Raw genomic sequence first — 55,926 nt, 5'->3', positions numbered from 1 at the left:
GTTGTCTGCACCGACCGGAACTCCCGCTAAGCCCGATGGATCGGGCTCGTTCCGATCCATGGTCGTAGCGAGTAGATGCGTCACGTCTGGCTATAAAAAAGTACCAAGATTGACGATTCTGGCTGTACCAGCCGATGCCGTGATTCGACGCGACGCTTCATCCCCCTACGCGAGGAGCATTCCAAAGCGGACGTTTGCGACCGCTTTGAGAGGGCGGCTATTGACCCAAGCAAGTCAGCGTTTCATGCCATCCAGATCGGGATGATCTTTATAGATATTGTCCAGAAGCATAGTGTCTACCCGAGCGATGATATCGCCCACCGAGGCCTTCAATTTCAGAAACTCGTCTGTTGAAGAGGCTTTTTTGGCGAGTGTGAGCGCCAAGGACAACTCCTCAATGATCCGCTCTGCGTGCTGTTTAAATCTTGCGGCTGATTTCGCGTCCATAAGGCCATCTCATTTTCTCTTGGGAGCAATGAAGTCCAATCTTCATTCGCGAGTTTGGCGCTTACTTATCGGCACACGCCTAGCCGCGCACCAGCGAGACTAGCCAGCTGCGGCCGAACAGGATGAGGATCGCGACCGCATAGACGATCGTGCCCCCGACGGCGAGCAGGACCAGCGTTGCCTCGTCCTTGAAGTGCATCGAGCCAAGCGCAGAACCGCTGAAGCGCGCGATCAGCCAGAACGTGGCGGCGAGGATCAGTCCGGTCAGCAGGAATTTGGCGAGCGACATCAGCCAGGCGCGGTCCAGCACGAGAAAGCCGCGCCGCACCGCGAAGAACAGCACCAGCAGCAGATTGGTCCAGACACCGACGGCTGTTGCCAGCGCGAGGCCAATCTGTGCAAGCGATCCCATCAAGGCAACCTTCAGGGTGACGTTGACCGCGATGCCCGTCAGCGAGGCGCGGACCGGCGTCGCCGTATCCTTGCGCGCATAGAAGGTTGCGACCGCGCTGCGGATCAGCACGAAGGGGATCAGGCCGATGGCATAGGCCGCGAGCGTCGCGCCGGCGGCGGCGGCATCGGCCTTCGAGAACGCCCCGCGGGCGAACAGCGCACGCATGATCGCGTCGGGCACGGTGATGAAGGCCGCCACGAACGGCACCGAGAACAGCAGCGTGAAATCGAAGGCGCGGCGCTGGGCCTTCATCGCGCCGTCATGGTCATTCGCCGTAATCCGCCGCGACATCTCCGGCAGCAGCACCGTGCCGATGGCGATACCGATGACGCCGATCGGCAGCTGGTTGAGGCGATCGGCGTAGTAGAGCGCCGAGAGCGCGCCAGCCGGCAGGAACGTCGCGATGATGGTGTCGGCGAACAGCGCGACCTGCGTGCCCATCGAGCCCAGCGTCGCCGGGCCGAGCGCTTTGAAGAATCCACGCACGTCCTCGTCGAGCTTGAGCGGCGCAAAGCGCGGCAAGCCGCCATGGCGCGCGAGATCGCCCGCGAGCAGGAAATATTGCAGGAAGCCGGAAATCAGGACGCCCCAGGCAGCGGCATGCCCTGCACTGGGAAACCAGGCGGCGAGCGCCAGCGTCATCATCATGGAGATGTTGAGGAAGATCGATGCGGCGGCGGCGCTCGCAAAGCGCTGCATCACGTTGAGCATGCCGCCATAGAGCGTCACCAGCGTGATCAGCAGCAGATAGGGAAAGGTGATCCGGGTCAGCTCGATCGCGAGCTTGCGCTGCTCGGCGTCCTCACTAAAGCCGGGCGCCAGAATGCTCATGGCCTGCGGCATGAACAGCCAGGCAACGATCAGCAGTACCACCTGAGAGGCCAGCAGCAGCGTGAAGATGCGGTCGGCGAACAGTTTTGCCGCCCCCTCCCCGCGCTCGCCATGGACGTGGGCATAGGCCGGCACCCAGGCGGCGTTGAAGGCGCCTTCGGCAAAGATCGCGCGGAAATGATTGGGCAGCCGCAGCGCCACGAAAAAGGCGTCGGCCACGGGGCCGGCGCCGAGGATCGCCGCGAGCATGATGTCGCGGGCAAATCCCGTCAGCCGCGAGAGCAGCGTGTAACCACCGACGGTGAAAATGCGTCCGAGCATGCGCCTGTTTTAGAGATGAATCGAACAGAGGTCGATTGCATCTTGCGATGCGCATTGCTGCGCCCTCTCCCCTTGCGGGAGAGGGCAGCACCGCCGGTAGACGCAAACTCGTTGGGGTGAGGGGTATCTTTCTGCATTCCGCGTGGAGAGATACCCCTCACCCGTCTCGCCGCTATCGCCATAGCCGATGCAAAGCATCGGCGTTCTTAAGGGACGGCGGCCGAAGGCCGCCTATGCCACCCTCTCCCACAGGGGGAGAGGGGAAGAAAGGCGAAAATCAGCCCGCGATCGCGCCGCGGACGGCGGCGATGATTCGCTCCTGGTCGGCTTCGGTCAGGTAGGCGTGCATCGGCAGGCTGATGACGTCCTGCGACAGGCTCTCGCAGCCCGGCAGGCCGCCGTCGGCGACCGGATACTGCTTGTAGGCGGTCTGCTGGTGCATCGACTTGCCGTAATAGATCGCGGTCGGCACGCCCTGGGCCTTCAGCGCGGCGGCAAAGCCGTCGCGGTCGGTGCCCTCAGGGAGACGGATGGTGTACTGCGCCCAGACCGAGGTGTTGCCCGGCGCCAGACGCGGCACGGTGACGACGTTCGACAGGCCGCGCGCATAGCGCTCCGCGACCTTGTTGCGGGCGGCGATCTCGTCGTCAAAAATCTTCAGCTTCTCGATCAGGATCGCGGCCTGCATGGTGTCGAGCCGGCCGGTCAGGCCGAGGCGGACGTTGTCGTATTTGTCGACGCCCTGCCCGTGCACGCGGATGCTGCGCAGCGTCGCCGCGAGCTCGTCGTCATCGGTGAAGATCGCGCCGCCGTCGCCAAAGCAGCCGAGCGGTTTGGCCGGGAAGAAGCTGGTCGCGGTGGCGAGCCCGAAGGTGCCGAGCTTGCGGCCCTTGTAGCTCGCGCCAAAACCCTGGGCGGCGTCATCGAGCACGAACAGGCCTACGGCCCTGGCGATCTCGGCAATTGCGTCGTGGTCGGCAGGCTGCCCGAACAAATCGACTGGAATCACCGCGACCGGCTTCAGGCCGGCCTTGCGGGCGGTCGCGATGCCGCGCTTCAGCGACTCCGGACTCATGTTGAAGGTGGCTTCATCGACGTCGACGTAAACAGGCGTCGCGCCGGTCCGCGCCACCGGCGATGCGGTTGCGATGAAGGTGAAGGACGGGCACAGCACGGCATCGCCGGGGCCGACATTCTTCGCCATCATGACCATCAGGATGGCATCGGTGCCGCTGGCGCAGCCGATCACGTGCTTGGCGCCGCTATAGGCCGCAAGCTGCTTCTCGAGCTCGGCGACTTCAGGGCCGTTGACGAACTGGCAATGGTCGAGGACGCGCTTGACGGCGGCATCGAGCGAGGCGCCAAGCCGGCGGCGCTGCGAGGCGACGTCGATGAAGGGAATGGGTTCGGAACGCAGATGCTGGTTCATGGCGCCTTGCGAAGTTTGAGAAGTCGACATGGAAAGGGATCAGCCGGCGACGCGGCGCGGGCCTGAGCGGGCGGGTGCCTTGGCCGCAGGCCGCGACGGCGTTTCCAGGCACTGCGTGGCGATCTCGAGGCTGGCGACGCCCTCGTCGCCGGTGACCGCGGGCGTCTCGCCATCGCGGACGGCCTTGAGGAATGCAATCAGCTCGGCACGGAGCGGCTCGTCATGGCCGACCGGCAGATGCCGCATCGAATAGCTGCCGTCCGGCTTGAAGCCGAAGCACTCGGTGACCTGGCGCGTCAACAGATCGCCCATCACGTATTTGCCGCGGGTCGCGACCGTGACGCTGCGCGCCTTGAACGGCGTCAGCCAGTTGGTGTTGATGTGCGCGAGCACGCCGTTGGCGGTGCGGAACTGCAACAGCGCGATGTCCTCGCGCTCGGCGACCGCGCTCGACAATTGCGGCTGCACCTCGACGATGTCGGATTCGGTGAACCAGCGGATCAGATCGATGTCGTGCACGGCGAGGTCGATGACCACGCCGACATTGGACATGCGCGGCGGGAAAGGACCGACGCGGGTGATCGCGATGGAGAGAATGTCCTCGCCCGCGATCGCCTGCTTGACGGCGGCGACCGCCGGATTGAAGCGCTCGACATGGCCGATCATCAGCGTGACGCCGGCCTTTTGCGCGGCGGCGACGATCTCGCGACCTTCGGCGACCGTGGAGGCGATCGGCTTCTCGACCAGCACGTGGATGTTCTTGGCGATGCACGCGAGCGCGACCTCGTGATGCAGATGGGTCGGCGCCGCGATGGTGACGGCGTCGACACCTTCGGCGAGGAGCTGCTCGAGCGCCTCGAAACCCTGGCAGCTGGCAAGCTCGGTGGTGCGCGTCAGATGCGCTGGCGACGGATCGACCACACCGACGAGGCTGACGCCTGGAAGACCGCTAAGCACGCGCGCATGGTTGCTGCCCATCACGCCCGCGCCAATGACGCCCACGCGCAAGCCGGCCTTTGCCGGTGCAAACCCTTTGGAACTCATCTGAGCAAACCCCGATTCAACGCAAATCCCCGGGCCGCTTCTAGCACGGGCGCCACATTTGTGGCGAATGCCGACCTGACGGTCCGGACACGATTTGATTCAAAAAGTTACACGTTCCCCGGGCCTTAAGCCGAAAAACAGGCCGCCTTGTCGGCCCGGGTCACGTGATTCGGAGTTGGCTGGTTACGACCTTTGATAGTCGTCTTCAATCCGGATGATGTCGTCTTCCCCGAGATAGCTCCCGGTCTGGACCTCGATGAGTTCCAGCACGATCTTGCCGGGGTTCTCCATCCGGTGCACCGCGCCCATCGGGATGTAGATGGATTCGTTCTCGTGCACGGTCTTGACGGTTTCGTTGACGGTCACCCGGGCGGCGCCGCGGACGACGATCCAGTGCTCGGCACGATGATGGTGCTTCTGGAGCGACAGCCGGCCGCCCGGCTTGACCACGATGCGCTTGACCTGATGGCGCTCGCCATTGTCGACGGACTGGTAGCTGCCCCAGGGCCGGTGCACCTTGAGATGCTCCTCGGTGACCTTCGGTGCGACCACCTTCAGCTTCGTCACGAGGCGCTTCAGGCCGTTGGCATCCTTCTGGCGCGAGACCAGCACCGCATCCGCGGTGGCGACCACGACGAGATCGTCGACGCCTTCAAGCGCGACCAGCGCATGATCGCTCGTGACGTTGCAGTTGCGCGAATCCTCGAACACGGCGGTGCCGTGCGCCGAGTTGCCTTGCGTGTCCTTGTCGGACAATTCCCACACGGCACGCCAGGAGCCGACGTCGGACCAGCCGCAGGACACCGGCACGACCGCTGCGCGCGAGGTCTTCTCCATCACCGCGTAGTCGATCGAGATCGCCTTCGCCGCGCCGAACGCCTCGGGCTCCAGCGTCACGAAGCCGAGATCGCGGCCGGCATTGCTCACTGCATTGGACACCGCCTCGACGCTCGCCGCATCCACCTTGCGGTATTCGTCGAGCAGGACAGTGGCCGGAAACATGAAGTTGCCGCTGTTCCAGAGATAGCCCGAGCTGACGTAGTCGGCCGCCTTCACGGCATCAGGCTTTTCGACGAAGCGCGCGACGGCGTGCACCTCACCGGTGATCACCTCGCCCGGGCTGATATAGCCGTATTCGGTCGCCGGCCGCTCCGGCTTGACGCCGAAGGTGACGATGCGCCCGGCACTCGCGGCGATGAGGCCCTCGCGGCACGCAGCGACGAAGGCCGCATTGTCCTGCACCACGTGATCGGCGGCGAGCGCGAGCACGATCGCGTCACTGGCGCGGTTCTGCGCGAACACCGCACCCGCGGCGATCGCGGGGCCGGAATCGCGCCGCATCGGCTCGAGGATCACGTCGGCCTCGATGCCGATCTCGGCGAGCTGCTCCAGCACCATGAAGCGATAGGAGGCATTGGTGATGACGATCGGACGATCGAACAGCGAAGCGTCGGAGACGCGCAGCAGCGTGTCCTGGAAGGTCGAGCGCGTGCCGAACAGCGGCAGGAACTGCTTTGGGCGCACCTCGCGCGAAGCCGGCCAAAGCCGCGTGCCGGCACCGCCGCACATGATCAGGGGGATAATGCGTTTGTCCATCGTCATTTCAAACCTTGAAGTAGTCCCGATACCAGGTGACAAAATTACGAACCCCGAGCGCGATCGGCGTTGACGGTGCAAAGCCGGTGTCACGCGTCAGATCCTCGACATCCGCGAACGTTTCCAAGACGTCTCCCGGCTGCATTGGCAGCAATTCTTTGATTGCCATCCGACCCAGCTCCTGCTCCAGAAGTCCGACGACATGCATCAGCTCTTCCGGACGGCGGTTGCCGACATTGTAGACCTTAGACGGCGCATTTGCGGCAGCCGGGTCATCCGCGGGCACCCGATCGATGAGCTTGGATACTACACGGGTGACGTCGTCAATATAGGTGAAGTCGCGACGCATTTTGCCATGGTTAAAGAGCCGGATCGGACGATCCGCCATGATGGCGTTCACGAACAGAAACAGGGCCATATCGGGCCGGCCCCACGGGCCATAGATGGTGAAGAAGCGCAGGCCCGTGACTGGCAGCCGGTAGAGATGGCTGTAGGACTGCGCCATCAATTCGTTCGCCTTCTTGGTCGCGGCATAGAAGCTCACGGGATGGTCGGTCCGGTCCTGCACGGCAAATGGCAGTTTAGTGTTGGCGCCATAAACGGAGGATGACGAGGCGTAGACGAGATGACGACAAGAGTTGTTGCGGCAGCCCTCCAGCACGTTGAGAAAGCCCTGGAGGTTGGAATCGGCGTAAGTGTGCGGATGGTCGATCGAGTAGCGCACGCCTGCCTGGGCCGCGAGATGCACGACTTTGTCAAATCGATGTCGCGCAAACAGCGCCGCGATGGTCTCGCGGTCGGCAAGATCGGCCTCGACGAAGGCGAAGCGGGAATCGTTCCGAAGCAGCGCCAGGCGCGCCTGTTTCAGCGCCGGATCGTAATAGCTGTTGAGATTGTCGAGCCCGATCACGGGCCGGCCCTCAGCCAGAAGCTGCCGGGCGACGTGAAAGCCGATGAACCCGGCGGCTCCCGTGACCAAAATCGCCTGATCCGTCATCCTGTTCCCAAGCGATCTGTTGCCACGCGATCCCCAAGCCGGCCCCGCGGCGCCTGTTTAGCCGCGGTATCGAGGCCGTCGCAATAGCCTCGCCGCTATTCGTCACCGCTCCAGATAAGCGCTATTGCAAGATCGGCGCCAAGACCATACCAAAGCGGCCGAATTCGACGCCTCGCGTCGGGTTGCCTCAAATCTTCGCAAACCCTGTTCATGCGGGCGAGATGCGCCGAATCCTGCTGTCGACGGCCAAAATCCTGATTTCCGGAGCGCTGCTCTACCTGGCGCTGCGCAAGGTCGATCTGTCCGAACTGTTCTCGCGCCTGACCGCGACCAGCCTGCTCTGGATCGCCATGGCGATCGCGGTCACGTTCCTGCAAATCTTCGTCGGCGTGGTCCGCTGGCGCGAGATCAGCGCCGAATGCGGCGCGCCGCTCGAGCTCGGCCGCGCCATGCGCTACAACGTCATCGGCGCGTTCTTCAACCAGACGCTGCCCTCCGCGATCGGCGGCGATGCGGTCCGGCTATGGCTGGTCGCGCGCGCCGGCGCCGGATGGCGTGCGGCCACCTACTCGATCTTCGTCGACCGCGCGATTGGCCTCGTCGCGCTGGCGATCGTCGTCGTCGCGAGCCTGCCCTGGAGCTACGAGCTCATCACCGATCCGCACGGACGCTCGGCGCTGCTGCTCGTCGACTTCGCCGCGCTCGCAGGCGGCGTCGGTTTCCTGATCTTCGGCGCGCTGAAATGGTCGTGGCTGAAGACCTGGTGGGCCACCCATCACATCCACGCCTGCGCCGTGATTGCCAACCGCGTGATCTTCAACGCCAAGCGCGGACCGATCGTCGCAATTCTGTCGCTTCTCGTTCACGTGCTCGCCGTCGTCATTGCGTGGTGCGTGGTGCAGTCGATCGCCGCACCCGTCAGCTTCGGCCAGACATTCCTCCTCATTCCGCCGATCATGCTGATCACCCTGATGCCGATCTCGATCGCCGGCTGGGGCGTGCGCGAGGCGACGATGGGCCTGGCCTTCGGTTTCGCCGGGCTTTCCGCCAACGAAGGCGTCAACGTCTCGCTGCTGTTCGGCGCCGTGCTCTTCATCGTCGGCGCGATCGGCGGCCTGGTCTGGATCCTCAGCGCGGAGAAGGCCGCGAAAGGGTCGGCGCCGCTCGGAGTGCCGGAGTGACGATGTACGCCTCGAGTCCGGGCGTTGCAGCCGGGCTGGTGCTGTTCGCGCTTGCGCCGGCCGTGCTGGCTGCACCGATTTCGGCGTGCATCACCCGGTGGAGCATGCCGCTGCTGCAACGTTATGCGCTGGCGCGTCCAAACGCTCGGTCCTCGCATCGCATTCCGACGCCACAGGGCGCGGGTATCGCGGTTATCGCGGCGACCCTGCTGGTCGCTGCGCCCTGGGCGGCCTGGATCCATGGCGCGATTCCGCTGCCTCTGATCGGCTCCGCCCTGCTGATCGCGCTGGTTGGGCTCGTCGACGACGTCAGGCCTCTGCCGGTCGTGCTCCGGCTCCTGTTGCAGGCGGGCGCTGTGGCCGCCGTCGTCTTCGCGACACCGGAGGCGCTGCGGATCGTTCCGGCTCTGCCGCTTGCGGTTGAACGCACCCTCATTCTCATCGGCGGCGTCTGGTTCGTGAACCTCGTCAATTTCATGGACGGGCTCGACCTCATGACGGTGGCGGAGGTGGTCCCTGTAACGGCCACGCTCGGGTTGCTCGGATGGTGGGGTGACCTCTCTCCATCCGCCGCGCTGATCGCCACGGCGCTGTGCGGCGCCGTGCTCGGCTTTGCGCCGTTCAACCGTCCGGTCGCAAAAGTGTTTTTGGGCGACGTCGGCAGCCTGCCGATCGGACTCTTGCTCGGCTGGTGCCTGCTGGAGCTCGCCTGGCAAGGGCAGCCCGCCGCGGCACTGCTGCTGCCGGCCTATTACCTCGTGGATTCCACCGTCACGTTGTTTCGGCGCATCGCGCGGCGCGAACAATTTTGGTCGGCACACCGCTCGCACTTCTACCAGCGTGCGACCGACAACGGCTTCACGGTCCGCCGCGTGATCGGCGATGTGTTCGCGCTCAATCTATTGCTGGCTGTGCTTGCCATCATCACCGTCAGCGCAAGCTCGACCTGGGTCACATGGCTCGCGTTTGTCGCGGGCGCGATCGCGATCGGATTCGTGCTGCGCCGCTTCTCCCGCCCTCAGGCGTTCTGAGCCGACAGCGTCAGCCGCGCGCGGCGAGATGGACCACGGCGTCGACGCCTTCGAGCGCCGCCTCCCAATCGGTATCGGGGCCGATCGATTCGATCACGACCTCGTCGTCGATCCCTCCGGGCTGCGCACCGCGGGGCGGACCGACCATCCCTCGCGCGCTAGCTCAGGCGCGACATGACGGCCGACGAAGCCGCTCGCCCCTGTCACCAGCACGACCGGTTTTCGCTCGCTCATCGTTGCTCCGCCAGATCGGGGTTGCGCAACAATTCGTCGATCAGCCCGGCATAGGCGTTCATCGCCGTTGTCCGGTCGAATTTCGCTGCCGCCTTCACTGCGCGTTCGGCCATAGCGGCGGCGTCGCAACGAGATGCCGCGCGGATTGCGTCGGCGAGCTGATCAGTGCGGCCCGGCGTCACGACCCAGCCGAGCCCGTTCTCCACCACCGTCAACGCAGCCTCGGCCTCCGGCTCGGAGACCAGCGCCACGGGACGGCCGACTGCCAGCAGATTGTAGAAGCGGCTCGGCACCGACACCCCCGCCACGTCCTTCCGGTACGGAATGATCCAGAGATTGGCAGCCGCCAGGAACGCCTCGAGCTCGGCATCCGCGACCCGCGCCACGAAGGACACATTCGGCAAGTTCGCTTCAGCCTGCAACTGCTTCAGCCGCTCGAAGCCGATGCCCCAGCCGGATAGCAGGAAGTGGATGTCCGGTTCGTTTTTCAAAAGGCGTGCCGCCTCGAACACGATCTCCGGATCATGGGTGAAGCCGAGATTGCCCGACAGGCCGACAATGAATCGCGCGGACAGCGCTTTACGGAACGGATTGTCCGGCGCCAGGGGACGTGCCGCGGGTACGAGCGTCGCCCAGTTCGGGATAAAGCGGATCTTGTTCCGCCTCATGCCGGAATAGCTCAAGAGCGGCGGCTCCGCATCGCGGCCGATGGTGATGACGGCATTGAGCGCGCGGAACATCAGGCTGTTGGCCGCGCGCATCGTCAGCGTCACGAACGAGCCGGGCTTCAGGATTTCTGCCATCACGAGAACATCGGGGAAGAGGTCGTGCATGATCAGCGCCGAGCGCGCCCCCCTCAGCCTTGCTGCCGCCGCGACCGCATATGGCAGCATGAACGGCGCGGTGACAGTGAGCACGACGTCACCTGCCCTAAGCTCCCGGATCAGCGCGAAGAACGTGCGCGCCGCAAACAGCAGCTCGGACCATCCACGCCGCACCAGCGCGGTCTTTCCCGCCATCCGGTTCTTGATGGCAATCACGCGCGGCTTGCCCGGGCCGGTTTGCGAGGCCGGCAATTCGCCGGGCGAGCCCGACAGCACGATGACCTCGTGGTCGACGGCGACGCGGCAGGCGATCTCGGCCATGATCGCCGCGGTCGTGCTCGGATCAGGCGGGTAATGCTGGCTCGCGACGACGATCTTGCCTTGAGAATGCATGGTCAAGCCGCGGTCGACCCGAATTCCGGAACCGCATCCTTCAGGATGGTCTTGATCGTGGCCCGATCGTCCCGCGCGATCGCCTGCTCCAGCGCCGCGATCCATTTGCGCAGCGTCTGCATCGGCGGCTCGTTCGGCTGCGCGGCCATAATGCCGGCGACACCGATCTCGCGGGTCGGCTCCTCGGAGGCGAACAGGATCTCGTGCAGGCGCTCGCCCGGCCGCATGCCCGTGAACACGATCTCGATGTCGTAGCCGGGCTGGAGGCCCGAGAGGCGGATCATGCGCTCGGCGAGATCGACGATCTTCACCGGTTGGCCCATGTTGAGCACGTAGACCGAGACGTCGGGACGCTGCGTTCCGAGCGCATGCGTTGCCGCCGTGATGACGAGATCGCAGGCTTCGCGGATGGTCATGAAGTAGCGGACCATGTCGGGATGCGTCACCGTCACGGGGCCGCCGGCCTCGATCTGGGCCTTGAACTTCGGCACCACCGAGCCGTTCGATGCCAGCACGTTGCCGAACCGGACCGAGATCAATCGCATCGGCGACCTGACACTACCGGTACCTGCGGCGAGATCGTGGTCGAGCGCCTGGCAGTACATCTCGGCGAAGCGCTTGGTGAGGCCGAGCATCGACACCGGCTCGATCGCCTTGTCGGTCGAGATCATCACCATGGCTTCGGCGCCGGCGCCGCGCGCCGCATCGGCAACGTTGATCGAGCCGAAGATGTTGGTCTTGACGCCCTCGCTCCAGTCGCGCTCCAGGATCGGCACGTGCTTGAGCGCGGCGGCATGGAACACGATGTCCGGCTTGAACTCCGCCATCAGGCGGATGATGCGCTCGCGGTCGCGAATGTCGGCGATCCGCCCCTCGATCGCGGCCGCCGTGCCGTGCGCAGCGAGCGCTTCCGTGACCGCGTAGAGCGCCGGCTCGGAATTTTCCACGATCAGGAGGCGCGAGGCGCCGAAGGCGACGACGCGCTCGCAGATCTCGGAGCCGATTGAGCCGCCGCCGCCGGTGACGATCACCGCCTTGCCCCTGATCAAGGATTCGAGGCGCGCATAGTCAATTGTCTCGCTCGGCCGCAGCAGGAGGTCCTCGACCGCGACGGCCGTGAGGCGCGGCTCGTCGCCGCTCTCCAGCGAGGGCATGCGATTGACGATCACCCCTAACTTGCGCGCGCGCATCAGGATCGATTCCGGATGAGCGTCCGGCTCGAACGCGGACGGCGTCATCACCAGGCGTGCGATCGGCTTGTCGCGTTTGGCGAAATCACTAATGACGTCCTCAATGTCGTCAATACCGCCCAGCACCGGCACATTGCGGATCAACTGGCCGCTATCTGCACTCGACGGCGACAAGACACCGACCGGCCAGATGCGCTTGATCGCGCCGCTCTCAATGCCGCGCAGCAGCACCTCGGCATCCGCGGCGCGGCCGATCAGCAGTGTCGGCGCGGCATTCTGGCCCTTGGCACGACGCCGCACGCGCGTATAGCGGAAGTGCCGGTAGGCTATGCGCAACGCGGTGAGGAACGTTATCTCAAGGAACCAGTAGAGGACGATCGTCACCTTGCCGATGAAGAAGGCGCCGCGGACGTTGGGGGCGACGAAGATGTAGTCGAGCGCCAGGAGGGCAACCGTCAGCACGGTCGCGACGCGGATGATGTTCAGAGCGTCAGGCAGCGAGATGAAGCGCCATTTCGTCGTGGTCAGGTTGAAGACGAAGAACACGACCATGCTGAAGGCGAGGAAGTAGGGCAGGATCTGGAATAGCAGCGGCAGGCGGTCGAAGAAGCCGTGGCCCCCCTCGAAACGCAGGTAGAACGCTGCGAACAGCGCCGCCGTGGTCGCCAGCAGGTCGTGGAGCGCGATCAGGAAATTGCGCAAGGTGAGATGCGAAAGACGCGTCATCCGCCGACCGATGAAATCCCAGTTAGGTGCAACCTGACTGCGCTGATAGCCCATCTCGACAAGACTTGCCAGTACAAGGCTTGCCAGCCGCGCGGCCGTTCAGGAACCAGCTTCCCCCACCTTCGCCTCGGCGTGTCGGGCCCGGATCACCATGCCGCCGGCAACGCCGACGCCGATGACATACATCCAGCCCTCGTGGAAGTCGAACAGATGGGAGTTGAACAGCGAGGTGAAGACGTTCTGCACCACCACCAGCAGGCCAATCCAATGGACCAGCCCGTCGCCGCGGAACAACAGGAGATGCAGGACCCAGATCGCGTAGAGAACGGCGATGCCGATGACGCCCCATTGCACGGCGACATTTAGCGTCTGGTTATGCGGATTGCCGATCACCTCGGCGGAGGCCTGGTAGCCGCTGCCGGTCTTGACCTGCTCGAACAATCCACGCGTCGAACCGGTGCCGTGCCCCTTGATCGGCGCCTCCGCGAAGAAGCCGAGCGATTTCCGCCAGAATTCGAGCCGCAAGCCCAGCGAGGTCGGCTCGCCCTTTTCGACATAGCGCGTGTAGTCGCTGGCGAAGGTGTCGGCGGTCTTGCGCAATTGCGGCGAGGCCTGCCAGGCGAGAGCGGCGCCGGCGAGCAGAGCGGCCGAGATGATCGCGATGCTGCGCCAGCGCAGGTGCAGCAGTGCGAACACGCCGAACATGATCGGAACGGTGACCAGCGCGGTGCGCGACACCACCACGAAGGCCATGTTGACGAAGAAGCTCAGAGCCAGCGCGATCAATAGTCCCGCGAACCAATAGCGCTTCTGGCGCAGCAGCATCACGATGGGATAGGCGAGCGCGACCGCGCACAGCGCGAATTCCTGGCTCTGGTCGATGTAGTTCTTGACGAAGATGCCGCGCTCGAGGTGATCGGGCTTGAGCGTCAGGTTGGGATAGAAGGCCACCAGCCACGACATCACCGAGAGCAGCGCGCAGGACACCAGGAACGCGATGAAGATCCAGTGCCCGCGCGACGAGCGCTCGAAATGATAGAGCAGCACGGGCAGCACGAGCAGCTTGACGGTCGGGTTGACCGCATAGAAGCGCGCGCCCCAGGCCGCATCCGACCACACCGTGCCCACCAGCGCGAGCAGGACCAGCGCGATCGGCGCGGCCGCGATCGGGCGCTTCAGCGATTGCAGGAATGCGCGGACGTCGAGAAACGGCACCATGCAGACCAGGAACAGAGCGTTGAAGATCGCCGCGAGCGAGGTCGACCAGGGCAGCGAGGCCACGGTCAGGATCGCGAACAGGTCGGCCGTCTCGCACCACGCCGCCGGGCTGCGAAAGCGCCGCCACATCTGGGCGGTCGTCTCCCGGGCGAGCGTCGTCGCTTGGTCCGTCACTTGCCCCCTCCCCGCGCGCGATGGACCAGCGCGGTCGTGCTGAAGCCCTGGAGGATGTCGACCAGCAGGACGATTCCGCCGGCGGCTTCGACGACCTCATGGCCAACCACCTGCTCGCGGGTGTAGTCGCCGCCCTTCACGAGCGCGCTCGGCTTGATCCGGGTGATCAAATCGATCGGCGTATCCTCCTCGAAGATGACGACGAGATCGACGGCTTCGAGCGCCGCGAGCACTTCCGCACGCGCCCGCTCGTCCTGAACCGGGCGATCGGCGCCCTTCAGCCGCCGCACCGAGGCATCGCTGTTGAGGCCGACGATCAGGCGATCGCAGGCTCTGCGCGCCGCGGTCAACACCTTGACGTGGCCGGGATGCAGGATGTCGAAGCAGCCATTCGTGAAGCCGACGCGCAGGTCCTGCCGGCGCCATTCCGCGAGCTGCGCGTCGAGCGTATCAGGCTCGAGCACGATCTTCTCCTCAGCCGCGAGATAAGCATGCGGCAGGATCTTCCGCCGCAGCTCGGCCGCGCTCACGCTGGCCGTGCCTTGCTTGCCGACAGCGACGGCAGCGGCCGCATTCGCCATCCGCAACGCCGTGTCCCAGTCCGCGCCCGCCGCGAGCGACACCGCAAGCGCAGCGGCGACGGTGTCACCGGCGCCGGAGACGTCGCGCACCTTCACAGGGACAGCCGGAACGTGAACGGCCTCGCCATTGCGCGGCACCAGCGTCATGCCCTGCTCGCCTTGCGTGACCAGGATCGCCTCGCAATCGGCGAGCCGCATCACGTCCTCGCTGGCATCGACGATGCTCTGCGGCGTGTCGGCGCGGCTGCGGGTCGCCTCCGAAAATTCCTTGCGATTGGGCGTGAGCAGCGTGGCGCCGCGATAGATCGCCCAGTTCAGGCTCTTGGGATCGACGATCACGGGCTTGCCGAGCGTTCGCGCGGCGTCGATGGTGTGGCGGATCACGCGCGCGGTCAGCACGCCCTTGGCGTAGTCGGAGAGCAGCACGATGTCGGCGTGCGCGATCTGTGGCAGGATTGCGTCGATCAGCCTGGTCTCGATGTCGTCGGAGGCAGGCACCGCCTGCTCCCAATCCGCGCGCAGCATATGCGTGGAAAAATGCTCGGAGACGAAGCGGACTTTTCGCGTGGTCGGCCGCGACGGATCGCACACCAGCGCGCTTTCGATGCCGACATGCTCCGCAAGTGCCGCTTCGAGCCGCTTGCCCGCATCGTCCTCGCCGACGAGGCCGACGAAGATGCAGCGCGCCCCGAGGGACGCGATATTGCGCGCGACGTTTCCGGCGCCGCCGATATGGATATCGCTGCGCTGGGCGGCGATCACGGGCGCCGGCGCTTCCGGCGAGATCCGCGACACCTCGCCATAGACGAACTCGTCCAGCATGATGTCGCCGATGCACAGCACCGTACGGCCTGAGATGGCTTGCGCGAGAGCGTCGAAATCGAGAATGGGGGTCGGCATGGTCCTTGAAGCCTCAGCGGAAGCGGTCTGGCCGGTCGAGATAATCGCCGACATAGGCTTTCACCGCATCCTCGAGCGTCGTGAAGCCGCCGTTATAGCCGGCGCGGTGCAGGCGATCGACCTCGCTCTGGGTGAAGTATTGATAGCTGCCGCGGATCTGCTCGGGCATGTCGACATATTCGATGTTGGGCCTGGTGCCGAGCGCCGCATAGGCAGCGAGCATCAGGTCCCTGAAGCTGCGCGCCTTGCCGGTGCCGACGTTGAAGAGACCGGACACCGACGGCGTCGCCAGCAGCCACATGACGACGCGGACAACGTCGTCGACATAGATGAAATCGCGGCGCTGATCGCCGTCGGCGATGCCCTCGCGGTGCGACTTGAACAGCTGCACGACACGGCCCGCCCTCACATCATCGAAGCGGCGCGCCAGCACGCTCATCATCGAGCCCTTGTGGTATTCGTTGGGGCCGAACACGTTGAAGAATTTCAGTCCGGCCCATTGCGGCGGCAGCTTCTCGCCGCGCGCGACGCGCTCGGCGACGGCGAGATCGAACAGGTGCTTGCTCCAGCCGTAGAGATTCATCGGCCGCAGTTTCTTCAATGCGGGCGGTGAGGCGTCGTCGTCAAAGCCGTCGGCACCATCGCCATAGGTCGCGGCCGACGAGGCGTAGATCAACGGCACCGCATCCGCCGTGCACCAGTCCAGCAGGCGCATCGACAGGCGAAAATTGGTCTCGATCACGAGGTCGCCGTCGGTCGCGGTGGTCTCGGAAATCGCCCCGAGATGGATCACGGCGTCGAGCTTGCGGCCCTTCAGCCAGTCGAGCAGCTCGGCCGGCGGGACGATATCCACAAGCTGGCGCTTGGCGAGGTTTCGCCACTTGCCCTCGGTCCCGAGGAGATCGCAGACGACGACATCGCTGCGACCGACCTCGTTCAGCGCAGCGACGACATTCGATCCGATAAAACCGGCCCCACCGGTCACCAGCAACATTCCACCTACCCTGCCAGGTTTTGCCCTGCCCGATTTTCACGGCCCGGTCCTGCCCTAGCGCATGATCCGCCAAAGTGTAAGCGGTTTTGGGATCGGCGCTGTCCCGGCTTTACCTGCAGGTCCGGAGCGGGTAACCGAACCGCAACATCAGCACGTTCCCGGTCCTATTAACGAATGAATCAAGATTCGCAATTTGGTCGAGATGCAGATCGGAGCGACACACGCCCGATCCTGATCGTCCCCTATATGTGGATCGGCGATTTCGTCCGGAATCACACCGTTGTCCGGGTCCTGAACGAGCGCTGGCCCAACCGGCCAGTCGATCTCCTGACCACCTCCCTCTGCGCCCCCCTGGTCGATTACATGCCTGGTGTGCGCGATGGCATCGTGTGGGACCTGCCGCGCAGCCGGCTCGCCGTAGGCCGCCAGCTTGGCCTGGCGAAGCTCCTGCGCGAGCGGAATTACGGGACAGCTCTGGTGCTGCCCCGGACCTGGAAGGCGGCCATCGCGCCCGCGCTGGCCGGGATTCCGGAAAGGGTCGGCTTCGTCGGCGAGTTCCGGTTCGGCCTGCTCAACCGCTGGCGCTGGGGCGAGAAGAAGCTGCCCCGCTTCATCGACAAGAACGCCGCCCTGGCCCAACCCGATGGCGCCCCCCTGCCCGCGGAATGGCCGGTGCCGCAATTGCGGGTCCCGGCCGAGGACATCGTCCGCTGGCGGCAGGCCAATGGCCTCAGCGCCGGGGCGGCGGTCGCGCTGGCTCCCGGCTCAGTCGGCGCCTCAAAGCGCTGGACCTATTATCCGGAGGCTGCCCGCTTGCTGGCCGAGCGCGGGCTGGAGGTCTGGGTGGTTGGCGGCCCCGCCGAAAAGGGCCTCGCCCAGGAGATCGTCGCCGCCGGCGGTCCGGGCGTGCGGGACCTCACCGGCACCGATCTGCGCAACGGCGTGCTGGCGATGGCCGCGGCCGGCGTCGCCATCTCCAATGATTCCGGCCTGATGCATATCGCAGCCGCGCTCGGCACACCCACCATGGGCATCTTCGGCCCGACCAGCCCCTATCTCTGGGCCCCCCTCAACGGCCTCGCCGCGACCGTGGTCCAGGACAAGAGCGTGCTCTCATGCCAGCCCTGCCAGAGCACGATCTGCAAGATGAACGACCACCGCTGCATGCGGGATATCGCGGCTTCCGAGGTCGTGGCGATCGCGCAGCGGGTGCTCGGAGTGTGAACTCATTGACGCCATGCGTTGGTCGGGCAACTGGCAGCGAATCCAACAGCAGGTCTTTCCGTCCGCCAGCTTTAGTCAGTGACGTTGTCAGTTCATTCGCGGGATAAGGCTGCGTCGCTGCCGCTTGTGAAGGCTGAACCAAGATCACGTCGACAAAGACGAATCTTCATCGAGATTCGAACAAGAGGTTCGCTCCTCAAACGTCGCTCGATACATGCCTCTTGGACATTTTACACAGTTATGGAGGTAGCCCCATGCCGATCGTTCAATTCACTCGCTTCAAGACCGACAAGCCCGAGGAAATGATCAAGATCGTCAGGCAGGCGAAGAAAATCTTTGAGAAACACGGCGCCGAATTTCTTCGGCTCTCCCGCTTCCACACTGGCCAGTGGGCAGGAGAGTTGCTGGTTGCGACGCGCTATTCCAATTGGGAAGTTTACGGCAAAGTGCAGGAAGCCGTGGCAAACGACCCGGAGTTCGCGCAAGTGCAGGCTGACGGAATGAAGATTTCCCAACTACAGGGCCGCAACATCGCCGTTAGCATCGATCTCTAGCTGGGGCGCCGCCCCGCAAGCCACTCAAGCGCGGAGGCCGCCGGACAAATGCGGCGGCCTTTCCAGCTCTGACAGATCGCACTCGTCATCGCGCTACGCTGCGCTTTGCCTCAAGCAGACGAGCGCTCTGCAGAGCCTATTGACTTAGATCAACAACAGCTTCGCCAGTTCGCCGCACCCAAATACTGCTCAAGACCGATACGAAGGGGCGCGTCTTGCTGCGCCTCCATCGGCGTCGAAGAGGATGATTTGGCAGTATTGACCATTTAGTCGGAGAGTTTCATGAGGACTTTCAATCCTTTGGTGACGCTGGCACTTCTCGTGACGCAATCGGCATCGATACAGGCTGCGGATTTGAACGGAGCTTGGACAATCGACGCCTCGGCCTGTGGCCAAATATTCACCAAAGAGAACAACAGGCTTGCCTTCAAGAAAGATGCTGATCTCCACGCGGGCGGTTTAATCGTCCAGGGAAGGCAAGTCACCGGCACATTTGAAAAATGCACGGTCAAATCGTTGCGCGATGACGGGCCGAATATGCGAATAATCGCGTCGTGCTCGGACGGCGTCTCGATTTCAGACGTCGCATTCGACCTGACATTCTCCGGAGAGAATAATATCACACTCAGCTCCAAGGAGCCGGTGCCAGTGCAAATGCCGTATGTGCGCTGCCCAATGTGAAGTCGACCGCGACGGTTTGAAGGAACCTGGATGGATGATCCGGGTATCGCAACTGCGGCCGATGATGACATCGTGCCGCTGTTTTGCCCGACGTGTCAAACGGCCTCGTAAAATCCGCAACGCATCGCACCGGCCGTCAACCCGTTGATTCCGCTGGCACCGGCTACTTTGCATAGGGTTGTTTTCGAGATTTTTGTTTGCGGTCGCGAAAACGGCAGTTCAGAGCAGCGGACGATAAACGTCACCGATCCGCGCCGCTTCGGCATCGAGGCTGAACTTCGCCAGCACCCGTGCCCGCCCCCGCGCGCCCATGGCGAGCGCGGTGTCCGGGTCGCGCATCAGCGGTTCGAGCGCGGCGGCCAACGCATCAGCGTCACCAGTCGGGATCAGCACACCCGTCGAGCCGTCCTCGACCACGAGCGCGGCCGCACCGGCGCGCGCGGCGACGAGCGCGCTGCCGGCCGCCATCGCCTCGATCAGCGTCAAACCAAAACCTTCGTTGCGCGAGGTGAAGACGTAGATCGTCAGCCGCTGATACCAGCGCTGCACCGCTCCGATCGGCAGTTCACCGGTGATGACGATGCGCGACTGCAGGCCGGCGGCCTCGATCCGCCTCTTCAGATCGTTCGCAAAGGGAGTCTGCTCCGGCGTGACCTGTCCGACGATGATTGCAGTGAAGTCAGGATAGCGCGGCAGCAGCCGGCACATCGCGTCGACGAACACATCGGTGCCCTTCTGCGCGCGCACGCGGCCGAAGCAGCCGATCGCATAGCGGCCCGGCAGCGCGGCTTCCGCAAAGGCCGCGGCGCGATCGTTCGGCGGCGCATAAACGTCAGTGTCGACGCCGTGCGGGATCACCGTCGCCTTCACCTTCAGGAACGAGGCCGAGATGTCTGAAGTCGCGATGATCGCGTCCATGCGCCGGATCAGCCAGCGCGTGATCCAGCTGTGATGCCGCTGTGCGGCCGACGTGAACACGAGTTTCAATGGCCAGCCGAGCGCGCGCAGGAGCACGCCCGCGATCATCTCGTTGTTGCGCCGCGCGTGCCAGATCAATGGCGTCTTGCGGCCCCATAGTTTGAGGAAATCGGCAGCGCTCAGTCGCGAAATCCCCTCCGGCGCATCTGAGCCGAACCACGCCGCGCGATAGAGCTTTGCCAGCCGTGGCGCCACCATCCGGTTGGTCGCGGTGACCCCGGAATAGCGCCTGTGCAGATTTGGCACGATCACTTCGAGATCGCCGGGGGAATTCGCCACGTCATGCTCCGTTACGGAAGCCCCCTATACGCAACATTAAGCATAGTGACCAGTTCAGGGCTGCCGAAACCCCCTCTTCACCGCGCAAACGTTAACGTGGCGCGTTGATCGAAGACGGGTGAGATCATGACTGTGCTAGTCACCGGCGGCGCCGGCTATATCGGAAGTCACACGGTCCTGGCGCTGGCGGAAGCCGGCGAGGACGTCGTCGTGATCGACGATCTCTCGACCGGTTTCTCGGCCTATCTGCCCGAGGGCGTGCCGCTGTTCATTGGCGACGCCGGCGACGAGAACCTGGTCGAAGGCGTGATCGCCCAGCACAACATCGAGAGCATCATCCATTTCGCGGGCTCCGTCGTCGTGCCGGAGTCGATGCGCGATCCGCTCGGCTACTACCGCAACAATTTCATGACCGCGCGCAACCTGCTCAATGTCGCCGTCAAGCGCGGCATCAGCCGTTTCATCTTCTCCTCGACCGCCGCGGTCTACGGCAATCCGGACCTGGTGCCGGTGCCGGAGCATGCGCCGACGCGGCCGCTGTCGCCCTACGGCTCGTCGAAGCTGATGACCGAGATCATGCTGCACGACGTCGCCGCCGCCTACAGCATGCAATACGTGACCCTGCGCTACTTCAACGTCGCCGGTGCCGATCCGCAGGCGCGTATCGGGCTGGCCACCGTCGGCGCCACGCATCTGCTCAAGATCGCGGTCGAGGCCGCGACCGGCCAGCGCGCCAAGATCGACGTGTTCGGCACCGACTACCCGACCCAGGACGGCAGCTGCATCCGCGACTTCATCCACGTCTCCGACCTCTCGCAGGCGCATCGCTCGGCACTCGCTTACCTGCGCAATGGCGGGGCCTCGACGACGCTGAATTGCGGCTATGGCCGCGGCTATTCGGTGCTGGAGACCATCGACGCGGTGCGTCGGGTTTCGGGGCGCAGCTTCGCCGTGCAATACGCCCCGCGCCGGCCCGGCGACATCATGACCATGGTTGCCGACACCAGCCGCATCCGCGGCCTGCTCGACTGGAAGCCGCAATACGACGACCTCGAGACCATCGCGGCCCACGCGCTGGCCTGGGAGGACAAGCTGTTCCGCGAGCGCCATGGCGAGCTCCGCCACGCCGTCTCGGCCTAGATTCCATCCCAGCGCAAGCCCTTAATTGGGCTTGAAAAGCGCGGCTTTAGCGGGCACAGAGGCCCTTCGATCCCTGACGCGCGGGCAGGCTTTTCCTTGCCCCGTCAATGGACACCGGATGGCCCAGTTTCCAAAGAAAATCACCGACGATCCCTATACGGCGGCAATCCTGATTCGCCGCCTGGTCACGGAACAGGGGGTCATCTACTGGCGGCGTTACCTCGTCGCCTTCGCGCTGATGGCGCTTGCCGCCGGATCGACCGCGGGCGCGACCTACGTGCTCGGCCAGGTCATCAACCAGGCCTATGTCGACAAGAACGTCCCGGGCATCGCGATGTTCTCAGGGCTCACGGTGATCCTGCTGTTCATCAAGGGCGTGGCGACCTACGGCCACATGGTGATCCTGACCAAGATCAGCAACGCGATCCTCGCCACCAACCAGCGCCAGCTGTTCGCAAAGCTGATGCGCGAGAGCGTCGGCTTCTTCTCCGAACGGCATTCGTCTGAATTCCTGGCGCGCCTGACCGCCGGCGCCAAGGCCATCACCGATGTCCTCAACATGCTGGTCAACGCCGTCGGCCGGGATCTGATGATGCTGCTCGCCATGATCGGCGTGATGGTGTGGCAAGACCCGGTGATGTCGTTCATCGGCCTCGTCGTGGTGCCGCCGGCAATGCTGGTGCTGCGCAAGCTGGTCAAGCGCATCAAGGGCCTCGCCTTCAACCAGTTCACCGGCACCGCCGACATTTTGGAGACGATGCAGGAATCGCTCCAGGGCATCCGCACGGTGAAGGCATTCACGCTCGAAGACACGATGCAGAAGCGCATCGACGAGAACATCGCGATCGTCGAGCGCAACGCCAACAAGATGGCCCGCGTCGCCAACCGTTCCAACCCGCTGATGGAGATGCTCGGTGGCTTCGCGGTCGCCGGCTGCCTGCTCTACGGCGGCTACAGCGTGGTCGCGCTCAACGCCACGCCCGGCGCGTTCTTCTCCTTCATGACCGCGTTCCTGATGGCAACCGAGCCGGCCAAGCGGCTGGCGCGGCTCAACATCGACCTCAACAGCCAGCTCGTCGGCGCCCGCATGCTGCTCGAAGTGGTCGACAGCCCGGCGAGCGAACATTCCGACGACGACAAGCCGGCGCTGAAGCTGTCCGAAGCGAAGATCGAGCTGCGCGACGTCAGCTTCTCCTACCGGACCGGCGAGACCGTCCTCAACCGCATGTCCTTCGTTGCCGAGCCCGGAAAAGTCACCGCGCTGGTCGGCCCCTCCGGCGGCGGCAAATCGACCGTGCTGGGGCTGCTGCTGCGCTTCTACGAGGTGACGCAAGGCGACATCGTGATCGACGGCCAGTCGATCGGCGCGGTCTCGCGCAAATCGCTGCGCGCGCAGACCGCCTATGTCGGCCAGGACGTCTATCTGTTCCGCGACACCATCCGCAGCAACATCGCCTTCGGCAAACCCGGCGCGACCGAAGAGCAAATCGTTGATGCCGCGAAAGCCGCCTGCGCGCATGATTTCATCATGAGCTTCCCGCTCGGCTACGACACGCCGGTCGGCGAGCACGGCACGCAGCTCTCGGGCGGCCAGCGCCAGCGCATCGCGGTCGCACGCGCGCTGATCAAGAACGCGCCGATCATCCTGCTGGACGAGGCCACCGCCGCGCTCGATTCCGAGTCCGAGCGGCAGGTGCAGGAGGCGATCGAGCATCTCTGCCAGAACCGCACCACCATCGTGATCGCGCACCGCCTGCACACCATCATGCACGCCGATGCGATCCTGGTGGTCGAGGGCGGCGAGATCGTCGAGCAGGGCCGGCACGACGAATTGCTCCGCCGCTCGGGCCGCTACGCCTCGTTCTTCCGCCTGCAACACCACGACGCCGGCGCTCTGGCGCCGATCAGCGCAACCGCATAGAGTTTCCTTCACCCCACCAAGAGCAGCGAGATCGCTCCATGAACGCCGCCTCCTACGTCATTCCGCTTCCGCCCCAGGCTTCGCTTCCTGTCGTCGGGGAGAGCGGTCGTTATCCGGTGCGCCGCATCTGGTGCGTCGGCCGCAACTATCTCGAGCACATCCGCGAGATGGGCAACGACGAGCGCGCCCCGCCGTTCTTCTTCGCCAAGCACGCCGACATGCTGGTGCCCGACGGCGCCACCATTCCCTATCCGCCGCTAACCAAGGATCTGCATCACGAGGTCGAGCTGATCGTCGCGATGAAGAGCGGCGGCCTCAACATCCCCGCCGACAAGGCGCTCGAGCATGTCTACGGCTACGCCGTCGGCATCGACCTCACCCGCCGCGACCTCCAGATCGCCTCGCGCAAGAAGGAGCGCCCCTGGGAGATCGGCAAGTCGTTCGACGGCTCGGCTCCCTGCTCCGCAGTGCAGCCGGCCTCGAAGATCGGCCATCCCGCCAAAGGCAGGATCTGGCTGACGGTCAACGGCAAGGAAGCCCAGAAGGGCGATCTCACCGAGCTGATCTGGAACGTGCCCGAGATCATCTGGCAGCTCTCCCAGCAGGTGAAGCTCGCCGCCGGCGACATCATCATGACGGGCACGCCGGCCGGCGTGTCGCAGCTCCAGCCGGGCGACAAGCTCGAATGCGGCGTCGACGGCGTCGGCACGCTGAAGGTGAGCGTCGGCCAGCCGGAATAGGCTGAACGACATCTGGAAATCGAAAGGCCCCGGACATGTCCGGGGCCTTTTGCATTTCTACCAGGCCTTCACCGGCCGATTGGCATGGCTTGCCTGCGGCACCCCGCGATTGAGCGACATGTGCGAATGCACGCACAGCCAGCCATCGCCATCTTTTGAAAACACCATCGTCGCTCGGCCGGGGCGCGGAAACGCGCTGCCATCGGGATGGTAGCCCTTGCTCGTCCACGGCGCGACCACCGTCGCCATCGTGCCGTCGGGGGACGCCAGGATCGAGACCTGGTCGAGGACGAAGCGGAAGTCGGTCGTCTTCGGCCAGACGTTATTCCATTGCGTCGTAACCCACTGGTCGAGCCCCGGGATGACGTCGTTATGCGTGCCGAAAGCGAGCACGTCCGGGTGAAACAGCGGCCGCGCCGAGGCGTAGTCGACCTCGCGGACATAGCCTGAGAAGGTATCCAACCACTCGCGGAAGAATTGCACGATCTCGGTGTTCGCAAGTGGCAACGGGGCCATTGCCTGCTCCATGTTTGGCCGCTAAATCGCGGCCACCTTGTTGCCATGGACTGAAGTGTGCGGCAAGATTCGCGGTCGAGGCTGAAGGGTCCGCCGCAGAGACTGCATCAGAAAACGAGAGGATGTCTCGGATGTCGAACACGATCACGGAGCTCGAGGGGCTGCTGATGCAGCGCTCGCTCACCGACCCACAGCTTGTGGCCGCAGCGGAGAAGGCAGCGGACTTCCGCATCCTCCCCGATGCAACCGTCATCAAGATCGGCGGCCAGAGCATGATCGATCGCGGCCGTGCCGCGGTCTATCCAATCGTCGAGGAGATCGTCGCCGCCCGCAAGGCGCACAAGCTCCTGATCGGAACCGGCGCCGGCACCCGTGCGCGGCATCTGTATTCGATCGCCGCCGGGCTCCGGCTGCCGGCCGGCGTGCTGTCGCAACTCGGGGCTTCCGTCGCCGATCAGAACGCCGCGATGCTCGGGCAGCTGCTGGCCAAGCACGGTATCTCCGCCGTCTCCAGCGCCGGGCTGTCGTCCGTGCCGCTGTTCCTTGCCGAGGTGAGTGCGGTGATCTTCAGCGGCATGCCGCCCTATAGCCTGTGGATGCGGCCCGCGGCCGAGGGCGTGATCCCGCCCTACCGGACCGACGCCGGATGCTTCCTCGTCGCCGAGCAGTTCGGCTGCAAAGCGATGATCTATGTGAAGGACGAGAACGGCCTCTACACCGCGAACCCGAAGACGTCGAAGAACGCCACCTTCATCCCGAAGATCTCGGTGGCGGAGATGAAGGCCAAGGGCCTGCAGGATTCGATCCTCGAATTCCCGGTGCTCGATCTCCTCACCTCGGCGCGCCATGTCCGGCAGGTGCAGATCATCAACGGCCTCGTCCCCGGCAATCTCACCCGCGCGCTTGCGGGCGAGCATGTCGGCACCATCATCACCGCGAGCTGAAGAGAGCACCGTCATGGCTGATACCAACCAGATCAAGCACGTCGCCTCGCCGCTCGCGCGCCAGACTCTGCTCGACAGCGATCTCACCCGCCCCGTTGCCGGCAACCGCCCGATCAAGCTGCTGCCCTGGCTGCAGGTCATCAAGATCGGCGGCCGCATCATGGACCGCGGTCACGAAGCGATCCTCCCGCTCGTCGACGAGCTGCGGTCGCTCTTGCCGGAGCATCGCCTGCTCATCCTGACCGGCGCCGGCATCCGCGCGCGCCATCTCTACAGCGTCGGCCTCGATCTCGGCCTTCCCGTGGGTTCGCTCGCACCGCTCGCCGCCAGCGAGGCCGGCCAGAACGGCCACATCCTGGCAAGCCTGCTCGCACCGGAGGGTGTCTCCTATGTCGAGCACCCGACCATCGCGAGCCAGCTCGCCATTCACCTCCAGGCGGCGCGCGCTGTCGTCGGCAGCGCGTTCCCGCCCTACCACCATCATGAATTCCCGACCGCGCGCATCCCGCTGCATCGGGCCGATACCGGCGCCTTCCTGCTCGCCGACGCGCTTGGCGCTGCCGGGCTCACGATCGTGGAGGACGTTGACGGCGTCTACACGACCGATCCGAATGGCGCGGATGGCAAGAAGGCCGAGCTGCTGAAAGAGACGAGCTTTGCCGATCTTGCGAAGCTGAAGGGCACACTGCCGTTCGATCCCGCGCTGCTCGAAGTGATGGCCAACGCACGACACATCGCGCGCGTGCAGGTGGTCAACGGCCTCGTTCCCGGCCGGATCGCGGCGGCGCTGCGCGGGCAGCATGTGGGGTCGATCATCAACACCGGCGCCAAGCCGGTGTGAGGCCGCAGCAACGTCCGCAAAAAAACCCGGAGCCTGCTCCGGGGTTTTTCGTAGGGCGGATTAGCGCAGCGCCGACATCACGATGAGACCGAGGATCAGCGCCGTCAGCGAGTATTTCAGCGTGTAGTAGACGTTGCGGTTCCACTCCTTGACCTTGCGGCTGCCGAGATGGATCTCGTAGAGCTTGCCGAACACCTTGTTGAGGACGCCGACGCTCTCGCCGTCCACGTTCTGGGTCGCCGAGGCCTTGACGATGTGATGGCTGACCCAGCGGTTGATCGCGGTCATGAAGCCGTACTTCATCGGGCGCTCGACGTCGCAGAACAGGATGATGCGGTTGACGTCGGTCGCATTCTCCGCGCTGTGGATGAAGGTCTCGTCGAACATGAAGGCCTCGCCGTCGCGCCAGACGCATTCGACGCCGTCGACGAGGATGCGGCACTTGTTCGAGTTCGGCGTGACGAGGCCGAGGTGATAACGCAGCGAGCCGGCGAAGGGATCGCGGTGCGCGCCCAGCTTGCCGCCCGGCGGCAGCATCGCGAACATCGCGCCGTGCACGCTCGGGATCGCGTTGAGCAGCTCCACCGTCTTCGGGCACAGCGTGCGCGCCGAGGGCAGGAAGTCGTCGTACCATTTCAGGTAAAAGCGCTTCCAGCCGCTCTTGAAGAACGAGTAGAAGCCCCAGTCGTTGTTCTTCGCGGCGGCCCGAATGAAGCCTTCGTCGAACAGGCGCACGGCCTCGTCGCGAATGGTCTCCCAATTCTCGCTGAGCGGCTTCAGCTCCGGAAACTGCTCGACCGGGATCACCGGCTTGTTGGGCACGGCCGAGCCCGCATACATCAGCACGTTGTAGGGCGCGAGATAGGTCGAGTGATCGCCGAGCTGGCGCGCGAAGCGCAGTCGCTGCTTGCCGCGGAAGTGAACGTAAATGGTCGAAGCCGCGAGCACATAGAGGATGACAAGTTGCGGCGCAAAAAGCTGTTTCAGCATTTCCCCAAATCCCGAGTGACCCAGCCGGGGACGTGATCTACTCCGACCCGGCCCGAGCTGCAAGATATTGGCGTGCATCCTGAGGCTGTTCCGCAGGTTGTGATTGGGACGTCCCGAGCCGTGCCGCGCACAATTTGAAATCGTAGCTGACCCGCCGCCAATCCCGGCGTTGCGGCCGGTTTGCGGCATGCTATCCTGGTTCCAGGGTGGGAAAATCGGGGTGTGTCTTGGGGATGTGGCGGTCGTTGGCGGGCTCCGCGCTCGCGCTGGCTCTGCTTGGAATATTCGCACCCGTAAACGGCCAAGGCACTTCGCCGTCACCCCAAGGCGGCAAGCCTCCGGATCCGGAGCTGCGCGGCCAGTGGCTACGGGTCGGGCAGACATTCGCCTGCAAGGTCGAAGCCGGTAAGCGCATCACCCCGCCCGATCCCGACGTGCTCAGCCTTGCCTGCCAGCGCATGGGCGCGCTTGGCGTCGGCATCTCGGAGGCCTCGCTCAAGGCCGCGCTCGGCGAACCGCACCGCAGGCTGCCGCAACCGAACAACGCGACGGCCTATGTCTACTTCCTCGGCAAGACCGACCAGGTCGTGAAGGCGAACCGCGTCGTCGCACTTCAGGTCAGCGGGCCGGCGCCGATCGCCGCCTACAGCTTCAACCAGATCAATCTCGGCGACAGCATCGAGAAGCTCAAGGCGCAGTTCGGCGGCCCCTTCCACGTCGGGCCGAGCGGACTGGAGAAGACCGATCTCTGGACTTATGAGCCATGGCCGTTCTCATTCGAGGTGCGGGAGGACCGCGTCACCTCGATCCGGATCAGCGATCCGCCCGTCGGGGCTAAGTAGGTTCGATTGCGCGCGTGCCGCTCAGACCCGCGACAGCGCCTGCAGGCCTTTGAAGGTGAGGCGCTTTGGGTCGGTAACCCCGGCGAGATAGAGATGGCGGATAAAGGCGACGACAGCGCTGCGGTCGCAATCGGTCAGCGCGACGACAGCGTCGACCGCGATCTTCTGGGCTTCCATTGGGCTCACCTCGGCCTTGCGAGTTACCCCGGCCGAGACAGGCTAGGACTCATCCGTTAAATCGGCGTTAACCGTTCGGGAACCATCGCCGATTCAGCCCGGCGGCCGTATACGCAAAACAACGCATTGGCGGTCGCCGCGCGGCCGCAATGTCTAGCGTGCACCGAGGCTCTTCTTGAGCTGCGCAAAGTGCTTCTTCAGCCGGGGCACGGCGAAGTCGGTGAAGGCCCGTACTTTGGGCACCGCGAGCCGGCCCTGCGGGCAGATCAAATGCGCGGGCATCTCCGGATCCTCATCGCCGGCCAGCACGATCTCGAGCTCGCCGCGCCCGACCTGCTCGGCCACCTGATACGAATACATCCGCGCCACGCCGCGCCCGGCGACCGCTGACGCCACCGCCGCATAGGTGCTGTTGACGACGAGCCGCGGCGTGAACTGGACTGTCCTGGCTGCCGATGAGCCGGCCTGTGGCGCAAAGGTCCAGGAATTGGGAAGATGCGCCATCGCCACGATCTGGTGCTTGGCGAGATCGCCGGGTTCAGCGATGCGCGGGTGCTGCTTCAGGTAGCGCGGCGCTGCGACGACGACGCGACTGATCTCGCCGACCCGCATCGCCACCATCGCCGAATCCGCGAGAGGTCCGATGCGAAGCGCGATGTCGACGCCCTCCTCGATCAGATTGACCGAACGGTCGAACAGCAGGAGCTTTGCCGACACCGTCGGATAGGCATCGAGAAATGCATCGAGGATCGGCCGCAGCACCATCTCGCCCGAGACCACCGGCGCCGTGATCGTGAGCTGGCCGCGGGGTGCCGTGCGCGGTCCGGCCGCGATGTCGTCGGCCTCTTCCAGCTCGGTGAGCACGCGGCGGCAGATCGCAACGTAGCGCTCGCCCTCCTCGCTCAGCTTGATCGATCGTGTCGTCCGGTGCAGCAGCTCGACGCCGACCCGCTCCTCCAGGAAAGCGATGGCGCGGCTGACCGCCGCCGGCGAGCGGCCGAGCTTGCGCCCCGCGGCGGCCAAGCTGCCCTCGTCCACCGCAAGGACGAACACCTTCATCGCATCCAGACGATCCATGCCTGCCCGTCGCCCCATCAAATTCCGGTGACAAGCTAGGCGTTCGCCCCCGCCGCGACAACCGTCGCCAAAGGCCGGACCGGCATTCGTTCGCGCCACGTAACAGTGTCTGCCGGACAACGTGTATTCGCAGCCGGGCCGCCGCGGCGTACCTCAGTAGGCAAGCCAGCCGCTGCTGGCGCAGGTTCTGAAAGCCAACAACAGGAGTCCATCATGGGTATCGAGCAGAAGGTCGCCATCATCACCGGTGCATCGCAGGGCATCGGCGCCGCCCTGGTCCAGGGTTTTCGTGATCGCAACTATCGCGTCGTCGCAACGGCGCGGTCCATCAAGCCGTCGGGCGACGATGACATCCTCGCCGTTCCCGGCGATATCGCCGACCGGGCCACCGCGGAACGCGTGGTCTCGCATGCCGTCGCGCGCTTCGGCCGCGTCGACACGCTGGTCAACAATGCCGGCATCTTCGTCGCAAAGCCGTTCACGCAGTACACGGCCGAGGACTATGCGACGGTGATGGGCACCAACGTTGCGGGCTTTTTCCACATCACGCAGCTCGCCATTGCGGAGATGGAGAAGCAGGTTTCGGGTCACGTCGTCCAGATCACGACGACGCTGGCCGATCAGGCCAATTCGAACGTGCCGTCGGTGCTGGCCTCGCTGAGCAAGGGCGGGCTGAACGCCGCGACCAAGTCGCTCGCGATCGAATACGCCAGGCGCGGCATCCGCGTGAACGCGGTGGCGCCCGGCATCATCAAGTCGCCGATGCATCCCGTTGCGACGCATGCCCAGCTCGGCGCGCTGCATCCGGTCGGCCACATGGGCGAGATGTCCGACATCGTCGGCGCCGTGCTCTATCTCGAGCAGGCAAGCTTCGTCACCGGTGAGATCCTGCACGTTGACGGCGGCCAGAGCGCCGGCCACTGAGCGCGGAGAAACACCTTGCCGATCGTCACCATTCAAGTGACCCGCGAAGGAACGACGCCGGGAGCAGCGTCGCTCACGGCGGAGGAGAAGGCCGCGCTGATCAAGGGATCGAGCCAGTTGCTGCTCGACGTGCTTGGCAAGCCGCTCGAGTCCACCTTCGTCGTGATCGAGGAAGTCGACACCGACAATTGGGGCTGGGGCGGCCTGCCCGTGCAGGACTTCCGGCGCCGCCGCGCCGCAAAGACAGGATGATCCGCGCACCATTGTGTGCGCAGGAGGATGACATGACTGAACTCAATGCAAACACTGGGCACCACGCCCGGCCGCATCAGCGGCCGGGATCGGAATCGGAATCGACTTCGCGTCAGGCTTGGCGGTACGCCGTGGCGGGATTGTCCGCATCACTGGTCGGGCTTGGCCTCGCCCGCTTTTCCTACACGCCGCTGATCCCGGCGCTGATCGCCGCAAAGTGGTTCAGCGCATCCGACGTCGTTTATCTCGGCGCTGCCAACCTCGCCGGTTACCTCGCCGGCGCGCTCGCGGCACGCGCCTTGGCCACTCGCATCGGCGCCGTCCGCGCGCTGCGGGCGATGATGCTGCTTGCCACCCTCTCCTTCTTCGCGAGCTCTACCCCGGTGTCATTCACCTGGTTTTTCGCCTGGCGTCTCCTGTCGGGCCTGACCGGCGGAATCATCATGGTGCTGGCGGCCTCCGTCATTCTGCCGCACGTATCGGCCGCGAGGCGCGGCATCGTCGGCGGCGTGATCTTTGCCGGCGTCGGCCTCGGCGTCGCCGCGTCGGGCACGCTGGTGCCGTTGCTCCTGCAACAGGGCTTGCAGCAGAGCTGGTATGGCCTCGGCGTGCTCTCCGCCGTGCTCACGCTCGCGAGCTGGTGGAACTGGCCCGCGGAGGCCAGGAGCGATACCGCGCCTTCGCATCACGCGACGTCCCATCACGCCTCGCCCGCCGTCCGCGCGCTTCTGCTCCAGTATGGCCTCAACGCGGTGGCCCTGGTGCCGCACATGGTCTTCATCGTCGACTTCGTGGCGCGTGGCCTCGGCCAGGGCATTGCCGCGGGCTCGCGCTACTGGGTGCTGTACGGTCTCGGCGCCATCGTCGGCCCGCTCGTCACCGGCCATCTCGGTGACCGCGCGGGATTTGGACCGGCCTTGCGCGCCGCGTTCCTGATCGAGGCGGCCGCCGTGCTGCTGCCGACCGTCAGCATCGCACCTCTCTCGCTGATCGTGTCGAGCGTCGTGGTCGGCGGCTTCACCCCGGGTATCGTGCCACTCGTGCTCGGGCGCATTCACGAGCTCGTCCCGCATTCGACCGAGCAGCAGCGCGCGACATGGAGCCACGCCACCACGAGCTTCGCGCTATTCCAGGCGGCGGCAGCCTACGGCTTCTCCTGGATTTACGCGCAGACCGGCGGCGACTATCTGGTCCTGTTCGGACTTGGCGGCGCCGCCGTGGTGCTCGCGCTTGCGATCGATCTTGGGCTCGCGCTCGCCGCGCGCAAGGCATAAAGCAGGTGGCGGCGTGATCAGGAATACTGCATCACGCCGTCGTCGATCCGGCCGAATCGTAACGTGACGATGTCGAGCGCGTACTTCTGGTACAGCCGCCATGGCTGCTTCGAGCCCTGCTTTGGCATCTTCGCGACCGAGCGCTGCACATAGCCCGAGGTGAAATCGAGCGACGGCTGCGCGGTGATTTCAGGGTCGTCATTGTGCGGCATGCATTGCCGGAAATTATGCCGGTCCATGTAGTTGATGAGCCGGCAGACATATTCGCAGGTGAGATCGCATTTCAGCGTCCAGGACGCGTTGGTGTAGCCGAAGGCCGACGCCATGTTCGGCACGTCGGCATACATCATGCCCTTGTAGGTCAGCGTGTTGGCGAAATCGACGGCGCGGCCGTCGACGCTGACCTCGAGACCACCGACGACCTGGAGCACGAGCCCCGTCGCCGTGACGATGATGTCGGCCGCAAGCTCGCGGCCGTCCTTCAGGCGAATGCCGTCGCGCGTAAAGGTGTCGATCTCGTTGGTGACGACGGTGGCGCGCTGCTCGCGAATCGCCTCGAACAGATCGCCGTCGGGCACGAGGCAGAGCCGCTGGTCCCAGGGATTGTAGCGCGGCGTGAAATGGGTCGCGACGTCGTAGTCGGGGCCGAGCGCCATCTGCACGCCCTTGAGCACCAGCTCCTTGACCTTGGCGGGCCGGCGCCGGCTGAGCTGGAAGAAGAACATCCCCCACATTACGTTGCGCCAGCGGATGACATGATAGGCAAGCCGTGTCGGTAGATTGCGGCGCAATTTGTTCGCGACGGGGTCCTGCGCAGGACGCGACACCACATAGGTCGGCGAGCGCTGGAGCATGGTGACTTGCGCCGCCTTCTTGGCGAGCTCCGGCACCAGCGTCACTGCGGTTGCGCCCGAACCGATCACGACGACGCGTTTTCCCGCGTAGTCGATGTCCTCGGTCCATTTCTGCGGATGCACGATGCGGCCGGCGAAATCCGGCGCGCCCGTGAACTCCGGCGTATAGCCCGCCTCGTATTTGTAATAGCCCGAGCACATGAACAGGAAATTGCAGGTGAAGCGCACGAGCTCGGTTGCGCCCTCGCCCGTAATGCGCTCGGCCTCGACGGTCCAGCGCGCGTCCGGCGTCGACCACGCCGCGCGCTTGACGCGATGACGGAAGCGGATGTGCTTCTCGATGCCGTTCTCGGCTGCTGTCTCGCGCACGTAGTTCAGGATCTGCGGCCCGTCCGCGATCGCCTTCGGATCGGTCCACGGCTTGAAGGAGTAGCCGAGCGTGAACATGTCGCTGTCGGAGCGGACGCCGGGATAGCGGAACAGGTCCCAGGTGCCGCCGATACAGTCGCGGCCTTCGAGGATGACGTAGCTCTTGTCCGTGCACTTGCTCTGAAGATGATAGCCCGCGCCGATGCCGGACAGGCCGGCACCAACGATCAGGACGTCGAAATGTTCTGCGGCTTTAGCCATGGCGTTCTCCCCGGCACAGGATGGGCGACGCCGTGCCGAATTGCAACCGTCAGGCGGTGGCAGCGCCGTAGACAAGGGCTGTGTCGAAATACTCGTAGAATTCCACTGCCTTGCCATCCTTGAAACGCCAGAAATCGACCTTCGGGGTCTCAGCGATCTTCCCGGTCCTTTTGTTGGTCCAGGCACATGAGCCGCGCGCGAAAACAGCGTCGCCCTGCGCGACGTATTCATTCATGGTGTAGTGCTGCATGCTCCAGTCAGCCAGCAGACCGTCGCATAACACTTGGCAAAGGGCACCGCCCGAGCCCCCTGCGGAAGCGAGTCGAATTTGATCTGCGGGCCGATGACGCTGTCGAACCAATAGTCGACGCTCCCGCCTTTGCTGTCGTTCCACCGACGATAGGCTTCTTTGAGCAACTGAACGTTGGCTTCGCTGGACATCGCATTCCCTCCATATGCATTTGACAATGAACGTGGGAAACGCGGCCACCCGCTTCAGAAGTGGCGGGCTTGTTTTGGCTCTACCTCCGAGCGTAGCACAATAAGTCTACAAAAAAAGGCCCCGGATCGCTCCGGGGCCTTCGTGTCGCAGCTGGCTGCGATCTCAGTAGCGGTAGTGGTCCGACTTGTACGGACCTTCTTGCTTCACGCCGATGTAGTCGGCCTGGTCCTTGCGCAGCTCGGTGAGCTTGACGCCGATCTTGGCGAGGTGCAGACGCGCGACCTTTTCGTCCAGCGACTTCGGCAGCACGTAGACTTCCTTCTTGTACTTGCCGTCCTTGTTGTTGGCGAACAGCTCGATCTGCGCCAGCGTCTGGTTGGTGAAGGAGGCCGACATCACGAAGGACGGATGGCCCATCGCGTTGCCGAGGTTCACGAGGCGGCCTTCCGACAGCATGATGATGCGGTGCTTGTCGGGGAATTCGATCTCGTCGACCTGCGGCTTGATGTTGGTCCACTTCAGGTTACGCAGACCCGCGATCTGGATCTCGTTGTCGAAGTGGCCGATGTTGCAGACGATGGCGCGATCCTTCATCGCGCGCATGTGCTCGATCGTGATGATGTCCTTGTTGCCGGTCGCGGTGACGAAGATGTCGGCGCGGGGCGCGGCGTCTTCCATGGTCACGACCTCGTAGCCTTCCATCGCGGCCTGGAGCGCGCAGATCGGATCGACTTCCGACACCATCACGCGGCAGCCGGCCTGGCGCAGCGACGCGGCCGAGCCCTTGCCGACGTCGCCGAAGCCCGCGACCATCGCGACCTTGCCCGACATCATCACGTCGGTGCCGCGACGGATGCCGTCGACCAGCGATTCACGGCAACCATAGAGGTTGTCGAACTTCGACTTGGTGACGCTGTCGTTGACGTTGATCGCCGGCCACAGAAGCGTGCCGGCCTTCTGCATGTCATAGAGACGATGCACGCCCGTGGTGGTCTCTTCGGAAACGCCCTTGATGCTCTTGGCGATCTCGGCGAAGTAGCCCTTCGGCTTCTCCTTGAGCTGCTTCTTCAGGAGCGCGAAGAAGACTTCCTCTTCCTCGGAGCCGGGCTTGTCGAGGAAGGCGGTGTCGCCGTTCTCGGCGCGCAGACCGAGATGGACGTACATGGTGGCGTCGCCGCCGTCATCGAGGATCATGTTCGGGTGACCGCCGCCGTGCCAGTCGAACAGTTTTGCGGTGTAGTCCCAGTATTCGGCCAGCGTCTCGCCCTTGACCGCGAACACCGGAATGCCGGCGGCCGCGATCGCAGCCGCGGCGTGGTCCTGCGTCGAATAGATGTTGCAGGAGACCCAGCGAATGTCGGCGCCGAGTGCCGCCAGCGTCTCGATCAGCACGCCGGTCTGGATCGTCATGTGCAGCGAGCCGGCGATGCGCGCGCCCTTCAGCGGCTGCTTCGGGCCGAACTCCTCGCGGGTGGCCATCAGGCCGGGCATCTCGGTCTCGGCCAGCGAGAGTTCCTTGCGGCCGAAGTCGGCGAGCGAAATGTCCTTGACGATGTAGTCGGTGAAGCCGGGCTTCGCATTCATAGCGGAGGTCCTGTTGTTGAATTGGTCGTTCCGGGTCGCCCTGGAGGGGCGGCCCGGAATCTCGACATGATGGTAAGGATCCCGGGTTCGCCGCTGTCGCGGCGCCCCGGAATGACGTTGGTACTTAGACTGCGCGCTTGAGCGCTTCGACCAGGTCGGTCTTCTCCCAGGAGAAGCCGCCCTCGTTGTCGGGCGTGCGGCCGAAATGGCCGTAGGCCGAGGTGCGCGCGTAGATCGGGCGATTGAGGTCGAGATGGCTGCGGATGCCGCGCGGGGTGAGATCCATCGCCTTGGCGGCGGCCTTCTCGAGTTCGTCCTCCGACACCTTACCGGTGCCGTGGGTGTCGATGTAGATCGACAGCGGACGCGCGACGCCGATGGCATAGGCGAGCTGGAGGGTGCAGCGATCGGCGAGACCGGCCGCAACGATGTTCTTGGCGACGTAGCGCGCCGCGTAAGCCGCCGAACGGTCGACCTTGGTCGGATCCTTGCCGGAGAACGCACCGCCGCCATGCGGGGCCGCGCCACCATAGGTGTCGACGATGATCTTGCGGCCGGTCAGGCCGGAATCGCCGTCCGGACCGCCGATGTAGAACTTGCCGGTCGGGTTGATGTGCCAGATGGTCTTCGGCGTGATCCAGTCCTTCGGCAGCGCCTCGCGGACATACGGCTCGACGATGTCGCGGATCTGCTTCGACGAGATGTCCTCGACCAGATGCTGGTGCGACACGACGATCTCGCGCACGCCGACCGGCTTGCCGTTCTCGTACTGCACGGTGACCTGGCTCTTGGAGTCCGGACCCAGCACCTTCTCGCGGCCGGAGTGACGCGCTTCCGAGATGAGGCGCAGGATCTTGTGGGCATAGAAGATCGGCGCCGGCATCAGATCAGGCGTCTCGTTGGTGGCATAACCGAACATGATGCCCTGGTCGCCCGCGCCCTCTTCCTTGACCTCGCCCGGCTGCAGCGCATCGACGCCCTGCGCGATGTCGGCCGACTGCGGATGCAGCAGGATCTCGATGTCGGCCTTCTCCCAGTGGAAGCCGTCCTGCTCGTAACCGATGTCCTTGATCGCGGCGCGCACGACGCCTTCGATCTGCTCGTTGGTGACGGATGCGGGACCGCGGGTCTCGCCGGCGATCACCACCTTGTTGGTGGTCGCGAGCGTCTCGCAGGCCGCGCGGATCTGCCACGGATCGATGCCGGCTTTCGGCCCTTCGCGGTAGAACAGATCGACGATTTCATCGGAGATCCGGTCACAGACCTTGTCGGGATGACCCTCGGACACGGATTCGCTGGTGAAGAGATAGGACGCGCGCATCAGTAACCCCTTGTTCCGCCATTAACCTGGCGGGCGTTTGCGATGTTTAACCTTGGATTATGTCAATCACGCCGTCGCGAGATGACGTAGGACTCGTCGAGAAACCAGAGCCCGTTGTACTTCCGCAGCACGTCCCGGGCGGCATCCAGAGTGCGGCCGTTTTGAGTCATTTCTGTCAATCGGTCGTCCTCGATCTGCGCCACATACACCGCCGCATTCCACGCTGCAAAGGCCGTCGAGGTTCCGATGGTACCCGTCACCTCGTTGGGCAGCGCTTCCATATCATACCTGAAGATCGAACGGTTGTCCGCATAAGCATTAAAATTTAGGTCCCGGCCCAACGACCCAAGCTCGTACTTCACGGCGCGCAATAGCTCATGACGGCTGACCGCGAAAGGATTTTCTCCAGGCCAGATCGCCTGGATCATTTCCATGCCGGGATCGTGACCGTGGGAGTGGATTCCGATCAGCCGCCCGCCCGGCCGAAGCGCCCGCGCCAGCGGTGCAATGATCCGCTTTGCCCGGAAATTGACCGAGGACAGGGCACGGTAGGGCTGGGACGCAATGACCAGGTCGAAATTGGCCTCGGTCTGGCCCGGCCGCGGAATGGTCGAATCCAGCAGGAACCTTTGGTCCTCGCGGTACAGCACCAGGACGACGGGCCGTTCGTAGAGCGGCATGGCCGTGCGTGGGCTGATGGCGGCGCGCCAGTTCTGCTCCAGGAACGGCCTCAACTCGGAGATCTGCTGCTCGAACTCGCCTGACGAGGCGCCCCGTAGCGGAACCTCGTGCCAGACGGTGGCCGCCGCCGCCGCAGGCGATGCCGGCGTGAGCCAGGGCGCCTCCGAGTAGAACATGTTGGTGAAGACGAACACCGACGCCGGATGCTCGAAAATGCGGTCCGGGACCCTCTCCAGCGTCAGCCGGAGGTCCTCGAGGCTGAGCTCCTTGCCGGCGACGTAGAACGGCATGTGCGGGTAGCGCTGGTGCGTTGCGCGTAGCACCCGGGCCAGCACCGTGCCGTCGCCGACGCCTGCGTCGAAGATGCGCAGCGCCGGCGGGCGCGGATGGATGCTGGCGAGCTCCAGCGCGACGCGCTCGGCGACCACCCGCTTCTCGCTGCAGGTATGGACGAACAGCAGGTATTTTTGCCGGTTCTCGAAGAAACGGAAATTGCCGCGCGGATCGCGTTTTTCCGGCGGCACCTGGAGCCCCCGCGGCGGCGGCAGGCCGCCCGTCGTCGATGCGGCGATATAGGCCTGGATCCGCTCCAGCGTGTCGATCGTGATGCGCTTTCCCTCGCGCAGGCGATGGACCAGCTTCCCATCGTTCACCGCGCGCCGGCCAAACGTCGATTCCGCCATGTCCGCCTTGCGGCAGAACTCCGTGATTTGGCTGAGGATTTCGTCGTTCTTCATGAGTGGGAACGCGGTGGGCAGGAATGTTGGGACCAGCGTCGTAGCAAAATCTGCCCACTGAGGGAATACCCTCCCCCGCTTTACCCCACGTCCAATGACGAGCGCGTGAACCCCGGCGCACCGCCGGGCAACAAACAAGCGCTTCTCCTTCAAAGGGATCACCGCCATGCGCCGCCTGCTCGTTGCGCTCTGCCTGCTCACAGCACCCCTGTGGGCCGCGCCCGCCTTCGCGCAGGGGCGCAGCCAGCTCGGGCCGCTCTGTACGACCGACACCACGCCGCCGGACCAGATGATCGATGCCTGCAACAAGATCGTCGCGCTGAAGGTGTTTCGCGGCGAGCAGCTCGCGACGATCTATTTCTGGCGCGCGGTGGGCTGGAACAAGAAGGGCGACTATTCGAAGGTGATCGCCGACACTACCGAGGCGATCCGGCTCCAGCCGAGCCAGGCGGTCTACAATCTCAGGGGATCGGCCTATTACGACAAGGGCGACTACGACATCGCGATCGCCGATTTCGACGATGCGCTGAAGCTCGGCCCGCCCGATGGCACCATCTTCCACAATCGCGGCAACGCCTGGCGCGGCAAGGGCGACTACGCCAAAGCGATTGCCGACTACGATGCCACGATCAAGCTGCAGCCGAAATCGACGTTCTCGTTCCAGAACCGCGGCATCGCGAAGGAGGCGCTCGGCGAGCTCGATGGGGCACTGGCCGACATCAACCAGGCGATCCGGCTCGACCCGACGCTGCCGCAGCCGCTGATCAACCGCACCGCGATCTGGCGCGTGCGGGGCGATCTCGATCGCGCCATTGCCGATGGCAGCGACGCGATCCGGCTTGCGAAGGAGAAACCGCCCGTCAACATCATGACGCCGCCGAACAGCGTGCTGATCTCCGGCTATATCCACCGCGCGCTGGCCTATGAGGCGAAGGGCGACTACGCCCATGCGCGCGACGACTACAAGGCGACGCTGGCGGTCGTGGCGTCCGATGCCGGCAGCAAGGCCAACCAGACCACCGCCAAGGTGCGGCTGTCGCTGGTGACGGATGCGCTCACACCCATCCCGCGCGATGCGCCGTCACCGGTGACGCAGCCGGCCCCGCAGCAAACGGGCGCGGCGCCTGGGCCCTCGCCTGCCCCGGCGACGCCTGGCAAGCGCCTGGCACTGGTGATCGGCAATGGCGCCTACGCGCATGTCAAGGCGCTGCCCAATCCGGCCAACGATGCGCGCGCCGTCGCCAGGAGCCTGCGCGACATCGGCTTCACGGTGTCGGAGGGCATCGATCTCGACCGCGCAGCGATGCAGAAAGTGACGCGCGACTTCCTGCGCGAGGCGGCGCGGGCGCAGGTCGCGTTGGTGTACTATGCCGGCCACGGCGTGCAGGTCGACGGCCGCAACTATCTCATTCCCGTCGACGTCGAGCTCAGGCCGGGCGCGGGCATGACGGAGGCGATGATCGACATGGACACGATCATGGCCGGCCTCGACGACCAGGTCCGCACCAACATTTTGATCTTCGATGCCTGCCGCAACAATCCGATGGCGCAGCAGGTCGCAGCCGCCGGCCCCAACCGAGGCATCGAGGGCGCTTCGGGCCTCGCAGCGCCAACCAGCCTGGGCGCCGGTGCAACGCTGGGCGCGGGCACGCTGATCGCGTTCGCCACCGCGCCGGGCCAGGTCGCGCTCGATGGCGAAGGCGCCAACTCGCCGTTCTCCGCCGCCCTCTCCCGCCATCTCGGCACGCCGGGGCTGGAGGTGCAGCAGATGCTCACGCGGGTGCGGGCGGAAGTGGTCTCGAGCACGAAGAACAAGCAGGTGCCGTGGTCGAACTCGTCGCTGCTGGGTGAGGTCTATCTGGCGGAAAAGTGAGGGCGGGTTTGCGGACTGGTTTTGAATACCCCGCTGTTCGCCCAACACTCAGGTGTCATCGCCCGGCGTGACCGGGCGATCCAGTACTCCGGGGCAGTTGTGGTTGAATCGATGGGCCGCGGCGTACTGGATTCCCCGCTTTCGCGGGGAATGACAGTGAGTGAGTGGTGAAGCCTCGCCGCCACTCACGCGCCGGACCGCGTGAGCTCAATTGCCCCACACTTCCTTCGCGATCTCGACCGCGAGGCCGAGCTTGGCCCACTGCTCTTCCTCGGAGAGGATGTTGCCTTCCTCGGTCGAGGCAAAGCCGCACTGCGGGGACAGCGCGAGCTGCTCCAGCGGCGCGAATTTGGCGGCCTCTTCGAGACGACGCTTGATGTCATCCTTTTTCTCGAGCTCGCCGAACTTCGAGGTGATGACGCCGACCACGACGATCTTGTTGCCCTTGGGCAGGAAGCGCAGCGGCTCGAAGCCGCCGGCGCGGTCAGAGTCGTATTCGAGGAAGTAGCCGTCGTAATTGGTGCCGGCGAGCATGGTCTCGGCCACGGGCTCGTAGCCGCCCGAAGAGATCCAGGTCGAGCGGAAATTGCCGCGGCAGACATGCGTCGTCACCACCATGTCGGCCGGCTTCTCGGCAAGCGCGTAGTTGATGACGCGCGCATAGATCTGCTGGAGACCCTCGGGATTGTCGCCGCGCTCGCGCGCCTTCTGCAACTCGTCCTGCGAGCAGAGATAGGCCCACACGGTGTCGTCGAACTGGAGATAGCGGCAGCCGGCGTCGTAGAAAGCCTTCACAGCCTTGCGGTAGGTCTTGCCGAGGTCTTCGTAGAAGGCGTCGAGATCGGGATAGACGTCCTTGGAGATCGCCTTGCGGCCGCCGCGGAAGTGCAGCACGGCCGGCGAGGGAATCGTCATCTTGGCGGTGACGTGGGCCTGGTCGGCGGACTTCTTCAGGAAGCGGAAGTGATCCAGCATCGGATGGTCGTCGGGGAAATCGAGCTTGCCGATCACGCGGACCGCGTCATGCCGCGTCTCGACACCCGCGAACTGGATGCCCGTGTCCGGATGAAACATTTCGCAGCCGGTGAGCTTGGCCAGGAAATCGAAATGCCACCAGGAGCGGCGGAATTCGCCGTCGGTCGCGAGCTTCAGGCCGATCGAGGCCTGCTTGTGCACGACCTTCTCGATCTCCATGTCCTCGATCTTGCGCAGATCGTCGGCCGAGATCTCGCCCTTCTCGAGCCTGACGCGGGCTTCCTTGATCTTGGCCGGACGCAGGAGACTGCCGACCTCGTCGGCGCGGAAGGGGGCTTTGGTTCGCTGCATTTCTTGTCTCTCCCGTATTTCTAGTGGGCCGCCGCCCCTGCGACGCCGAGGTGGCGCTCGAGGACCGACGGGTCGGCCTTCAGCGCGGCGCTCGGGGCGTCGTGGACGATCGCTCCGCGCTCCAATATCACAACACGGTCGGCGAGCCCCAGAATCTTTTGCGCGTTCTGCTCGACGATGATCGAGCAGATGCCGCCTGCCCGGGTGATGGCGCCGATCGCCTTCAGCAGCTCCTCGACGATGATGGGGGCGAGGCCCTCCGTCGGTTCGTCCAGCAGCAGGACCTTGGGGTTGAGGGTCAGCGCCCGGCCGATCGCCAGCATCTGCTGCTCGCCGCCGGAGAGCTGGTTGCCGAAATTGCTCCGCCGCTCCTTCAGCCGCGGGAACATCTCGTAGACCCTCTCGACCGTCCAGGGGCCGGGCTGCGCCACCGCGGTCATGTTCTCTTCCACCGTCAGCGAGCGGAAGATGTTGCGCTCCTGCGGCACCCAGCCGATGCCGGCCCGCGCCCGCTGATCGGGCCGCAAGCTCGTGACATCGGTGCCGGCCAGCGCGACCGAGCCGGAGAAGCGGCGGGTCACGCCGACGATGGAGTTGATCAGCGTGGTCTTGCCGGTCCCGTTGCGGCCCAGCAGCGCAAGCACCTGCCCCTCGGCGAGGCGCAGGGACATGTTGGGCAGCACCACCGCCTCGCCATAGCCGGCGCGCAGGGCGTCGATCGCGAGCAGGTCAGACATTGACCACCTCCTCGCCGAGATAGACGGCCTTGACCTGCGGGTCGCGCGCGACCACGTCGGGCGGACCTTCGGTGAGCAGCGCGCCCGAGACCAATACCGAGATGCGGTCGGCGAAGGAAAAGACGAGGTCCATGTCGTGCTCGATCAGCAGCACGGTGACGTCGCGCGGCAGGCTGCCGACGACCGCGAGAATGTCGTGGCGTTCGCTCTCGGGCACGCCGGCGGCGGGCTCGTCGAGCAGCAGCACCCGCGGCTTGGCAGCGATCGCGACCGCGATCTCAAGCAGGCGCTGCTTGCCGTAAGGCAGCGTCACGGTCTCTTCGTTCATGACGTCGAGCAGATGGAAGCGCCTCAGGAGATCGGCGATCTCGCCGTTGACGTCGCTCCGCGTGCCCATCCGCCGCCACCAGTCGCCGCCATGGCCGAGGCGCTCGGAGACGGCGAGGCCGATGGTCTCGAGCGGGGTCAGGTCGGGATAGAGCTGGTTGATCTGGAAGGTGCGCGACAGGCCGCGCAGCACGCGCTTGTGCACGGGCAGATCGGTAATGTCCTGGCCTTCGAGCAGGATCCGGCCCGAGTTCGGCTTGAGCACGCCGGTGAGCTGGTTGATGACCGTGGTCTTGCCGGCGCCATTCGGGCCGATCAGCGCGTGGCGCGCGCCCTGCTCGATCTTGAGCGACAGGTCCCGCGTCACGCGCAGGCCGCCGAACTGCTTTTCGAGATTTTGGGTTTCGAGCGCGATGGTCATGCGTCGCTCTCCGGCACGGCAACGACGGCCTTGCGTCCGGCAACCTGCTTGATGACCAGGTTCGGCACGTACAGCACCCAGCGATGCAGGCGCTGGCGGCCGACCAGCACGATCACGACCAGCACGAGACCGATCCAGAACTGCCAATATTGCGGGGTGATGGTTGAGAACACTTCCTGGAGCATGCGGAAGATCACCGCGCCGACCAGTCCGCCATAGAGATAGCCGGTCCCGCCGATGACGAGCACCAGCATCAAATCGGCCGAACGCTCGAAGGCGAACACGTCGAGGGAGGCGATCGCTGTGGTCTGGGTGAACAGCGCGCCCGCGATGCCGGCATAGAACGCCGCGAGCGTGTAGATCGCGATCAGGCGGCGGTTGACGGGGATGCCGATGGCGGCTGCGCGCAGCGGATTGTTCTTGATCGCGCGCAGCGACAGGCCGAACGGCGAATGCACGACGCGGCGAGCGAACAGGAACAACAGGAACAGCACCGCAAGCGAGTAGAAGAAGCCGGTCTTGCCGAACATGTCGACCGGGATCTCGCCGAAGATCGGCTGCATCTCGATGCCCTGAAGGCCGTCGGTGCCGCCGGTGATGTTGGAGAAGCGCTCAGCGAGTGCCTCCAGCAGCAGCGCGATGCCGAGCGTGACCATCAGCCGGGTCAGATCGACGCCGCGGATCACCAGGAAGCTGGTGGCGAAACCCAGCACCATCGCGGCAAGGCCGGCTGCGATCAGCGCGAGCACGGGCTCGTTGATGATCCCATGCAAGGCGAGAAGCCCCGCGGCGTAGGCGCCGACGCCGAAGAAAGCGGCGTGGCCGAGCGAGACGATGCCGGCATAACCGAGGATGAGATCGAGCGACATCGCAAACAGCGCCAGCCGCAGGATGTCGGTCATGATCAGATAGCGCGTGGGAAAAGCGAAGCCGCAGGCCAGCACGACCAGCCAGAAGGCGACTTCGCCATAGTGCCAGCGCGCCTGGCGCTGGGCGTGATAACCGACGTCGGAGGAAGCGCTCATCGGCGGCCTCAACGCGCGGCCGTGCGGCCGAACAGGCCGTTCGGGCGCCAGATCAGGATCACGATCATCATGGTGTAGATCACGAAGGGGCCCATCTTCGGCACGTAATATTTGCCGGCGACGTCACCTATGCCGAGCAGGAGCGAGGCCAGGAACGGCCCGGTGATCGAGGACGAGCCGCCGACGGTGACGACGATCAGGAAGTAGATCATGAACTTCAGCGGGAAATAGGGATCGAGGCCGAGGATCTCGGCGCTCAGCGCGCCGCCAAGGCCTGCGAGGCCGCATCCAAATGCGAACGTGAAAGCGAACACCTGCGGCACGTTGATGCCGAGGCCACTCGCAGCGCGCGGGTCATCGACCGCGGCGCGCAGGCGGCTGCCGAAGCGGGTCTTGGCCAGCACCATCTGGAGACCGATGGTGAGCAGGCCGCAGATCACGATGATCATCAACCGGTAGCGGCCGATGCCGACGCCGAACACGTCGAACTGGCCCTGCAGCGCAGCCGGCAAGTTGATGAACACCCGCGACGATCCCTGGATGTAGTCGACTGCCGCGACCGACATGAACGTGAGACCGATCGTGAACAGCACCTGGTCGAGATGGCTGCGCGCATAGAGATGGCGGTAGAGCATTCGCTCGAGCACGATGCCGATCGCAGCCGACGAGACGAAGGCGAGCGGCAGTGCTGCGAAGAACGGCCAGCCCATCCGGTTGACCAGGACCATGCAGACATAGCCGCCGGCCATGGCGAAGGCGCCGTGGGCGAGGTTGACGAAGTTCATCAGGCCGAGCGTGACCGCAAGCCCGCAAGCGAGCACGAACAGCAGCATGCCGTAGGCAACGCCATCGAACAGGTTGGTGAGGATAGAGGTCATCGGAAGCGGGTGAACCCTGGTAATCACTCGTCATTCCGGGGCAGCGCGCAGCGCTGAACCCCGAATCCATTTCCATCACGTCGAGATCCCGATGCGCGCTAAGCGCGCTCGGGGATGACGCGCTTTCGCGCGTCACTTCTTGGTCTTGCCGAGATCCTTGACGGCTTCGAAGGTCGCGAACTCGACATTGTAGAGCTCGCCGTCGACTTTCTCGACCTTGCGGATGTAGATGTTCTGCACGATGTCCCGCGTCTCGGGGTCGATCGAGATCGGGCCCCGCGGGCTTTCCCACTTCTGGCCCTTCATGGCTTCGACCAGCTTGGTGCCATCGGTGTCGCCATTGGTCTTCTTCAGCGCCTCGTAGATGAGGTGGATGCCGTCATAGCCGCTTACCGCCATGAAGCCCGGACGGGTGCCGTAGGCCTTCTTGTAGGCTGCGACAAAATCCTTGTTCATCTGCGAGGGATGCGCCGCGGAATACAGATGCGCGGTGACCGTGCCGAGCACGGCGTCGCCCATGTTGTTGAGCAGGTCGTCGTCGGTGACGTCGCCCGGTCCGATCACCTTGATGCCGGCCTTGTCGAGGCCGCGCTCGGCATATTGCTTCATGAAGTTGCCGCCCTGGCCGGCCGGCACGAACACGAAGATCGCGTCGGGCTTGGCGTCCTTCATGCGCTGGAGGAACGGCGCGAAATCGGGATTGGCGAGCGGGGTCTTCACCTCTTCGACCACCTCACCGCCGCCGGCGGTGAAATTCTGCTTGAAGAAGTTCAGCGCGTCGTTGCCCGGCGCGTAGTCGGAGGTGAGCGTCGCCACCTTCTTGATGCCGTTCTTCACCGCCCAGTCGGCGATGATGGTCGAGGACTGCGCCAGCGTGAAGCTGGTGCGCACGATGTAGGGCGAGCGCTCGGTGATGATGGAGGTGCCGGCCGCCATCACGACTTCCGGGATCTTGGCCTGGGTTGCGAGCGGCGCGGCCGCGAGCGCGGCTGGCGTCACGCCGAAGCCGGCGATGAAATTGACCTTGTCGTTGACGATCAGCTCCTGCGCGGCCGTCTTGGTCTTGTCCGGAATCGCGGCGTCGTCCTTGAGGATGATCTCGATCTTCTTGCCGGCGACGGTGTCGCCCTTCTGCTGCATGTAGAGCTTGATCGCGTTCTCGATCTGCTTGCCGGTCGAGGCCTGGCCGCCGGTCATCGGCAGGATCAGGCCGACCTTGACGGTATCCTCGGCCTTGGCCGGCACGATGGCCGCGAGGCCGGCGATGGCGGCCGCTGCTGCGGTCCAAGAGACCTTATAAGAAAACGTCTTCCGTTCGAACATCAGATGTCCCTCCCCTTCATTCCTGACCTCTTGTGCGCCGGACCGAGTGCCCGGTCCTTGGCTCAACCTTAGCTCACGCACGCGCGATGTCGCGCCACATGGCGTCTTTCGCGCCCTTATTGTCAATCGGACGTTTGGCGACCATTCGGCGCAAGCCGCGCGTCCCGATTGCCGACGACGGGAGCGATGCCGTGGTTACGTCGGGGTAACCCGAGCATCCCCTTCCCGGCCGCTAACATTTGTACGATTGTACAAATAAAATGGACCTGTCAACGAAAAAGCCCCGCCGCCGACCAAGCCAATTTGTCGCGAGCGCCTTGCCACAGTCTAGGAAGTGACCAGCCGCTTGGATGGAGGATTTCGTCTTTCTTTTGCAGAATTCGGACACCGGCGAGGCTTCGGCTCAGCACAAATCGGTAGCTAATTACCTACCTCGAATAAGTCTATTTTACCTTGTTGAAGACTACTCTTCCCGCGCCAGCCTAACCCGGCGTCCAACCTGACCGAATTCGCGCGCGCACAATGCTCAAGTCCTTCCGCTCCGTCCTCACCCTCGTTGCGCTCGCCGCGGGGCTGTCCGGCTGCGGCACCGTCAACGAAAAGCTGTCCGCCGGCATGGGCGACTACGTCCCGCAATGGGCCGGCGGCCTGCCGGCCGACGCACCGCCGCGGCCCGGCACGCCGCAATACGACGCCTACATGAAAGAGCGCGAACGCAAGCGGCTGCTGCCGGCGGCGGATCGCGAGAAGGAAGAGCAGGCGCAGAAGGGTGCGACGGGCTCCACGTCGGGCGGCGCGGTGCGCTAGGGGAGCGAATGGCGAATAGGAGTGGCGAATATCGCCCCCTCTCCATTCGCTACTCGCCACTCACTATTCGCTAATCCATGAACACCACGGTCTTGCGGCCGTTGAGAATGACGCGGTCGTCGAGGTGGTAGCGGATCGCGCGGGCCAGCACGCGCCGCTCGATATCGCGGCCCTTGCGGACGAGATCCTCCGGGGTGTCGCGGTGGCTGATGCGCTCGACGTCCTGATCGACGATCGGACCTTCGTCGAGGTCGCGCGTGACGTAATGGGCAGTGGCGCCGATCAGCTTGACGCCGCGCTCATGGGCCTGGTGATAGGGCTTTGCGCCCTTGAAGCCCGGCAGGAACGAGTGGTGGATGTTGATGCAGCGGCCGGAAAGCTTGGCAGAAAGATCATCCGACAGGATCTGCATGTAGCGCGCGAGCACGACGAGATCGGTTCCGGTCTTGGCGACGAGATCGAGGATCTGCGCCTCCTGCTCGCGCTTGGTCTCCTTGGTCACGGGCAGATGGTGGAACGGGATGCCGCCGAAATCGAGCCCGGCATAGACCTCGCGCGGATGGTTGGAGACGATTGCGGTCGGGACCATCGGCAGCTCGCCGGTGCGCCAGCGATAAAGGATGTCGACCAGGCAATGGTCGGACTTCGACACCAGCAGAATCACCTTGCGATGCGCGGCACGGTCGCGCATCTGCCACTCCATGCCGAAACGCTCCGCGATCGCGGCAAAGCCGGTCTGGAGCGCCGACAGCTCCACAGCGAGATCGGCCGCGGTGAACACCACGCGCATGAAGAACTTCTTGGTCTCGACGTCGTCGAACTGCTGGGCATCGAGAATGTTCTGTCCGTTGTGGGCCAGAAAGGTCGACACCGCCGAGACGATGCCGGGACGATCCGGACAGGACAGGGTCAGGACATATTGATGATCGGGCATGGCTCTTGATGAAGGTTTGGGCAGCGACTGCGGAGTGACCCGCGATTTGCGCCCTGCTCTATCACCGACACCGCCCTCGCGCCAATCCCAAGACTTGATCCGAAGACTTGCTTCTACATAAAGCGCGGAGTCAGGATGAACGGACCATTGCAATTTACCGCCGGAGCACACCCATGGCCGACCGCTTGAACGGCTACCGCATCCTGATCCTGGAGACGCGCGAGGAGGCGCAGTTTTCAAAGCTTCTGGCGGAGCAAGGCGCCGATGTCGTGCAGTGCCCGATGTTCACCATTCACGACGCGCCCGATCCCGCCCCGGTCGAGGCCTGGATCCGCCGCGCCATCGACCAGCCCTTTGACGATCTCGTGCTGATGACGGGCGAAGGCCTGCGGCGGATCATGAAGCTCGCGCGGAGCCGTGGTCTCGACCAGGCTCTGGTCGCGGCGCTTGCCAAATCGCGAAAATTCACCCGCGGCCCGAAGCCCGGCAAGGCGTTGCGCGAGATCTCCCTCGATGCGCAGCAGACCACGGAGAAGCCGACCACCGAGGGCGTGATCGAAATGCTGGGCAGGCTCGACTTGAACGGGCGACGCGTCGGCCTTCAGCTTTATCCGGACAAGGACCACAGCGTACTGACCGGCGCACTTGCCGCGCAAGGCGCCGATGTCGATACCGTGCTGCCTTATGCCTACGATTCCAAGGCAGCGGATGCCAACATCGTCGCGGCCATCGACGACATGGCCGAGGGGCGGATCGATTCCATCGCGCTGACCAATCTTGGCCAGGTCCGCCGCCTCGTGGAAGCCGCGAAGGCACATGGCAGTGAGGCGAAGTTGCGCGCAGGGTTGGAGCGGACGCTGATTGCGTCAGTGGGCCCTGCGGTGTCGGGAGAGCTCGCCGCGCATGGCCTGCGCACGGACATCGCACCGGCGGAAGACCACTATTTCATGCGCCCGCTGATCTCGGCGATGGCGGCGGCGCTCGCCGAGAAGCGGCCGAAGGTGGCGGGTTAATCACCAGGCGCCGATGCCTAGCTTGCCACCTGCGAGGCGGCCGACATCAACTCCTGAGGGCTCGGAGCCCCGAACATGCGGTGGCCGCCTTCAGGAACCTCGGTAAAGGTCCAGCGCACGATCCCCTCGCGATCGAGCAGGAACTGGCCGAACAGCTGGCCCTGGCCGGTTGCCGCCATGCGCTGATCGGCCTCCATCATCTCGTAACCGTCCTTGTTGTTGAGGTACTCGGAAGCCGCCAACCGATTCATCGGCCCCGACGTTTCGCCGGGCACATCCACCTGCATGCTCTTGACGACGTCCATACCGACCTTGCGCGGCCACTCGGTTTCGTTCTCCGTAAACTCGATATTGGGCAGGCCGAACGCGCGGTGCGAGACCCGCTCGGGGTCGGACGCGGCGAGCAGATTGGGCAAGGGATGATAGCGGAAGTAGAGCCGCGCGCGTTCGATGGGCGTATTCACGACCGTGAGGCTCTCGACGCCCTTGTCGCGCAGCGCTGCGTCAAGTTGCGCCTGTGCCGCGATATGTCGCCGACAGAACGGGCAGTGCAGCCCTCGAAACAAGCCGATCAATATCGGGCTGTGCCCGCGAAAATCCTGGAGCGCGATCGTTCCATCGCGTGTGATGGCGTCCAGCACGATGTTCGGTGCGCGATCGCCCGGTTGAAGCGGTCCGTCGACATGAAGTTCTGGCATGGTTGAACTCCTTCATATGACCTAGTCAAGAAATGGCAGTACGATCAGCCCGGCGGGATCAAGCCCGTGGCGGGTGCAGACATCATGGGCCAGCGCGAAATATCGGTCGGCCTCGGGCATGTCGCCTCGATCAAGGCTCAGCGTGGCGAGACCATCATAGCATGGAAAGAGCTGCTGCGGTTCGCCGGTTTCGTTCGCCACCTCGATTGCCTCATTGTAGCAGAGGGCGGCCAGATCGGGGCGGAAATGGCATTGATGGATTTGCCCGAGCACGATCAAGGGCACGGAGAGATGCTCGCGCTGATCGAGCGCACGGTCGATTTCGATCGCCCTTTCGGCAGCCGGCACCCCTTCCTCGGTACATCTGTCCGTGAAGGTGCAACAGGCAACGGCAAAATTGGCAAGGAGGCGCGCCTGGAAGCCGAGATCCCCGATCCGGCGCGCGACATCGAGTCCGCGCCGGCAGACCTCCATGGCTTTCGCCGGGTCGACAATCGTGTAGAGCACACCGAGATTGGTGTAGCTGCGGCAGGCGACGTTGAGGAGGCCGGCGGTTTCGGCGGCTGCAACGCTTTGCTCCACTTCGCGCACCGCCTCCTCGTGTCGTCCAAGCCGCGCCAGCGCAACGCCCTTGGTGTTGAGGGCCTCCGCAATGGCGCGAGCCGCCTCGAGACCGGCCTGCTCGTCCACGTCCGCCGGTACGGACCGTGCATAGCCGAGCGCCTCGTCTGCCCATTTTGCGGCGGCCACGTGATCGCCCGTCCGAAACGCGAGACGGCCGCGCTCCTGCAACAGATGCGCCCACTCGATGGGCGCGTCGGTCCCTCCAAGGAGGTTGGCCGCCTCGGCGTAATGCGTCTCTGCCTTGATCCGCTTGCCGGCGTCCCACAGCAATCGGCCAAGCTTGCGAAGAATTCGTGCTTCGCCGATCACGTCCTGTAAGGCGCGGTGCCCCTCCAACGCGCTCTGATAGTGCTCCTCCGCCGTGTTCCGGCGGCCAGCCGCGCCACAGAGGTCCGCAATCCGCTCGTACAGGACCAGACGTTCCGGCTCCCGTTCGCCGCCGGTCAACAGCACGGCGAGGGCCTGTTGGTAGAGACGGATGGCATCGTCGTTGGCATAGCTGGCGCGTGCGCGATCGCCGGCCGCGCGCAGATAGCGCGCGCCTTTCGGCTTGCTCGCGCTCAGACTGAAGTGATGTCCGAGCAGTATGAGATCTTCGAGGCGCTCGGGCTCATGGCCATAGAGCCTCTCGAGCACCCCGCCAATCCGTCCATGAAGCTCGATCCGGCGCTGCAGAAGCAGGTTTTGATAGATCACGTCCTGAAGCATGGTTTGCGTGAAGCGGTAGGTCCGCAGCGAAATCGAGTTCGCGCCCGCGATCTCCTCGATGATCTCCGCGTCGCACAGAAGCTCGAGCCCCGCTTCAACCCTCGCCGGCTCGGTTGCCGCCGCACCGAGAGCAGCCGCATCAAAACGCGGGCCGATCACGGCGGCTTCCTGTGCCAGGCGGCGCACCTGCTGCGGCAACCGGTCGAGACGCGCCAGCAGCAACGCCTGAATGCTTGCCGGAATATCGGCGGAGGCTTCATCCGATTTCATCCGCCACTGCGCGCCGTCGCGCTCCAGGGTGCCGGCTTCGATGAGGCCGCGTATGATCTCCTCGAGGAAAAGCGGATTGCCGCCGGCGCGATCGAGGATTCGACCGAACAGGCCTCCCGGCGGTTCACGCCAACCGTGACTGAAATAGGCCGCGAGCAGCTCTTGTCCGTCGGCGTCGCCAAGCGGGGGCAGCCGAAGCGTCGTGTGACTGATCCTGCTCGAACCGAACTGATCCAGCTCCAGCATCGGCCGATGCGTAAACAGCAGCATCAGCCGCGTCCGCTCCAGTCGGTCCATCAGGAACCGCAACGCTTCAAGCGACACCGCGTCGGCCCAGTGCAGATCCTCGACGATGATCAGCAGTGGCGACAGTGCCAGGCGGCGCTCGAAGACGGTGCGAATCGCGAAGAATATCTGCCGGCGGAGCTGTTCGGGCTCGACATGCCTGAGCACGGCGTTGGGGTCGCCGAGGCCGAGCACGTGCAGATAGAGGGGCATCAGGCGGTCGGCCTCGTCGGTCGCGAGGCCAAGCTCCGACAGCGCGGCGGCGACCTTCGCCTCCGCCTCTTCCGCGCCCGCCTTCCGCGCGATGCCATAGGCGCTGCGCAGCACGGCGGCGAGAGTGCCGTAGGATTGTTCGCCGAGCGGCGAGCACGCCGCGTGCCGGATCGCCACGCCGGCGAATCGATCCTGGTCGCGGATGCGCGCGACGAATTCGCCGACCAGGCGCGTTTTCCCGATGCCGGCTTCGCCGACCAGCCGCACCAGTTGAGCCGCGCCGCCGCACGCGCGATCAAGGCTGCCGATCAGGCGCGCGAGCTCGGCGTCCCGCCCGATCAACGGCGCATTGAGGCCCAGCGTGTCGAGACCGCGCGCCGCACGGGGCGTGTCGAGCGGCTCCTTCAGACGGTGGACCAGCACGCTTCCCATCTTGCCCTTCAGCGAGACCTCGCCAAGCGAGTCATAGGAAAACGCATGCCGCGTCAGACGGTGGGTCAACGGCCCGACCAGCACCTCGCCCGGAGCCGCCATCGACTGTAGTCGCTGGGCGGTATTCACCGTGTCGCCGGTCACCGAATAGGATTTGGAAACACCCGCACCGAGCCCGCCCGCGACGACGTGCCCGGTGTTGATGCCGACATGGAGCAGCAGCGGTGAACCGGCATACGCCTCCGCGCGTTCGCTGAGGCGCGCCGTCCGGCCGATCATGTCGAGGGCAGCGCGCACCGCCCGCTCCGGGTCGTCCTCGTGCGCCGCCGGCGCACCAAACAGAGCCAGCAGCGCATCGCCGATGAATTTGTCCACGAAGCCGCCAAAGCTTTGCACCGCGGCCGTCAACTCCTCGAACAATTCGTTTTGAAGCGTCTGCATGACCTCGGGGTCGAGCCGCTCGCTCATCGCAGTGAAGCCGCTGAGGTCGGCAAACAGCACGGTGATGGTGCGGCGGTTCGCCTCGCTGTCGATCTGGTCCGACGGAGGTCGAAATGCGGTGTGAGCCTCCTCCGCCGGCACGAGCGGCGGAGAGGAGGACCGGATCGGGAGCGTCGTCGGGCTCGTCCGCGCCGATGCCTGCCCGCCTGTGGGGACCTCCGCGACGACGGCACCGCATTTCGGGCAATAGGCGAAATCCGGCGCGCATGGAAAGCCGCAGCCGGGGCACGCGTTCGGCTGCTTCGTGCCGCACTTCGGGCAGAAGGCAAAGCCGCTCTGGACCTCTAAACCACAGCAAGAGCAGTTCATGGGTCAAGACCTCGCGGAAGCCGCGATGGCGCGAGTTCCTGGACCTGCCGGATGGGTCCAAGACGCAGACCAGAATGGGCTCTACGCGCCGGAAGAGCAAGCGGCGGCTAATCTACCTCTCCGTATCGGCTGGGCAACGAAGCGATGCCGCGGGCGCACTGGCGCATCGCACGTCGTCGGCAAGCATGGCGGCATGCGGTAGCGCCAATTGACAGGGGCATCGCCGGGGCTACCCTGCCGAACAGAACAATAAAAATAAGGGCAGGGAATCGCCGTGAAACCCGTCATCGTATCTTGAGCACATCCGCACGACCTTCCGCACTCGCGCCATTCCGCATCCGCAACTATCGCTTCCAGTGGCCGTCCGATCTGCTCACCTCGTGGGCATTCGAAGTGGAGACGCTGGTGCTCGGCTGGTACATCATGGTCGAGACCGGCTCGGTGTTGCTGCTGACCGTGCTTGCCTCGCTCCAGTTCGTCGGGACACTCGTCGCGCCGGTGCTCGGCATGATCGGCGACCGGATGGGTCATCGCGATCTCCTGGTCGTGATGCGCCTTGCCTATACGGCGCTCTCGTCGACCATCATGGTCCTGGCGCTGACCGGTCATTTGTCGCCGCTGAGCGTGATGATCATCGTCGCGCTCATGGGCCTGATCCGCCCCTCCGATCTCGGCGTCCGCGGCGCACTGCTTGCCGAGATCATGCCGCCCGAGCAACTGGTGGGCGCCATCAGCGTTGCGCGCACGACCCAGGACAGCGCCCGCATCGCCGGAGCGCTGACGGGCGCAGGTCTGTTCGCCGTCCTCGGCATCGGCCTCGTTTACGTGGCGATCGCCTGTCTGTATCTCGCGGCCGCACTTCTCATGCTCTGCCTGACCCGGCCGAAAAGGACCGTCACGACGAGCGATCTTCCGGCGAACAGCCACGCGGTCTCGCGATTGCTGGGCGACCTCAAGGAAGGGATCGTCTATGCCTGGAACGGCCCGGGAATGCGCGCGGCGCTGTGCGTCGCCTTCCTGGCCAATCTCACCGCCTTTCCCTTCACCGGCGGACTATTGCCCTACATCGCGCGGGACATCTTTCATACCGACCAGACCGGCCTCGGCTATCTCTCGGCGAGCTTCGCCGTGGGCTCGCTGATCGGCTCCATCACGCTCAGCCTGGTCAGCGGACTGCGCATTGCCCGGCTTCTCATCGGCGCGACGCTGGCCTGGTACGCCATGCTGCTGGTGTTCGTCGAGATCAGGATCATGCCGGTGGCGATGGCCTGCCTCGTTCTCGCCGGCATCGCCCAGAGCATGTCGATGATATCAGCTGCCGTGATCCTGATGCGGACGGCGAGCGCGCACCTGCGCGGCCGCGTCATGGGCGTGCGCATGATGGTGATCTACGGCCTGCCGCTCGGATTGCTCGCGGCCGGCAGCCTGATCGACATCATCGGCTACTCCGCGACGGGTTCGCTCTACGCCGCCGCGGGCTTCATCGCGATGCTGGCGATCGCGATCCGCTGGCGCGCCGACCTCTGGCCGCTCCACGCCCCCGCCAATGCACGCTAGGGCCTGTCCTCATAAATCGGGGACGCCGTTTGACGTCTGCTATACTCCTTGAAGGCGGTGCGAAATCGGAATGTCGCAGGACTTCCGCGTTGGGCCAGAAGGCGACATTCCCTGCTGGCCTCATAAGACCCCAATATGACCGAGAGGCCACCATCTGAGGGCGGCCTCTGCTGCGTGCGTGAATTGGTCAGTTTTTGTACCCCATACTGCTACAGACCGCGTATTGATAGTTGGGGTTCGCACCTTGCGCCCATAGCCCTTGTTTGCATTCCACGTACGTCCTAGCTTTGGGTGGTGCAAACGCCCTTATATCCGGGTCAAGCACTTTGGCATGCGCACCCGAGTGAAATATCTCTGTCGATGGAGTGTTCGGCCTCGTAGTTTTCGTCGCGGCGTTGGCGGATGCATTCGACAAGATGGCGACAGCTAAGCCCACAACGAACAGCGAGGAAAATCTCATAGCGATGTCCTCCGCAACTCCACCTCGAAGTAGGTGGCAAGGTACTATACCTCGGGAATTTCCTTTCGCTTCGCGAAACATTTGGGCATCAGGAAATTCCCAAGATCGGCAACAGCGAACCTCTGCTGAACCTTGCAGACATTGAAAGGTCTGTTGAGGGTCAAAGCACGAGATCAAGGAGCTTCACAGACATATCCGCTTCACCCCGAAAAGCGGATTGAGTGATCAGGTCACGCAACGGCCGGGCTGCAGGAGCCTTGCGACTTCCGTGAGCGTGCTGACCATGGGCTCGCAGGCGACTGTCGGCTTACGGCTCTGATTCCAGAGCGGCGTCTTGGTGATGCGGGCCTGCGCAAATGGAATACGCATCAGGACCGATGTATCGGCTTGATCGTTCAAGCGCAGGGAAACCGTTTTCGTCTGGACTGCGAACGGCTTGAGGGCAGCAAGATGATCTGCCTTGCCGGCGCGATTGACGATGTGACTTGGCTGTTCAGAGCCCACCTGCCAGCGGTCTCCGAGGTCGTGACCTGAAGCGAATTGCACGGCACCGATCGTCAATGCTGTCGCGAGAGCACCCAAAAAAGCTTTGCGAATCTGTGACATGGCTTCGCTCCCCGCCCCATGGCGATCGTCGTTCTTTATGCTGTGCCCCTTTGCCCACCGCTTCCAATGCTTCTTTTAAACGTCCGACTGTTTCACCGTGCCTTCGTGAAGGCCGGAAAATGGTTTCATCCCGGCGGATTTTGTTTCGTCACCCCCCGAACACTACTCGGCAACAGCTGGACACGGCCGCACGGCGGCCGCTACCCCGGAGGTAGCGGCGATCGTTGGCCGACGTCCGCAACGGGTCACAAGCAGTCGATGCCGACCGCGCAGGGCAACTTCCGCTTAAGCCTCGGAAGCTGACATTTATGATGGGGTGGACGCCCCGCCCGACGGCATCGATGTGCCAAAGTGGAGTTGTTGAGCACCACTTAAGGGAGGCGTCCGTGTCAGAGGTTATCATAATCGGTCTGGATATCGCCAAGCATGTT

General features: G+C 64.5%; 52 protein-coding genes. 18 read left to right on the top strand and 34 right to left on the bottom strand.

Annotated features, from left to right (window positions below):
* Positions 1-234: 234 nt before the first annotated feature.
* From OWC48_RS32650 to OWC48_RS32625, 6 genes are all read right to left on the bottom strand, one after another.
* Positions 235-447 carry a hypothetical protein gene (locus OWC48_RS32650; RefSeq protein WP_282523663.1) on the bottom strand — a complete coding sequence of 71 codons (213 nt, stop codon included), beginning with the start codon at positions 445-447 and terminating at the stop codon, positions 235-237.
* 79 nt (positions 448-526) lie between these two features.
* On the bottom strand, positions 527-2,053 hold the full coding sequence (gene murJ, locus OWC48_RS32645; protein WP_282523662.1) for a murein biosynthesis integral membrane protein MurJ: 1,527 nt from the start codon (positions 2,051-2,053) through the stop codon (positions 527-529).
* Between the two features lie 277 nt (positions 2,054-2,330).
* Positions 2,331-3,482, bottom strand: coding sequence for a DegT/DnrJ/EryC1/StrS aminotransferase family protein (locus OWC48_RS32640; RefSeq protein WP_282523661.1), 1,152 nt, complete (start codon positions 3,480-3,482; stop codon positions 2,331-2,333).
* Between the two features lie 39 nt (positions 3,483-3,521).
* The gene (locus OWC48_RS32635) at positions 3,522-4,526 is read right to left on the bottom strand and encodes a Gfo/Idh/MocA family protein (RefSeq protein ID WP_282523660.1); all 1,005 of its coding nucleotides are present in this window, start codon (positions 4,524-4,526) and stop codon (positions 3,522-3,524) included.
* A gap of 183 nt (positions 4,527-4,709) precedes the next feature.
* On the bottom strand, positions 4,710-6,122 hold the full coding sequence (locus OWC48_RS32630) for a mannose-1-phosphate guanylyltransferase/mannose-6-phosphate isomerase (RefSeq protein WP_282523659.1): 1,413 nt from the start codon (positions 6,120-6,122) through the stop codon (positions 4,710-4,712).
* A gap of 7 nt (positions 6,123-6,129) precedes the next feature.
* Positions 6,130-7,119: an SDR family NAD(P)-dependent oxidoreductase gene (locus OWC48_RS32625; RefSeq protein WP_282523658.1), complete on the bottom strand. Its 990-nt coding sequence runs from the start codon at positions 7,117-7,119 to the stop codon at positions 6,130-6,132.
* Positions 7,120-7,340: 221 nt separating this feature from the next.
* Here OWC48_RS32625 and OWC48_RS32620 point away from each other — a divergent pair, with 221 nt between their 5' ends.
* Positions 7,341-8,300, top strand: coding sequence for a lysylphosphatidylglycerol synthase transmembrane domain-containing protein (locus tag OWC48_RS32620; RefSeq protein WP_028153035.1), 960 nt, complete (start codon positions 7,341-7,343; stop codon positions 8,298-8,300).
* Positions 8,301-8,302: 2 nt separating this feature from the next.
* Positions 8,303-9,331, top strand: coding sequence for a glycosyl transferase (locus OWC48_RS32615; protein WP_282523657.1), 1,029 nt, complete (start codon positions 8,303-8,305; stop codon positions 9,329-9,331).
* 10 nt (positions 9,332-9,341) lie between these two features.
* On the opposite strand, the gene OWC48_RS32610 is transcribed toward OWC48_RS32615, so the two are convergent.
* The 7 genes from OWC48_RS32610 to rfaD all read right to left on the bottom strand — a co-directional run bounded on the left by OWC48_RS32610 (position 9,342) and on the right by rfaD (position 16,565).
* Positions 9,342-9,479 carry a hypothetical protein gene (locus tag OWC48_RS32610; RefSeq protein ID WP_282523746.1) on the bottom strand — a complete coding sequence of 46 codons (138 nt, stop codon included), beginning with the start codon at positions 9,477-9,479 and terminating at the stop codon, positions 9,342-9,344.
* Positions 9,425-9,565: an NAD-dependent epimerase/dehydratase family protein gene (locus tag OWC48_RS32605; protein WP_282523656.1), complete on the bottom strand. Its 141-nt coding sequence runs from the start codon at positions 9,563-9,565 to the stop codon at positions 9,425-9,427. The genes OWC48_RS32610 and OWC48_RS32605 overlap by 55 nt, the downstream gene beginning before the upstream one ends.
* Entirely contained in the window at positions 9,562-10,782 is a 1,221-nt protein-coding gene (locus tag OWC48_RS32600; RefSeq protein ID WP_282523744.1) for a glycosyltransferase family 4 protein, read from the bottom strand. Before OWC48_RS32600 ends, OWC48_RS32605 begins: the two co-directional genes overlap by 4 nt.
* Before the next feature lie 2 nt (positions 10,783-10,784).
* Positions 10,785-12,698 (bottom strand): nucleoside-diphosphate sugar epimerase/dehydratase, encoded by a 1,914-nt coding sequence (locus OWC48_RS32595; RefSeq protein ID WP_282523655.1) that lies wholly within the window; start codon positions 12,696-12,698, stop codon positions 10,785-10,787.
* Between the two features lie 99 nt (positions 12,699-12,797).
* Positions 12,798-14,045: an O-antigen ligase gene (locus OWC48_RS32590; protein ID WP_282523743.1), complete on the bottom strand. Its 1,248-nt coding sequence runs from the start codon at positions 14,043-14,045 to the stop codon at positions 12,798-12,800.
* A gap of 41 nt (positions 14,046-14,086) precedes the next feature.
* Positions 14,087-15,571 carry a D-glycero-beta-D-manno-heptose-7-phosphate kinase gene (gene rfaE1 / locus OWC48_RS32585; RefSeq protein ID WP_282523654.1) on the bottom strand — a complete coding sequence of 495 codons (1,485 nt, stop codon included), beginning with the start codon at positions 15,569-15,571 and terminating at the stop codon, positions 14,087-14,089.
* Positions 15,572-15,584: 13 nt separating this feature from the next.
* Positions 15,585-16,565, bottom strand: a complete 981-nt coding sequence (rfaD, locus tag OWC48_RS32580) for an ADP-glyceromanno-heptose 6-epimerase (RefSeq protein WP_282523653.1) — start codon at positions 16,563-16,565, stop codon at positions 15,585-15,587.
* Positions 16,566-16,739: 174 nt separating this feature from the next.
* Here rfaD and waaF point away from each other — a divergent pair, with 174 nt between their 5' ends.
* The 3 genes from waaF (at position 16,740) to OWC48_RS32565 (ending at position 19,024) form a co-directional block, all read left to right on the top strand.
* Positions 16,740-17,789, top strand: coding sequence for a lipopolysaccharide heptosyltransferase II (waaF, locus tag OWC48_RS32575; protein ID WP_282523652.1), 1,050 nt, complete (start codon positions 16,740-16,742; stop codon positions 17,787-17,789).
* 254 nt (positions 17,790-18,043) lie between these two features.
* The gene (locus OWC48_RS32570; RefSeq protein ID WP_028153513.1) at positions 18,044-18,343 is read left to right on the top strand and encodes a hypothetical protein; all 300 of its coding nucleotides are present in this window, start codon (positions 18,044-18,046) and stop codon (positions 18,341-18,343) included.
* A 282-nt stretch (positions 18,344-18,625) separates the two neighbouring features.
* A complete protein-coding gene (locus tag OWC48_RS32565) occupies positions 18,626-19,024 on the top strand; it encodes a hypothetical protein (protein WP_282523651.1) in 399 nt (132 codons plus the stop codon).
* 219 nt (positions 19,025-19,243) lie between these two features.
* On the opposite strand, the gene OWC48_RS32560 is transcribed toward OWC48_RS32565, so the two are convergent.
* Positions 19,244-20,281 (bottom strand): glycosyltransferase family 4 protein, encoded by a 1,038-nt coding sequence (locus OWC48_RS32560; protein ID WP_282523650.1) that lies wholly within the window; start codon positions 20,279-20,281, stop codon positions 19,244-19,246.
* Between the two features lie 126 nt (positions 20,282-20,407).
* Between OWC48_RS32560 and galE the strand changes: the two genes are divergently transcribed.
* The 3 genes from galE (at position 20,408) to OWC48_RS32545 (ending at position 24,082) form a co-directional block, all read left to right on the top strand.
* On the top strand, positions 20,408-21,421 hold the full coding sequence (gene galE, locus OWC48_RS32555; protein WP_282523649.1) for a UDP-glucose 4-epimerase GalE: 1,014 nt from the start codon (positions 20,408-20,410) through the stop codon (positions 21,419-21,421).
* A 118-nt stretch (positions 21,422-21,539) separates the two neighbouring features.
* Entirely contained in the window at positions 21,540-23,342 is a 1,803-nt protein-coding gene (locus OWC48_RS32550; RefSeq protein WP_282523648.1) for an ABC transporter ATP-binding protein, read from the top strand.
* A 38-nt stretch (positions 23,343-23,380) separates the two neighbouring features.
* On the top strand, positions 23,381-24,082 hold the full coding sequence (locus OWC48_RS32545; protein WP_282523647.1) for a fumarylacetoacetate hydrolase family protein: 702 nt from the start codon (positions 23,381-23,383) through the stop codon (positions 24,080-24,082).
* A gap of 57 nt (positions 24,083-24,139) precedes the next feature.
* On the opposite strand, the gene OWC48_RS32540 is transcribed toward OWC48_RS32545, so the two are convergent.
* Positions 24,140-24,598 carry a nuclear transport factor 2 family protein gene (locus tag OWC48_RS32540; RefSeq protein WP_282523646.1) on the bottom strand — a complete coding sequence of 153 codons (459 nt, stop codon included), beginning with the start codon at positions 24,596-24,598 and terminating at the stop codon, positions 24,140-24,142.
* 131 nt (positions 24,599-24,729) lie between these two features.
* On the opposite strand from OWC48_RS32540, the gene OWC48_RS32535 reads away from it, so the two are divergent.
* Positions 24,730-25,542, top strand: a complete 813-nt coding sequence (locus OWC48_RS32535) for a uridine kinase (RefSeq protein WP_259256748.1) — start codon at positions 24,730-24,732, stop codon at positions 25,540-25,542.
* 13 nt (positions 25,543-25,555) lie between these two features.
* A complete protein-coding gene (locus tag OWC48_RS32530) occupies positions 25,556-26,383 on the top strand; it encodes a molybdenum storage protein subunit alpha (RefSeq protein WP_166342736.1) in 828 nt (275 codons plus the stop codon).
* Positions 26,384-26,443: 60 nt separating this feature from the next.
* On the opposite strand, the gene OWC48_RS32525 is transcribed toward OWC48_RS32530, so the two are convergent.
* A complete protein-coding gene (locus OWC48_RS32525; protein WP_282523645.1) occupies positions 26,444-27,373 on the bottom strand; it encodes an aspartyl/asparaginyl beta-hydroxylase domain-containing protein in 930 nt (309 codons plus the stop codon).
* Between the two features lie 245 nt (positions 27,374-27,618).
* Here OWC48_RS32525 and OWC48_RS32520 point away from each other — a divergent pair, with 245 nt between their 5' ends.
* Positions 27,619-28,215, top strand: a complete 597-nt coding sequence (locus OWC48_RS32520; protein WP_282523644.1) for a hypothetical protein — start codon at positions 27,619-27,621, stop codon at positions 28,213-28,215.
* Between the two features lie 21 nt (positions 28,216-28,236).
* On the opposite strand, the gene OWC48_RS32515 is transcribed toward OWC48_RS32520, so the two are convergent.
* Both OWC48_RS32515 and OWC48_RS32510 read right to left on the bottom strand, forming a co-directional pair.
* Positions 28,237-28,392, bottom strand: coding sequence for a hypothetical protein (locus tag OWC48_RS32515; protein WP_282523643.1), 156 nt, complete (start codon positions 28,390-28,392; stop codon positions 28,237-28,239).
* A 153-nt stretch (positions 28,393-28,545) separates the two neighbouring features.
* Positions 28,546-29,469, bottom strand: coding sequence for a LysR family transcriptional regulator (locus tag OWC48_RS32510; protein ID WP_282523642.1), 924 nt, complete (start codon positions 29,467-29,469; stop codon positions 28,546-28,548).
* 213 nt (positions 29,470-29,682) lie between these two features.
* Between OWC48_RS32510 and OWC48_RS32505 the strand changes: the two genes are divergently transcribed.
* The 3 genes from OWC48_RS32505 to OWC48_RS32495 are packed head-to-tail and all read left to right on the top strand — an operon-like array spanning position 29,683 to position 31,919.
* Entirely contained in the window at positions 29,683-30,393 is a 711-nt protein-coding gene (locus OWC48_RS32505) for an SDR family NAD(P)-dependent oxidoreductase (RefSeq protein ID WP_282523641.1), read from the top strand.
* Between the two features lie 15 nt (positions 30,394-30,408).
* Positions 30,409-30,645, top strand: a complete 237-nt coding sequence (locus tag OWC48_RS32500; RefSeq protein ID WP_063982190.1) for a 4-oxalocrotonate tautomerase family protein — start codon at positions 30,409-30,411, stop codon at positions 30,643-30,645.
* A 32-nt stretch (positions 30,646-30,677) separates the two neighbouring features.
* The gene (locus tag OWC48_RS32495; RefSeq protein ID WP_282523640.1) at positions 30,678-31,919 is read left to right on the top strand and encodes a YbfB/YjiJ family MFS transporter; all 1,242 of its coding nucleotides are present in this window, start codon (positions 30,678-30,680) and stop codon (positions 31,917-31,919) included.
* Positions 31,920-31,936: 17 nt separating this feature from the next.
* Here the strand turns inward: OWC48_RS32495 and OWC48_RS32490 are convergent, their stop codons facing one another.
* From OWC48_RS32490 to OWC48_RS32465, 6 genes are all read right to left on the bottom strand, one after another.
* A complete protein-coding gene (locus OWC48_RS32490) occupies positions 31,937-33,403 on the bottom strand; it encodes an NAD(P)/FAD-dependent oxidoreductase (RefSeq protein WP_282523639.1) in 1,467 nt (488 codons plus the stop codon).
* A gap of 49 nt (positions 33,404-33,452) precedes the next feature.
* Positions 33,453-33,653, bottom strand: a complete 201-nt coding sequence (locus OWC48_RS32485; RefSeq protein WP_282523638.1) for a nuclear transport factor 2 family protein — start codon at positions 33,651-33,653, stop codon at positions 33,453-33,455.
* Entirely contained in the window at positions 33,635-33,844 is a 210-nt protein-coding gene (locus OWC48_RS32480) for a hypothetical protein (RefSeq protein WP_282523637.1), read from the bottom strand. The genes OWC48_RS32485 and OWC48_RS32480 overlap by 19 nt, the downstream gene beginning before the upstream one ends.
* A gap of 163 nt (positions 33,845-34,007) precedes the next feature.
* Positions 34,008-35,429, bottom strand: coding sequence for an adenosylhomocysteinase (gene ahcY, locus OWC48_RS32475; protein WP_063982186.1), 1,422 nt, complete (start codon positions 35,427-35,429; stop codon positions 34,008-34,010).
* A 124-nt stretch (positions 35,430-35,553) separates the two neighbouring features.
* Entirely contained in the window at positions 35,554-36,750 is a 1,197-nt protein-coding gene (gene metK, locus OWC48_RS32470) for a methionine adenosyltransferase (RefSeq protein WP_071912054.1), read from the bottom strand.
* 62 nt (positions 36,751-36,812) lie between these two features.
* Positions 36,813-38,168, bottom strand: a complete 1,356-nt coding sequence (locus OWC48_RS32465; protein WP_282523742.1) for a hypothetical protein — start codon at positions 38,166-38,168, stop codon at positions 36,813-36,815.
* Between the two features lie 166 nt (positions 38,169-38,334).
* On the opposite strand from OWC48_RS32465, the gene OWC48_RS32460 reads away from it, so the two are divergent.
* Positions 38,335-40,041 (top strand): caspase family protein, encoded by a 1,707-nt coding sequence (locus OWC48_RS32460; protein WP_282523636.1) that lies wholly within the window; start codon positions 38,335-38,337, stop codon positions 40,039-40,041.
* Positions 40,042-40,248: 207 nt separating this feature from the next.
* Here the strand turns inward: OWC48_RS32460 and OWC48_RS32455 are convergent, their stop codons facing one another.
* The 6 genes from OWC48_RS32455 to OWC48_RS32430 all read right to left on the bottom strand — a co-directional run bounded on the left by OWC48_RS32455 (position 40,249) and on the right by OWC48_RS32430 (position 46,078).
* The gene (locus tag OWC48_RS32455) at positions 40,249-41,367 is read right to left on the bottom strand and encodes a cobalamin-independent methionine synthase II family protein (protein ID WP_282523635.1); all 1,119 of its coding nucleotides are present in this window, start codon (positions 41,365-41,367) and stop codon (positions 40,249-40,251) included.
* 20 nt (positions 41,368-41,387) lie between these two features.
* Positions 41,388-42,104 (bottom strand): ABC transporter ATP-binding protein, encoded by a 717-nt coding sequence (locus tag OWC48_RS32450; RefSeq protein WP_282523634.1) that lies wholly within the window; start codon positions 42,102-42,104, stop codon positions 41,388-41,390.
* Positions 42,097-42,852: an ABC transporter ATP-binding protein gene (locus tag OWC48_RS32445; protein WP_282523633.1), complete on the bottom strand. Its 756-nt coding sequence runs from the start codon at positions 42,850-42,852 to the stop codon at positions 42,097-42,099. Before OWC48_RS32445 ends, OWC48_RS32450 begins: the two co-directional genes overlap by 8 nt.
* On the bottom strand, positions 42,849-43,877 hold the full coding sequence (locus tag OWC48_RS32440; RefSeq protein WP_282523632.1) for a branched-chain amino acid ABC transporter permease: 1,029 nt from the start codon (positions 43,875-43,877) through the stop codon (positions 42,849-42,851). Before OWC48_RS32440 ends, OWC48_RS32445 begins: the two co-directional genes overlap by 4 nt.
* Before the next feature lie 8 nt (positions 43,878-43,885).
* A complete protein-coding gene (locus OWC48_RS32435) occupies positions 43,886-44,755 on the bottom strand; it encodes a branched-chain amino acid ABC transporter permease (RefSeq protein WP_282523631.1) in 870 nt (289 codons plus the stop codon).
* Positions 44,756-44,887: 132 nt separating this feature from the next.
* On the bottom strand, positions 44,888-46,078 hold the full coding sequence (locus OWC48_RS32430; RefSeq protein ID WP_282523630.1) for an ABC transporter substrate-binding protein: 1,191 nt from the start codon (positions 46,076-46,078) through the stop codon (positions 44,888-44,890).
* Between the two features lie 522 nt (positions 46,079-46,600).
* Between OWC48_RS32430 and OWC48_RS32425 the strand changes: the two genes are divergently transcribed.
* On the top strand, positions 46,601-46,885 hold the full coding sequence (locus tag OWC48_RS32425) for a hypothetical protein (RefSeq protein WP_282523629.1): 285 nt from the start codon (positions 46,601-46,603) through the stop codon (positions 46,883-46,885).
* Positions 46,886-46,955: 70 nt separating this feature from the next.
* On the opposite strand, the gene purU is transcribed toward OWC48_RS32425, so the two are convergent.
* A complete protein-coding gene (purU, locus tag OWC48_RS32420) occupies positions 46,956-47,819 on the bottom strand; it encodes a formyltetrahydrofolate deformylase (protein ID WP_282523628.1) in 864 nt (287 codons plus the stop codon).
* A gap of 173 nt (positions 47,820-47,992) precedes the next feature.
* Between purU and OWC48_RS32415 the strand changes: the two genes are divergently transcribed.
* Positions 47,993-48,832, top strand: coding sequence for a uroporphyrinogen-III synthase (locus OWC48_RS32415; RefSeq protein WP_282523627.1), 840 nt, complete (start codon positions 47,993-47,995; stop codon positions 48,830-48,832).
* Between the two features lie 17 nt (positions 48,833-48,849).
* Here OWC48_RS32415 and OWC48_RS32410 read toward each other — a convergent pair whose 3' ends face one another.
* Positions 48,850-49,530, bottom strand: a complete 681-nt coding sequence (locus OWC48_RS32410; protein WP_282523626.1) for a redoxin domain-containing protein — start codon at positions 49,528-49,530, stop codon at positions 48,850-48,852.
* Positions 49,531-49,551: 21 nt separating this feature from the next.
* Positions 49,552-52,872 carry an adenylate/guanylate cyclase domain-containing protein gene (locus OWC48_RS32405; protein WP_282523625.1) on the bottom strand — a complete coding sequence of 1,107 codons (3,321 nt, stop codon included), beginning with the start codon at positions 52,870-52,872 and terminating at the stop codon, positions 49,552-49,554.
* 294 nt (positions 52,873-53,166) lie between these two features.
* Here OWC48_RS32405 and OWC48_RS32400 point away from each other — a divergent pair, with 294 nt between their 5' ends.
* On the top strand, positions 53,167-54,429 hold the full coding sequence (locus tag OWC48_RS32400) for an MFS transporter (RefSeq protein ID WP_282523624.1): 1,263 nt from the start codon (positions 53,167-53,169) through the stop codon (positions 54,427-54,429).
* Positions 54,430-55,114: 685 nt separating this feature from the next.
* On the opposite strand, the gene OWC48_RS32395 is transcribed toward OWC48_RS32400, so the two are convergent.
* Positions 55,115-55,495, bottom strand: a complete 381-nt coding sequence (locus OWC48_RS32395; RefSeq protein ID WP_282523623.1) for a hypothetical protein — start codon at positions 55,493-55,495, stop codon at positions 55,115-55,117.
* Between the last annotated feature and the right edge of the window lie 431 nt (positions 55,496-55,926).

Source organism: Bradyrhizobium sp. Arg816, from assembly GCF_029989365.1.
GTDB lineage: Bacteria > Pseudomonadota > Alphaproteobacteria > Rhizobiales > Xanthobacteraceae > Bradyrhizobium.
The sequence above is the reverse complement of the archived record's forward strand: the minus strand, read 5'-3'. Positions and strand labels throughout refer to the sequence as shown.

Bases quoted from the DNA above. Each gene is read 5' to 3' on its own strand.
- OWC48_RS32465 (WP_282523742.1), bottom strand. From the start codon at position 38,168: ATGAAGAACGACGAAATCCTCAGCCAAATCACGGAGTTCTGCCGCAAG.
- OWC48_RS32485 (WP_282523638.1), bottom strand. From the start codon at position 33,653: ATGCAGCACTACACCATGAATGAATACGTCGCGCAGGGCGACGCTGTT.
- OWC48_RS32650 (WP_282523663.1), bottom strand. From the start codon at position 447: ATGGACGCGAAATCAGCCGCAAGATTTAAACAGCACGCAGAGCGGATC.
- OWC48_RS32435 (WP_282523631.1), bottom strand. From the start codon at position 44,755: ATGACCTCTATCCTCACCAACCTGTTCGATGGCGTTGCCTACGGCATG.
- OWC48_RS32540 (WP_282523646.1), bottom strand. From the start codon at position 24,598: ATGGCCCCGTTGCCACTTGCGAACACCGAGATCGTGCAATTCTTCCGC.
- OWC48_RS32620 (WP_028153035.1), top strand. From the start codon at position 7,341: ATGCGCCGAATCCTGCTGTCGACGGCCAAAATCCTGATTTCCGGAGCG.
- purU (WP_282523628.1), bottom strand. From the start codon at position 47,819: ATGCCCGATCATCAATATGTCCTGACCCTGTCCTGTCCGGATCGTCCC.
- OWC48_RS32635 (WP_282523660.1), bottom strand. From the start codon at position 4,526: ATGAGTTCCAAAGGGTTTGCACCGGCAAAGGCCGGCTTGCGCGTGGGC.
- OWC48_RS32545 (WP_282523647.1), top strand. From the start codon at position 23,381: ATGAACGCCGCCTCCTACGTCATTCCGCTTCCGCCCCAGGCTTCGCTT.
- galE (WP_282523649.1), top strand. From the start codon at position 20,408: ATGACTGTGCTAGTCACCGGCGGCGCCGGCTATATCGGAAGTCACACG.
- OWC48_RS32450 (WP_282523634.1), bottom strand. From the start codon at position 42,104: ATGTCTGACCTGCTCGCGATCGACGCCCTGCGCGCCGGCTATGGCGAG.
- OWC48_RS32590 (WP_282523743.1), bottom strand. From the start codon at position 14,045: ATGTGGCGGCGCTTTCGCAGCCCGGCGGCGTGGTGCGAGACGGCCGAC.
- OWC48_RS32505 (WP_282523641.1), top strand. From the start codon at position 29,683: ATGGGTATCGAGCAGAAGGTCGCCATCATCACCGGTGCATCGCAGGGC.
- OWC48_RS32510 (WP_282523642.1), bottom strand. From the start codon at position 29,469: ATGGATCGTCTGGATGCGATGAAGGTGTTCGTCCTTGCGGTGGACGAG.
- OWC48_RS32515 (WP_282523643.1), bottom strand. From the start codon at position 28,392: ATGGAAGCCCAGAAGATCGCGGTCGACGCTGTCGTCGCGCTGACCGAT.
- OWC48_RS32565 (WP_282523651.1), top strand. From the start codon at position 18,626: ATGAGGACTTTCAATCCTTTGGTGACGCTGGCACTTCTCGTGACGCAA.
- OWC48_RS32430 (WP_282523630.1), bottom strand. From the start codon at position 46,078: ATGTTCGAACGGAAGACGTTTTCTTATAAGGTCTCTTGGACCGCAGCA.
- OWC48_RS32480 (WP_282523637.1), bottom strand. From the start codon at position 33,844: ATGTCCAGCGAAGCCAACGTTCAGTTGCTCAAAGAAGCCTATCGTCGG.
- ahcY (WP_063982186.1), bottom strand. From the start codon at position 35,429: ATGAATGCGAAGCCCGGCTTCACCGACTACATCGTCAAGGACATTTCG.
- OWC48_RS32550 (WP_282523648.1), top strand. From the start codon at position 21,540: ATGGCCCAGTTTCCAAAGAAAATCACCGACGATCCCTATACGGCGGCA.
- OWC48_RS32610 (WP_282523746.1), bottom strand. From the start codon at position 9,479: ATGGTCGGTCCGCCCCGCGGTGCGCAGCCCGGAGGGATCGACGACGAG.
- OWC48_RS32415 (WP_282523627.1), top strand. From the start codon at position 47,993: ATGGCCGACCGCTTGAACGGCTACCGCATCCTGATCCTGGAGACGCGC.
- OWC48_RS32615 (WP_282523657.1), top strand. From the start codon at position 8,303: ATGTACGCCTCGAGTCCGGGCGTTGCAGCCGGGCTGGTGCTGTTCGCG.
- OWC48_RS32630 (WP_282523659.1), bottom strand. From the start codon at position 6,122: ATGGACAAACGCATTATCCCCCTGATCATGTGCGGCGGTGCCGGCACG.
- OWC48_RS32490 (WP_282523639.1), bottom strand. From the start codon at position 33,403: ATGGCTAAAGCCGCAGAACATTTCGACGTCCTGATCGTTGGTGCCGGC.
- rfaE1 (WP_282523654.1), bottom strand. From the start codon at position 15,571: ATGCCGACCCCCATTCTCGATTTCGACGCTCTCGCGCAAGCCATCTCA.
- OWC48_RS32425 (WP_282523629.1), top strand. From the start codon at position 46,601: ATGCTCAAGTCCTTCCGCTCCGTCCTCACCCTCGTTGCGCTCGCCGCG.
- OWC48_RS32525 (WP_282523645.1), bottom strand. From the start codon at position 27,373: ATGCTGAAACAGCTTTTTGCGCCGCAACTTGTCATCCTCTATGTGCTC.
- OWC48_RS32640 (WP_282523661.1), bottom strand. From the start codon at position 3,482: ATGAACCAGCATCTGCGTTCCGAACCCATTCCCTTCATCGACGTCGCC.
- OWC48_RS32410 (WP_282523626.1), bottom strand. From the start codon at position 49,530: ATGCCAGAACTTCATGTCGACGGACCGCTTCAACCGGGCGATCGCGCA.
- OWC48_RS32445 (WP_282523633.1), bottom strand. From the start codon at position 42,852: ATGACCATCGCGCTCGAAACCCAAAATCTCGAAAAGCAGTTCGGCGGC.
- OWC48_RS32625 (WP_282523658.1), bottom strand. From the start codon at position 7,119: ATGACGGATCAGGCGATTTTGGTCACGGGAGCCGCCGGGTTCATCGGC.
- OWC48_RS32595 (WP_282523655.1), bottom strand. From the start codon at position 12,698: ATGACGCGTCTTTCGCATCTCACCTTGCGCAATTTCCTGATCGCGCTC.
- OWC48_RS32600 (WP_282523744.1), bottom strand. From the start codon at position 10,782: ATGCATTCTCAAGGCAAGATCGTCGTCGCGAGCCAGCATTACCCGCCT.
- rfaD (WP_282523653.1), bottom strand. From the start codon at position 16,565: ATGTTGCTGGTGACCGGTGGGGCCGGTTTTATCGGATCGAATGTCGTC.
- OWC48_RS32570 (WP_028153513.1), top strand. From the start codon at position 18,044: ATGCCGATCGTTCAATTCACTCGCTTCAAGACCGACAAGCCCGAGGAA.
- OWC48_RS32535 (WP_259256748.1), top strand. From the start codon at position 24,730: ATGTCGAACACGATCACGGAGCTCGAGGGGCTGCTGATGCAGCGCTCG.
- metK (WP_071912054.1), bottom strand. From the start codon at position 36,750: ATGCGCGCGTCCTATCTCTTCACCAGCGAATCCGTGTCCGAGGGTCAT.
- murJ (WP_282523662.1), bottom strand. From the start codon at position 2,053: ATGCTCGGACGCATTTTCACCGTCGGTGGTTACACGCTGCTCTCGCGG.
- OWC48_RS32440 (WP_282523632.1), bottom strand. From the start codon at position 43,877: ATGAGCGCTTCCTCCGACGTCGGTTATCACGCCCAGCGCCAGGCGCGC.
- OWC48_RS32460 (WP_282523636.1), top strand. From the start codon at position 38,335: ATGCGCCGCCTGCTCGTTGCGCTCTGCCTGCTCACAGCACCCCTGTGG.
- waaF (WP_282523652.1), top strand. From the start codon at position 16,740: ATGAATCAAGATTCGCAATTTGGTCGAGATGCAGATCGGAGCGACACA.
- OWC48_RS32395 (WP_282523623.1), bottom strand. From the start codon at position 55,495: ATGTCACAGATTCGCAAAGCTTTTTTGGGTGCTCTCGCGACAGCATTG.
- OWC48_RS32530 (WP_166342736.1), top strand. From the start codon at position 25,556: ATGGCTGATACCAACCAGATCAAGCACGTCGCCTCGCCGCTCGCGCGC.
- OWC48_RS32495 (WP_282523640.1), top strand. From the start codon at position 30,678: ATGACTGAACTCAATGCAAACACTGGGCACCACGCCCGGCCGCATCAG.
- OWC48_RS32405 (WP_282523625.1), bottom strand. From the start codon at position 52,872: ATGAACTGCTCTTGCTGTGGTTTAGAGGTCCAGAGCGGCTTTGCCTTC.
- OWC48_RS32605 (WP_282523656.1), bottom strand. From the start codon at position 9,565: ATGAGCGAGCGAAAACCGGTCGTGCTGGTGACAGGGGCGAGCGGCTTC.
- OWC48_RS32455 (WP_282523635.1), bottom strand. From the start codon at position 41,367: ATGCAGCGAACCAAAGCCCCCTTCCGCGCCGACGAGGTCGGCAGTCTC.